We start from the raw sequence: 56314 nt of genomic DNA, 5'->3' as shown, positions 1-56314 counted from the left end.
TTCAAAGGCGCCGCAACCGGCTTATCTAATGAAGCACAACGCGACACGTCGGAACTGTCGCGCTCCGCTTTTGTCCCTCGTTCCGAACACCTCGGCCCAGGCGCTTGCCTGGGCCTTTTTCTTGCGCCCCCGGGACCCGGGCGCTTGCCTGGGCCTTTCTTGCGCCCCCGGCTTGCGCCCGCGGCCCCCGCTTCGGGCCGGGGCTTGCCGGTGCGCGCCTTCGGGGCCCGCCCGCGCGCGGCAGCGCCGCCCGGCCGGGCTCGATGCCCGGCAGGGCGGCTCCCTCCCGCAGGCTTCGACACGGCTTCGACGCTTGCGGCGCGCGGCGGCTTTCTCTAATCCGGAAGGGACGAACAGGAGGGCCCGATGGCGCATTTTCTCGACACGTCCGATCCCGGTTTCGACGCGCAATTCGACGCGCTTCTGGGGCTCAAGCGCGAGGATGCGCCCGATGTCGATGCCGCCGTCGCCGCCATCATCGCCGATGTGCGTGCGCGCGGCGATGCCGCGGTGATCGAGCTGACGGCGAAATTCGACCGCCTTGAGCTGACCCCCGAGACGCTGGCCTTCACCGCCGCCGAAATCGACGCCCAGATCGCCCAGGTCTCGGCCGCGGACATGCAGGCGCTCGAACTGGCCGCCGAACGCATCCGCGCCTATCACGCCCGCCAGATGCCCGAGGACGCGCATTGGACCGATGCCGCGGGCGCGCGTCTCGGCTGGCGCTTCACCCCGGTCTCGGCGGCCGGGCTCTATGTGCCGGGGGGGCTGGCCTCCTATCCGTCCTCGGTGCTGATGAACGCCATCCCCGCCAGCGTCGCCGGCGTCGAACGGCTGGTCATCGTATGCCCGACCCCGGACGGCGCGGTGAACCCGCTGGTGCTGGCGGCGGCGCGCATCGCCGGGGTGGACACGGTCTACCGCATCGGCGGCGCCCAGGCGATCGCGGCGCTGGCCTACGGCACGGCGACCATCGCCCCGGTGGACAAGATCACCGGCCCCGGCAATGCCTATGTCGCCGCCGCCAAGCGCCGCGTCTTCGGCCGCGTCGGCATCGACATGATCGCGGGGCCGTCGGAAATCCTGGTCATCTCGGACGGCAGCGCCGATCCCGATTGGCTGGCGCTCGACCTGCTCAGCCAGGCCGAACACGACCAATCCGCGCAATCCATCCTGATCACGCCCGATGCCGCCCATGCCCGCGCCGTGACGGCGGCGGTCGAGGCGCGCCTCGAGACGCTGGAGCGCGCCGAGATCGCGGGCGCCAGCTGGCGCGACAACGGCGCGGTGATCGTGACGCGCGATCTGTCCGAGGCCGCGCGCCTGTCCAACCGCGTGGCGCCCGAACACCTGGAGCTGTGCGTGGCCGAGCCTTCGGCGCTGGCCGAGGAAATCACCCATGCCGGCGCCATCTTCCTGGGCGCCTTCACCCCCGAGGCCATCGGCGATTACGTCGGCGGGCCCAACCACGTCCTGCCCACGGCGCGCTCGGCGCGGTTCTCCTCGGGGCTGTCGGTGATGGACTTCCTCAAGCGCACGACGCTGGCCGAGATGACCCCGCGCGCGCTGGCCGCCATCGGCCCCGCCGCCGAACGCCTGGCCATTTCCGAAAGCCTGCAGGCGCATGGGCTGAGCGTGCGCGCCCGCCTCGACGCCATCAACCTCGAGAGCGACGCATGACCGCGCCCAACCGCATCTGCCGTATCGAGATCGACGACGCGGGGCAGGGGGCGCCCACGCCGGAGCTGGAGCAGGAGCGCCGTGTGGCGGTCTTTGACCTGCTCGAGGACAACAGCTTCGCCATTCCCGCCCGCGCCGACCGTCCCGCCCCCGAAGGGCCCTTCTGTCTGGCGCTGGCCATCCGCGAGGGGCGGCTGGTCTTCGACACCACGCTGGAAAGCGGCGAGAAAGTCGCCGAATTCCACCTGTCGCTGGGCCCGTTCCGCCAGGTGGTCAAGGATTACTTCCAGATCTGCGAAAGCTATTTCGAGGCGGTCAAGAAGCTGCCCCCCGCCCAGATCGAGGCCATCGACATGGCCCGGCGCGGCATCCACAACGAGGGCGCGCGCGTCCTTCTGGAACGTCTCGAGGGCAAGGCCGAGCTGGATATCGACACCGCGCGGCGCCTCTTCACCCTGATCTGCGTGCTCATGCAGGGGTCGTGATGGGTGCGCTTCCCCATTCGGTTCTGTTCTGCTGCGACCACAACACCGTGCGTTCGCCGATGGCCGAGGGGATGATGAAGAAGCTCTATCCGGGCGCGGTCTATGTCCAATCCGTCGGCGTGCGCTCGGATGGCGAGGTGGACGGCTTTGCCGTGGCCGTCTGCGCCGAGATCGGGGTCGAGCTGGAACAGCACGAGGCACGCTCCTTCGACGACATGCTCGACTGGGGCGACGATCTGTCGGGCTATGACCTGGTGATCGCGCTGTCGCCCGCCAGCCAGCGCCGGGCGCTGGAACTGACCCGCTATTTCCATCTCGAGGTCGAATATTGGCCGATCATGGACCCCACCGGCCTGGCCGAGGGCCGCGAGGCCCGGCTGGCCGCCTATCGCCAGACCCGCGACCAGATCATGGGCCGCATGACCGCGCGGTTCGGCCCGCCGCATGTTTCGCTTGAACCAAGAGAGAACCCATGAACCGTCCCGAAGCCCTGAGCCTGATCGAACGCTATTTCGAGGCCTTCAACGCCCATGACACCGACGCGATGAGCGCGCTTCTGACCGAGGATGTCGAACATCACGTCAACGAAGGCGAGATCCGCCGCGGCCGCGGCGCCTTTGCCGAATTCAGCGCCCATATGTCGGCCTGCTACGACGAGCGGCTGACCGACATGGTGGTGATGGCCAATGACGCGGGCACGCGCGTGGCGGCCGAATATGTCGTCAACGGCACCTATCTGCGCACCGATCAGGGCCTGCCCGAGGCGCAGGGCCAGAAATACGTGCTGCCGGCGGGGTCGTTCTTCACCCTGCGCGACGGGCGCATCGCGCGGGTGACGACCTATTACAACCTGGCGCATTGGATCGCGCAGGTCTCGGGCAAGGTCTCGGGCAAGGCCCGCGCATGAGTGCGGTTTCGGTTCGCGTCCTGACCGGGCCCGAAATCGACGCCGCCCTGAACGATCTGGCCGCACTGCGCATCGCCGTCTTCCGGGACTTTCCCTATCTCTATGACGGCGATCTGGACTATGAGCGGCGCTATCTGGCGCCCTATGCGGGCAATCCGCGCGCGGTGGTCGCGGGCGCCTTCGACGGCGCGCGGCTGGTGGGGGCGGCCACCGGCACGCCGATGGAGGACCACGCCGATGATTTCGCCGCCGCCTTCGACGGCACGGGGCTGGCGCTGTCCGACATCTTCTATTGCGCCGAATCGGTCCTGCTGCCGGAGTATCGCGGCCGCGGTCTGGGTCACGCCTTCTTCGATGCGCGCGAATCGCATGCCCGCGCGCTGGGCCGGCGCCACGCCGCCTTCTGCGCCGTGATGCGCCCTGCCGATCATCCCGCCCGGCCCGCCGAGTATCGCCCGCTCGACCCGTTCTGGCGCGCGCGCGGCTATGCGCCCCTGCCCGGTGTGATTGCGCATTTTCACTGGAAGGATCTGGGCCAGCAGGCACAGACCGCCAAGCCGCTGCAATTCTGGGCGCGCGCGCTCTGAGCCCGTCGCGGGTTGCGGCATTGCGTGACGCCCCTTGACATTGCTCTTGAAAATTGCCGCAACCGGGCGCATTAACACCGCGCCCGCGCAAGGTCGGGTAACAACCTGTGGAGTGACCATGGCCAAGGAAGAAATGCTCGAATTTCCCGGCGTCGTGAAGGAACTCCTGCCGAATGCGACGTTTCGGGTCGAGCTGGAAAACGGCCATGAGATCATCGCGCATATGGCGGGAAAGATGCGCAAGAACCGCATCCGCGTTCTGGCCGGCGACCGCGTTCAGGTCGAGATGAACACCTATGACCTGACCAAGGGGCGGATCAACTACCGCTTCAAGTGACGCCCGCGCCGAGCGTTTCGGCCCCCCCGGCCGAAGGAGGCCCGCGCATGGACGACAGTTCCGGTGATCGCCCGCGGCTGGTGCTGGCTTCGGCCAGCCCGCGCCGGCGTGAATTGCTGGCGCAGCTGGGCATCACGCCCGATGCGATCACGCCCCCCGAGATCGACGAGACCCCCCGCCGGGCCGAGCGCCCGCGCGATTACGTGGCGCGCATCGCCCGCCAGAAGGCCGAGGCCATGCCGGCCCCCGCCCCGCGCGAGGTCGTGCTCTGTGCCGATACCACCGTGGCGCTGGGCCGGCGCATCCTGGGCAAGCCCGCCGATGTCGCCGAGGCCGCCGAATTCCTCTGGGCGCTTTCGGGGCGGCGCCACCGCGTGCATACGGCCGTGGCGGTGCGCAATTCGGCGCGGATCTGGCTGCGCGTGGTGGACAGCATCGTCCGCTTCAAGCCGCTCTCGAATGCCGAGGTGAACGCCTATCTTGCCTCGGGGGAATGGCAGGGCAAGGCGGGCGGCTATGCGATCCAGGGCCGGGGCGGGGCCTTCGTGCCGTGGATCTCGGGGTCGTTCCCGGCGATCGTCGGCTTGCCGCTGGCCGAGACCGCCGCCCTTCTGCGCACGGCGGGCTATGAATGGGAGGGGCAGGCATGAAGGGCCGTGTCGTGGTTCTGGGCGAACTTCACGGGCGCGAGGCCGCCGCCCTGCTGGTCGATGGCCGGCTCGAGGATCTGCTGATCGACGAGCAAAGCGACCTGGCCCCCGGCGCCATCTGCCGCGCGCTGCCCGAACGCCCCATGAAGGGGCAGGGCGGGCTGTTCGTGCGCCTGCCGGGGGGCGCGCGCGGTTTCCTGCGCGAAGCGCGCGGCATCAGCCCCGGCCGGCCGCTGCTGGTGCAGGTTGCCGCCAATGCCGAAGGGGCCAAGGCGCCGCCGGTCTCGACCCGGCTGGTCTTCAAGAGCCGCTATGCCATCGTCACCCCCGATGCCGCCGGTCTGAACCTGTCGCGCGCGATCCGCAGTCCGGGCCTGCGCGCGGGCCTCGAGGCCCTGGCCGCAGAGGGGATGGCGGGCTCGGAGATGGGGCTGATCCTGCGCTCGGCCTGCCTGATCGCCGCCGATGAAGACGGCGTGCTTGACCCCGAGATGGGGGCCGAGATCGCCGAGGATATCGCCGCCATGCGCGCGCTGGCCGAGGCGGTGATGGCCGATCTCGAAGGCGGGCCCGAATTGCTGGTGGCAGCGCCGACCCCGCACGAGGCCGCCTGGCGCGACTGGGCCGAGCCGGCCCCCGATGCGGTCGAGGAGGGCACGATGGAGGCCCACGGCGTTCCCGAGGCGGTCGACGCGCTCCTGTCGCCGCGCGTGCCCCTCGAGGGCGGCGGGCACATGATGATCGAACCCACCCGCGCGCTGGTGGCGGTGGATGTCAACACTGGCGGCGACACCAGCCCTGCGGCGGGGCTCAAGGCCAATATCGCCGCGGTGCGGGAGCTGCCGCGGGAATTGCGCCTGCGCGGGCTGGGCGGGCAGATCGTCGTCGATTTCGCGCCCATGCCCAAGCGTGACCGGGCCGCGGTTGAACAGCAGATGCGCGCGGTCTTTCGCCGGGACGGGTCGGAAACCGTGCTGGCGGGCTGGACGCCGCTTGGCAATTACGAGATCCAGCGCAAGCGCGACCGCCGCCCGCTGCGCGATATCCTGGCACCGGAGGCTGGACGATGAGCTGTCCCATCTGCGGCAAGGACACCGACCCACGCTATCGCCCCTTCTGCTCGCGCCGCTGCGCCGACATCGACCTGGGGCGCTGGCTCAAGGGCGGATACGTCCTGCCGGGCGATGCGGCCGAGGATGGCGCCGATCCGCTGGCCGAAGACCTGCCGTCGGGTCAGGACATGTCGGGTCAGGACAGGGGGCCGTCCGGGGGGCCGTCCGGGCGTCTCAATTGACCCCGGCGCCAGGGGCTTCACAGGGTGCGCCGACGCGCAGATGCGCCGCGGCCTGTGCCAAACTGCAACACTGTCTTAATGGTTTACATGGGCTTGCGGTGACCGCTTGAATACGTCTGCGGTTCTGGCATGACAGGACGTGGGGCCGTCTGAGGGTGACGGCTATCTTTGCACAGACGGAGTTCTCAAGATGAAAAAAGTCCTGACCCTGTCGCTCGCGCTGGGCCTGACCGCCGGCGCCGCGGTTGCTGGTGGCTATGCCCCGGTCGTGGTTGAGCAAGAGCCTGTTGTGGTCGAAGGCGGCTCGTCGTCGTCGGCCGGCCTGGTCGTGCCGCTGCTGCTGCTGGTGGCCGTGGTTGCCGCGTCGAACGACTGATCGTCGCGCATATCCATGCGAGGGACCGGGAGCTTGCTTCCGGTCCTTTTCATTTTAAATCAATGTATTATTTCCGTGCCCGGTCTGTCTGTGCCCGCTCTGTCGGCGCTACCTGTAGGGCGTGCCCGCCGCGCGCGGACGCGGTCCGTGGACCTGCCCGCCGCGGGGCCTTTCGGCCGCCGGCATGTTCGGGATCCGGGGCGCCTGAAGCCCGCCGCGGGGTGGGGGGAGACGGCGGCTCGAATTTGTCCAACGAAAATGTGATCCCGCCGCCGCGGACGTGATTTCCGGGGCGCGCCTCCCGCGGATGGGATGATTCGCGCGCCCGCGGGGGGCCCCAGCGGCGGAATGCTCAGGGGGGGGGAGGACTCAGCGCCGCAGGAACTGGAAGCTGAAATAGCCCAGCTGCGGGCCCAGCCATTGCCGCGACACCGAGATGAAGCCGTCGCGTTCCACCAGATAGCTGTTCTGGATGACAAAGCTGCCGGCCTGGCAGACCTCGACCATCTGGCGCCCCACGAACCGCCGCCCCACGGCGGTGTAATCCTGCGCCTTGCCCGGTGCGGTGGCACAGACCGCCTGCACGGGGCGTTCGCGCAGGTCGTTGTCCAGAATGCGCCAGGTGCGTTGATAGCTGCCCTGACGGCGCGCCTTGATCGCGGCTGCGGCGGCGGCGGTTTCCGCCGACATCAGGTCGCCGCCGGTGCCGCGCGTGGCCGTCACCAGCCCGTCGGTCAGCTCGAAGGATTGCTTCTCGGCGGTCAGCAGCACGCGGCGGGCGTCGCGCGCGTCGGTCTGCCGGGTGACCAGCGCGGTATTGGCGGCCTCGTTGTGGACGACCATCACCGCGGCATCGGTCTGCGCCAGCGTCTGCACCGCCACCGCCTCGAGGGTGGGCGGCGCGGCCTTGCCCTTGCCCAGAAGCCCCGCCGGCATCAGCGCCTTGCCGATCGAGGTCAGCGCCGAGGGGTCGGGGTCGCGGGCGGTATCGCCGGAGCAGCCGGCAAGGGACAGGCAGGCCAGGGCCACAAGCGCCGCTGCACGAGACTTCATGCTCATCTCCAGAACTTGCCCCAGCTTTGATAGACCGATCCGGCATTGGCATCGCGCACGGTCTCGAACAGGCGGTCGTCGATGGCCACGCGCGCGCCGCCGTCGCGGTTGAGCGGGCGCAGCACCGGGGTGATCTGGGTCTGGCTGGGTTTGCCCAGAAGCGCCGAAAGCGGCACCGTCATGCGGATCCCCTTGTCGAACGAGCCCTCGCCGAAATCGGCCGAGGACATGTCGGTGAAGGTGGCAAAGGCCCCCACGCTCCAGCCATTGGCGAATTCGCGGTCCAGCGTGACCGTCGCGCCCCAGTCGCCGGCCAGATAGCGGCCGACGTCAAGCTGGCCGCGATAGCCCTTGCCGAAATCGTAATAGGCCGAGGCATGGCCGGTCACGATCTCGTAGTCGCGGAACGAGAAGCCCTGATCGAAGTCGCGCTGGCGGACCCAGTTGACTTCGGCCCCCAGCGCCAGGCGGCTGTCGGTGGGCATCCACAGGAATTCCCCCGACACCCCGCCATACATCCGTTCGAGCAGGCCCACCGTCACCCGGCTGTAGGTCTCGGGGCCGGGCTTGGCATACCAGCCCAGGGTCAGGTTGCGCAGGGTGGTGTCATTGCCGCTCATGTAGCGGGCCAGATCGGTGCGCACATGCGGCACCGCGGTCGGCGCGGCGGGCGGGGTCTCGTCCAGGTTGCCGGCGACCTTCTGGCGGATGGCGCCCGACAGGAACAGCCCCGGCCGCAATTCGAACCGCGCCTTCAGCTCGACGCCGACATCGGCCCGCACGGGGTCGGCCGGGTCGAACAGGCTGGCCTCGAGATAGGGCTTGGCCGACCAGGACAGCCGCGGGAACAGCCCGTCGGCCGGTTCCAGCCCCGCTTCGCCGGCGGGCAGGGCGTCGGACAGCTCGACCCGCTGCGCCATCTCGAAGGCGGCCGAGTTTTCCTGCCGCTCGACATCGCTGCGCGTCATTCGCGCCGTGGTGACGGGCATGCCGTTGCGCGACAGCGTGATCTCGAAATGCTCGACCGAGGGCGGCAGCGACCGGGTCAGGATCCGCGCGGTGCGGCCCAGGGCCTCGGCCACATGGTCGAAGCGTTCGTTGCGGATGCGCAGGCGCACGCTTTGCGCGTCGAGCGCGATCGCCTCGAGGATGATCCCTTCCTTGACCAGCGATCGGGCGATGCGCGTCTCGACGCCGGCGCGCGTGCCCGCATCCGAGGTCCAGGCCCCCGACCAGCCGTCGGGATCGGCCGCGGGCGCGGGACGGCCGCGCACCGGCAGCGGCGCGGCCTCGATGCCCGAGGGGAACGAGGAATTCCTGGGGTTGAACGCCATGTTGAGCTGGACGCCGACTTCCGAGCCCAGCACGTAATAGCCCGACAGCGCAAAGCCCCGCGACAGACGGTAATCAAAGCCCAGGTTGACCGGGCTGTCATGTTGCAGCGTCGTGGTGGCGGTTTCGGCGACATAGGCGTCCGAGGAATATTCGGCCTTCAGCGTCAGCCGGTCATTCGGGGCCCAGGACAGGCCGAAGAAGGGCGCGACATCGCCGCGGAACCATTGCTGGGCATTGGCGCGCCCGCCGGTCGAGCTGTAGTCATAGGGCGGGCGGGTGCCGATCCCCTTGGTGCCGTTGTGGCTGGCCAGCCGCCCCCAGCCCAGACCCCCGGTGACCTTGATCCCCGGCGTCAGCGTCTTGGTGGCGACGATATATTCCGACGAATAGACGCCCGTCCCGATGAAGTCGCGCAGCCCGATGGCCACGGCGGGGCGCCAGCCCTTTTCGTCCAGCACCCGGTAATGCAGGTCGAACGAGCGGTCATAAAGTTCCGAGCCGCCGTCCACCCCTTCGATGCGCGAATAGCGGAAGGCGCCGGTCAGCCGCGGGCTGATCTGGAACGAGAAGCTGTTGCGCAGCGAATTGGGCGCCGAGAAGATGCTGGCGCCGATGGTGGCGTCGGGCTGGCTTTCGGCGGTGGGCATGTCGATCAGGCCCGGCATGCCGAAGCTGTTGACATTGGCAAAGGGGATCGCGTCCTCGGCCAGAAGCGGCGCACCAGAGGTCGCCGCCAGCGCGGCCGCCCCGAGCCCCAGCGCCCCGCGGCGCAGCGCGGTGCCGGCCCGGCCCGGACGGCGGGGCGATTTCGTCACGTCGTTGCGGTCTGCGCGCAGGGTCTTTTTCACGCGGCCTCTCCTGATCCTTTGGCGCTTTATGGCATGACCTTTGTCCCCGTGCGAGCGTCAATGCCGTCGCGCCACGCGAAAACTGGCCGCGGGGTCACCGAATGGCAACGGATCGCGGGGGCGGGGGGCGCGCCGCTGCGGCGGGCTGCATCCGCCGGCGAAACGGGCGGAAATGGAAAGGGGCCCGACCATTTGCCGGGCCCCCGAGGTGTCGTGCGCGCGTGGTGCGCGCGCGCCTTACATGCAGGCCTCGAACAGCGCGCGGGTGTTGTCGTAGGTCATCTCGATCGGGTTGCCGCCGCAGGACGGATCCTCGAGCGCCATCTCGGTCAGCGCATCCAGACGTGCGGCCTCGACCCCCATCGCGCTCAGCGTTTCGGGGATATGCAGCTCCGTGCGCAGGTCCATGACCGCGGCCCGGAAGCCCTCGAACCCGCCGCGGATGCCCAGATAATCGGCCGCGCGGCCGATCCGCGCCTCGATCGCGGGGCGGTTGAAGTCCAGCACCATCGGCATGACGCAGGCATTGGTGGTGCCGTGGTGCGTGCCATAGACTGCGCCCACCGGATGCGACAGCGAATGGATCGCGCCCAGCCCCTTCTGGAAGGCCACCGCGCCCATGGCGGCGGCGCTCATCATGTGGCCGCGCGCCTCGAGATCATCGGGCGTGGCATAGACCCGCGGCAGGTTCTCGAAGACAAGCCGCATCCCCTCGAGCGCAATGCCCTGGCTCATCGGGTGGTAGAAGGGCGAGCAATAGGCCTCGAGGCAATGGGCCAGCGCGTCCATGCCCGTGCCCGCGGTGATGAAGCGCGGCATGCCCACGGTCAGTTCCGGGTCGCAGATGGTCACGACCGGCAGCAGCCTGGGGTGGAAGATGATCTTCTTGCGATGCGTCGCGGAATTGGTCAGCACGCCCGCGCGCCCCACCTCGGAGCCGGTGCCCGCGGTGGTCGGCACGGCGATGATCGGGGCGATGGTGTCGGGATTGGCGCGCGTCCACCAATCGCCCACATCCTCGAGATCCCAGACCGGGCAGGGCTGGTCGATCATCAGCGCGATCATCTTGCCCAGATCGAGCGCCGAGCCCCCGCCAAAGGCCACCACGCCGTCATGGCCGCCGGCGCGATAGACGGCCAGCCCGGCCTCCATGTTCTTTTCGTTGGGGTTGGGGTCCACCTCCGAGAAGACCGCGCGCCCCAGGCCCGCGGCCTCGAGGATATCGAGCGCGCCTTGCGTGATCGGCAGCGGCGCCAGCGCCTTGTCGGTCACCAGCAGCGGCTTCGTCATCCCCGCCGCCTTGCAATGCTCGGCCAGTTCCGCGATGCGGCCCGCACCGAATTTCACCGCGGTGGGATAGGACCAATTGGCCTTGAGGCTCATTTCGTCACCTTCTTGAGATGGTAGGATTTCGGACGGGTCAGCGCGTGATAGCCCAGCACCGACAGCCCCGCGCCGCGGCCGGTGTCCTTGCAGCCGGTCCAGCACAGCGCCGGGTCGAGATAATCGCAGCGGTTCATGAAGATCGTGCCGGTCTCGATCTGGGCGCCGACCTCGGCCGCGCGCGCGGCATCGGTCGTCCACAGCGAGGCCGTCAGCCCATAGGGGCTGTCGTTCATGGCCGCGACCGCCTCGGCATCGCCCGAAACCGGCATGATGCCGACGACGGGGCCGAAGCTTTCCTCGCGCATCACCCGCATCTCGTGGTTGACATCGACAAGGATCTGCGGCGCGAGATAGGCGCCCCCGTCATCGGCGGGGAAATGCGCCGGGTCGATCAGTGCCCGCGCGCCTTCGGCCACGGCCTCGGCGACCTGCTCGCGCACGATCTTGGCAAAGCGGACATTGGCCATCGGCCCCAGCGTGGTCTCGGGGTCGAAGGGGTTGCCCAGACGCAGCGCGTTGACCCAGGCCACGGCCTTCTCGACAAAGGCGTCAAAGAGGCTCTCGTGGACATAGATGCGCTCGATCCCGCAGCAGCATTGGCCGGCGTTGAACATCGCCCCGTCCATCAGCCCGTCGACCGCGGCGTCGAGATCGGCATCCTCCATCACATAGCCCGGATCCTTGCCGCCAAGCTCAAGGCCCACCGGCGTGAAGGTGCCCGCCGCGGCGCGTTCGATGGCGCGCCCACCGCCGACCGAGCCGGTGAAATTGACGAAGTTGAAGGCGCGTTCGGCGATCAGCGTCTCGGTCACGTCATGGTCGAGAACGACGTTCTGGAACACGTCCTCGGGCACGCCCGCGGCATGCAGCGACTCGGCCAGCCGTTCGCCGACCAGAAGCGTCTGGCTGGCATGCTTGAGCATCACCGTATTGCCCGCGATCAGTGCCGGCACGATGGTGTTGACCGCCGTCAGATAGGGATAGTTCCACGGCGCGATCACGAAGACCACGCCCAGCGGCTCGCGCGCGATGCGCCGCTCGAAGGTGTCCGAGGCCTCGGCCACCATCGGCGCCAGCGCCTCGGCGGCGATCTTGGCCATGTAGCCTGCGCGTTCGTTGACGCCGCCGAATTCGCCGCCGAAGCGGGTGGGGCGGCCCATCTGCCAGGCCAGTTCCTCGACGATGCGTTCGCGCATGGTCTCGAGCCGGGCAATGCCGGCGCTGACCAGCTCGATGCGTTCGGCCAGCGGGCGTGCGGCCCAGCCCTTCTGTGCGGCGCGCGCGCGCGCGGCGGCGGCGCGGGCCTCGGTCTCGGTCAGGCAGTCGCGGGTCGCATAGACGCGCCCGTCCACCGGCGAGATCAATTCGATCGTCTTGCTCATGGGTCCATCCTTTGCGCCCGGCGGGCGCGGTTGCGAGCGGGGGGGCGGGCCGGCCCCGGTCCCTGGGGCGCCCGCCGCCGCTGTCTCAGGCGCGTTCGAAGCCGCGCCGGCGTTCATGGTCGGTGACCACGCGGTCCATTTCCTCGATCTCCCAATCGGCGGCGCGCAGGTAATGGTCCACCACCTCCGGGCCGAAGGCCGCGCGCAGCATGCCGGAGCCGTCAAGCGCCGCGCGGGCCGCGCGCAGCGTCGCGGGCACCTCGCGCACGGCGCCCGCCTGATAGATGTCGCCGCGGGCCTCGGGTTCCAGTTCCATCTTGTTCTCGATCCCCGCAAGCCCCGCCGCCAGCAGCGCCGCGCAGGCCAGATAGGGGTTCAGATCCGCCCCCCCGATGCGGCATTCGACGCGCACGGCCTTCGTGTCGGCGCCGCAGACGCGGAAGCCCGCGGTGCGGTTGTCGAGGCTCCAGACCGCCTTGGTGGGCGCGAACATGCCCACGCAGAAGCGCTTGTAGCTGTTGACATAGGGCGCCAGGAAGAAGGTCAGTTCCGCGGCATGGGCCAGCTGCCCGGCCATGTAGGCGCGCATCAGATCCGACATGCCATGCGGGGCCGCGGGGTCGTGGAAGGCATTGCGCCCGTCGGTCCACAGCGACTGGTGCACATGGCTCGACGAGCCCGCCTTGCGGTGGTCATACTTGGCCATGAAGGTCACCGACTTGCCATGGGCCTGCGCGATCTCCTTGGCGGCGGCCTTGGTCAGCACATGCATGTCGGCGGTGTCGAGCGCATCCGAATAGCGGACGTTGATTTCCTCCTGCCCGGCCTCGGCCTCGCCCTTGGAATTCTCGACCGGGATGCCCGCGCCCGCCAGCATGTTGCGCAGATCGCGCATCACCGGTTCGTCGCGCGCGGTGCCGAAGATCGAATAGTCGATGTTGTAGCGCGCGACCGGCGTCGGGTCGGGGTAGTGCGTATCGAACATCTGGGTGAAGCTCTCCTCGAACAGGAAGAACTCGAGCTCGGTCGCCATGAAGGGCTCGTAGCCCAGCGCGCGGGCGCGGTCGATCTGGCGCTTGAGGATCGTGCGCGGGGCGTGCGGCACCGGCGCGTGGGTGTGGTGATCAAGCAGATCGCACAGCACCAGCGCCGCGCCCGGCGCCCAGGGAATGCGCCGCAGCGTGCCAAGGTCGGGCTTCATCGTGTAATCGCCATAGCCCGCCTCCCAGGAGGTGGCCTTGTAGTCGGGCACCGTCCACATCTCCATGTCGGTGGCCAGCAGGTAGTTGCAGCAATGCGTCTCGTCATGGGCGCTGTCCACGAAATGGCGCGCCAGGAACCGCTTGCCCTGAAGCCGGCCCTGCATGTCGGGGAAGCAGGCGATCACGGTGTCGATCTCGCCCGAGGCGACGGCGGCCTTGAGCTGTTCGAAGCTGAGGTTTGCGGGCATCTTCGGTCTCTCTCTCCTCCGGGGGCGCGATGCGGTCGGCTGGGGGGCGCCCGACCCGACCAGGGCGGGGCGGGCCGTAGAGGCCCGCCCCCGGTTCGTGCGACAGGGGGCCGGTCTCCGGCCCCGGCCCCTGGCTCAGCCGTAGCGATAGGGGCGGCCGGCGGCGCGCATGTTGGCGTTGTATTTCTTGATGATCTCGACGACCTTCGCCTTGGTCTCGCTTTCCGCGGCGATCTCGTCCCAGAACTTCTGGGCCTCGGCCTCGACCGTGTCCCATTCGGCATCCGGGATCGAGGTCAGTTGCAGCTTGGTGTCCTCGACCCGCAGCCGCGCCTCGCCCGCCCAGTACCAGTGCTGGCGATAGTAATGCGAGCTGTCGAAACAGACCTGCAGCAGCTGTTGCAGGTTGGCCGGCACCGCGTTCCAGCGCTCCATGTTGGCGAAGAAATGCCCGATCCAGGCGCCCGAGATGTTGTTGGTCAGGAAGTAGTCGGTCACATCCGCCCAGCCGACGGTGTAATCTTCGGTGATGCCCGACCAGGCGATCCCGTCCAGCTCGCCCGTCTGGAGCGCGACCTCGACATCCTCCCACGGCAGCGTCACCGGCACCACGCCGAAGCGCGCCAGGAACCGGCCCGCGGTGGGGAAGGTGAAGATGCGCAGGCCCTTGAGATCCTCGAGCGAGGTGACCGGCTTCTTGGTGGCGAAGTTGCACGGATCCCACGACCCGGCCGAGATGTGCTTGACCCCGACCTTGGCGTATTCCTCTTCCCAGATCTCCTTGAGGCCATAGTGGTTGAACAGCGCCGGCACATCGAGCGAATAGCGCAGCGCGAAGGGGAAGTAGCCGCCGAAGACGGTCACTTCGGTCGGCGAGGCCATCGAATCGTCATCCGATTGCACCGCGTCGATCGTGCCCTTCTGCATGGCGCGGAACAGCTCCGAGGTCGGCACCAGCTGGTCGGCGAAATAGAGCTCGATCTCCATCTGGCCGTCGGCGATGGTGTTGAAGGCCTCGATGGCGGGCTTGATCACATGTTCGGCCAGCGCCGGGCCGGCATAGGTCTGAAGCCGCCACTTGATCGGGCTTTGCGCATGGACCGCGGGCGCCGCCAGGGTGGTGGCACCGGCCGCCAGCGCGCCGGTGGTCAGGAACTTCCGTCTGGTCGTGGTCATCGTTCTCTCTCTCCTGTTTGGCAAGGGCCCCCTTGCGGGGCCGGGATCCCCATTCGGGGTTATTGTCTCAGCGTGCGTAGACCGTCTGTGGCAGCCACAGCGCGATCTGCGGGAAGATCATCACCAGAACCAGCGTCAGCAGCATCACGCCGACGAAGGGCAGGACGGATTTATAGATCACCGGCAGCGTGAAATCGGCCGGCGCCATGGCCCGCATCAGGAACAGGTTGTAGCCGAAGGGGGGCGTCAGATAGGCGATCTGGCAGGTGATCGTGTAGAGGATGCCGTACCAGATCAGGTCGAACCCCAGCACCTTGGCCAGGCCCACATAGATCGGCGCCACGATCACCAGCATGGCGGTGTCGTCGAGAAACATCCCCATGATGAGAAAGCTCAGCTGCATCAGGATCAGGATCTGGAACGGCGACAGCCCCAGGTCCGAGAAGAAGCCCTGGATCGCGCGCCCCGCGCCCAGCCCGTCGAAGACCGCCCCGAAGGACAGCGCCGCCATGATGATCAGCATGAACATCGTGGTGATGGCCAGCGTCTGGCGGGTGGCGACCTCGAAGACCTCGCGGGTGAAGCGTCCGCGCAGGACGGCCGCCGCCACCGAGGTCAGCGCCCCGATCACCGAGGCCTCGGTCAGGCTGGCCCAGCCCTTGATGAAGGGGATCATCATCGCCGCGAAGATCAGGAAGGGCAGGATGCCCGCACGCAGCAGCGCGTATTTCTCGCGCCGGGTGATCTGGGCGCGTTCGGCGGCCGACAGCGGCGGGGCCAGGGCCGGGTTCAGCCGGCAGCGCAGCGCGATATAGAGAATGAACAGCACCGCCATCAGCAGGCCCGGCAGGATGCCCGCCAGCCACAGCTGGCTGACCGGCTGGCGCGCGATCAGCGCGAAAAGGACCATCACCACCGAGGGCGGGATCAGGATGCCCAGGCTCGACCCCGCCTGGATCACCCCCGAGATCATCGGCTTGTCATAGCCGCGCCGGACCAGTTCGGGCAGCGCGATGGTGGCGCCGATGGCCATGCCCGCCACCGACAGCCCGTTCATCGCCGAGATCAGCACCATCAGCAGGATCGTCCCGATCGCCAGCCCCCCCGGCATCGGCCCGAACCAGACGTGGAACATGCGATAGAGATCGTCGGCCAGGCGGCTTTCGCTCATCACGTAGCCCATGAAGACGAACATCGGCAGCGTCAGCAGCGCGTTCCACTTCATCAGCTTCATGATCGCCTGGAAGCCCATGTCCGAGCCCCCCGTGCCCCACAGCATCAGCGCCGAGGCCGTGGCCACGAAGCCGATGGCGCCGAACACGCGCTGTCCGGTGATCATCATCAGCATCATGCTCGAGAACATCAGCAGCGCGATCGTCTCATAGGCCATCACAGCTCCTCCCCGCGCAGCACGGCAATGTCGCGGAACAGATGCACGAAGGCTTGCAGGATCATCAGCACGAAGCTCAGGCAGATGATCGTCTTGATCGGCCACAGATAGGGCCGCCAGGCGGTCGGGCTGCGCTCGCCCACCTCAAAGGAATAGACGGTGGAATCGATCGCGCCATAGAGCATCACGCCCAGATAGAAGATCAGCGCGAAGATGGTGATCGCGTCCCACCAGGCCTGCATGCGCGGGCGCAGCCGGGCATAGAGCAGGTCCATCCGCACGTTGGTGCCCAGTTGCAGCGAATAGGGCGCGCCCAGCAGGTAATAGGCCACCAGCGTGAATTGCGCCATTTCCAGCGTCCAGAGCGCGGGCAGATGCGCCACCTTGGTCACCGAGGACCACACCAGAATGCCCATGATCACGAACAGCAGATACATCGCCACGCGGCCGACGCGGTAATTGAGCGCCTCGACCCAGCGGACATAGGCCCTGATCCAGCCAGGCATCACGCCGCTCCTTCCGTTGTGGCGCCGCCGCCGCCCGCGGGGGCCGCCTCCGCCTCCTCCAGCCGCCGGCGCGCCGCCTGAAGGACCGGGGCCAGACAATCGGCCATCCCGGTCTGCGCGGGGCCGGTCTCCAGCAGGTCGTTGCGGACCTCCAGCATCACATGGTCAAGCCCCAGCGGCGTGGCATGCAGCGCCAGCGTATGGGTGACACCATCGGCCGCGCAATAGGGTTCGTTCATCCGCACGTCCAGATCGGTGGCGGCGCGGGCGGTCTCGGCGACGGCGCGGGCAAAGCGGTCCTGCGCGTCGTGGATCACGCCCAGCTCGACCGCGCGGCGGGTGCCGAACCAGACCGGGGTGAAGCTGTGCACGGTGACCAGGATCGTGGGCATGCCCCGCGCCAGCCGCCGCGCCAGAAGGCCGCGCAGCGCCGCGTGGAAGGGCAGATAGAAGGCCTCGGTCCGCGCCAGCCGGTCTTCGGGTGTCAGATCCGCATTGCCGGGGATGTCGAAGATCTCGCTGGTGGCGGGCATGGCGGCGGGCGCCTGCGGGGGGCGGTTGAGATCATAGACCAGCCGCGACACCCCGGCCCGGACCAGAGGTGCTGCAAGCCGCGTGGCCAGCGCCTGCGCCAGCGCCAGCGCGCCGGGATCCCAGGCGACATGGGCGCGCCGCGCGATGGGGTTCAGCCCCAGATCCTCGAACGCCGCCGGGATATGCGCCGCGGCATGTTCGCAGACCAGAACGAAGGGGCCGGGGGCCTCGGGGGTGTCGATCATCACCGCTGGCATCTCTGCGGGCATCGTGGGGGGCATCGCGGGGGGCATTCCTGCGGGCGTCTCTGCGGGCGGGGGATCGGCTGGGGTCGTCGTGGCGTTCATGATCCTGTCCGTTCTGCTCCGCTTCGGGTCTGGTTGGCTTTGGGCGCGTCCATCGGCCCCGAAGGGCGCGCGCGGCCCTTCCGTCTCGCATCGGCGCGCACACAGAGGGCCCGCGGCTTGGGGCGCGGCGGTGGCGTTCGTTCCGTCTTGTCCGCGCGGGCCCCGGTGCGGCGCCCGCGGTCTGGCCCCGCGCTTTGGCCCTGCGGTCGGGCTTGCGTTTCGCGCCCGCGCGCCCGAGGCTGACAGGACGCGAAGGATCCCGTCCCGGCGGCGCGCATGCGGCCGTTGGGGTCAGGCTTGACTGCCGGGGCGCTTCTGTCAACATCATTTCAGGGTGGGGCACCCTGTTACAATCTGTTCAGACCTCGGCCCTTTCGGAGATGCCTGTTTTGTCAGCACGCGCCCAGACCATCGAGGAACGTCTTCGTGCCGGTTTCGACGGGCTGACCCGGGCCGAGCGGCAATTGGCCAGCCATCTGATGCGGCATTATCCGGTGGCGGGGCTGGGCTCGGTCACGGCGCTGGCCAGGGGGGCGGGGGTGTCCACGCCGACGGTGGTGCGGCTGGCGCAGAAGCTGGGCTTTGCGGGCTATGGCGAGTTCCAGGCCGCCCTGCGCGACGAGGTCGAGGAACGTCTGGTCTCGCCGCTGGTCAAGCATGCGCGCTGGGCCGGGGGCGTGCCCGACACGCATATCCTCAACCGCTTTGCCGATGCGGTGCTGGGCAACCTTCAGGCGACGCTGTCGCAGATCGAGCATGCCGAATTCGACGCCGTGGCGGGGCTGATGGCCGATCCCGAGCGCCGGATCTGGGCCACGGGCGGGCGCATCACCCATGCGATCGCGGATTATTTCGTCACCCACATGAAGCTGATCCGCCCCGGCGTCAGCGTCATCTCGTCGATGTCGAATGCCTGGCCGCCGGCGCTTCTGGACCTGCGGGCGGGCGATGTGCTGCTGGCCTTCGACATCCGCCGCTACGAGAACAACGTGCTCGAGCTGGTCGAGATGGCCGCCGAGCAGGGCGCCGAGGTGGTGCTGGTCACCGACCCCTGGGTGTCGCCCGCCGCCGCCCATGCGCGCTATCGGTTCTCGGTCCAGATCGAGGTGCCCTCGGCCTGGGATTCGACCGTGGCGCTTCAGGTGCTGGTCGAGACGCTGATGGCCGCGGTCCAGAGCCTGATCTGGGAGGAAAGCGCGGCCCGGATGCAGCGGCTCGAAGGCCTTTACGACCGCGCGCGTTTCTTTCGGCGGCTGGGGAAATAGGCCCCGCGGCGCGGCTGCCGGTGGGGTCTTCGGGTGCCTCAATTCGGCCAGGCGTGGTCCCACACGAGTTCGTTGACCGGGGGAAACCGTCGCGGAAATGCGCGCGGATCGAAGGGGAGGCCCTCGGTCACGGCAGCGGCGGCCGGCTGATCGAGACGGCCTTGGTCACGTGCATGGAAATAGCAGATCTTCAGATAGCGCCGCAGGATCCCCAAGCTTGGAAAGGTCTCGTTGTCATGATGCCAGATCATCAGATCCCTGTTGCCCCGTGACAGGTTGCACGCGGGACAGGCCCGCACGACATTTCCCATCAGCACGACGCTGCCAAGACGGCTGCGCGGGATCAGGTGATCGCGGTGATAGCGCGGGGCATGACTGCCGCAATGTGCACAGACGCGGATGCCGTCTTCGGCAAGGGCCTGATCGCGCTCCAGATCGCGGATGTTCAGCAATCCGCGCTGATAGCGGGACATGCGGATATTGGTCTCCTTCGTGCGGCCATTCGGGAAGGGGTTGGGTTGCCCCGCCTTCATGCGCACCATGATCTCGCGCGTGACGCTGAGAAGGGTGTAGGACCAGAAGACATGATCCGCGACGCTTTGCAGCTTGCGCTGTCCTGTCGGCGTGCTCCAGGTCCATCGGGTCATCTTCGACATGGGGGCATCAGACCTGTCTGGAGCGCCATGCTCCGCATCAAGGGATGGGATCAGCTTTCCCTATCGCCGGAAAAGGCCGGCCACGGCGGCCGGCCTTCGGGTTCGGGGGGGGGCGTCAGTCGACGATGGCGGCCTCGGTCGCGGCGCGCAGCTCGGCTTCGGTCACGCCCTCGGCCAGCTCGACGATGCGCAAGCCGCCCTCGACCACGTCGAGAACGCCCAGATTGGTGATGATGCGGTCCACGACGCGCTTGCCGGTCAGCGGCAGCGTGCAGGCTTTCAGCACCTTGGACTCGCCGTGCTTGTTGGTGTGGTCCATGACCACCACCACGCGGCCGACCCCGGCGACCAGATCCATGGCGCCGCCCATGCCCTTGACCAGCTTGCCGGGGATCATCCAGTTGGCCAAGTCGCCCTCTTCCGAGACCTCCATCGCGCCCAGGATCGCCATGGCGATCTTGCCGCCGCGGATCATGGCAAAGCTGGTGGCACTGTCGAAATAGGCCGAATGGGGCAATTCGCTGATGGTCTGCTTGCCGGCGTTGATGAGGTCGGGGTCGACCTCGTCCTCGCGCGGGAAGGGGCCGATGCCCAGCATCCCGTTTTCCGATTGCAGCGTGACATGCACGCCCTCGGGGATGTGGTTGGCGACCAGCGTCGGGATGCCGATCCCCAGGTTCACATACATCCCGTCCTTGAGTTCCTTGGCGGCACGCGCGGCCAGTTGGTTGCGGTCCCAGGGCATGTCAGGCGCTCCTCACGGTGCGTTGTTCGATCCGCTTCTCGTGCGTGCCGGTGATGATCCGGTGCACGTAGATGCCGGGCAGGTGGATGTGATCGGGATCGAGGCTGCCGGGTTCGACGATTTCCTCGACCTCGGCCACGCAGACCTTCCCGCAGGTGGCCGCCGGCACGTTGAAGTTGCGCGCCGTCTTGCGGAAGATCAGGTTGCCCGTGGTGTCGGCCTTCCAGGCCTTGACGATCGACAGGTCGGCCACGATCCCGCGTTCGAGGATGTAGGTCTGGCCGTCGAAATCCTTGTGGTCCTTGCCCTCGGCGATGACGGTGCCGACGCCGGTCCTGGTGTAGAAGCCGGGGATGCCCGCGCCGCCTGCGCGCATGCGTTCGGCCAGCGTGCCCTGGGGATTGAATTCCAGTTCCAGCTCGCCCGAGAGATATTGGCGCATGAATTCCGCGTTCTCGCCGACATAGGACGAGATCATCTTCTTGATCTGCTTGCTCTGGAGCAGGATGCCCAGGCCGAAATCGTCCACCCCGCAATTGTTCGAGGCAATGGTGATGTCCTTCGTTCCCGCGTCATGGATCGCCGCGATCAGCAATTCCGGGATCCCGCAGAGACCAAATCCCCCCGCGGCGATGAACATTCCGTCATGCAGCAACCCGTCGAGCGCGGCCGCTGCATCTGGATAGACCTTGTTCATGAATGAAACCTCCCCTGGTTCGGGGAATACTGTGTGGGGACGAAAGGCCGCTGTCAATTGCCGCGCCGCGGCGTCGCCCGGCGAGAGGGGGGCGCAAGGCGGGGAACGCCGCAACGCCCCATCGAGGGGCCTTGCGGCGTGCCGGCCCTGCGGCCGGGGCGCGCGCGGGATCTGGGGACGGGCTCAGGCGGTGTCGCTGTCGCCCGTGTCGCCTTCAGGTGCCGTATCGGCGGCCGTCTTCGCCGCCGTCTTGCGCGTCGTGGTCTTGGTGGCGGTCTTGCTGGCGGTGGTCTTCTTCGCGGCCGGTTTCCGGGCCGGGGCCTTCTTCGCGGCGGGTTTCTTCGCCGCGCTGTCGTCCGTCGTCTCGGCCGTGCCTTCGGCGCCCTCCGCCGCAGCCGCCTTTTTCGGGGCCGCCTTCTTCTTGGCGGCGGTGGTCTTGGCGGTCGTGGTCTTCTTGGCCGCGGGTTTCTTGGCGGCGGTCTTCTTGCCGCCCTTCGAGGCCTTCTCGGCGATCAGCGCCAGCGCCTCCTCGAGGGTCACGGCCTCGGGTTCGACCCCGCGCGGCAGCGTCGCGTTGACCTTTTCCCATTTGACATAAGGGCCATAGCGCCCCGCCATGACCGCGATCTTGCCGCCGTCGGGATGCTCGCCCAACGCGCGCAGCGGCTCGGCCGTGGCCCGTCCGCGCCCGCGCGCGGCCTTCTGCGCCAGCACCTCGACCGCGCGGTTCATGCCGATGGTGAAGACCTCGTCCACCTCGGGCAGGTTCGCATAGGTCGAATTGTGCTTCACATAGGGGCCATAGCGGCCGATCCCGGCCTCGACCGGGGCGCCGTCCTCGGGGTGTTCGCCCACCCGCCGCGGCAGCGCCAGAAGCGCCAGCGCGCGTTCGAGGTCGATCGTCTCGGGCGCCCAGCCCTTGGGCAGGCTGGCGCGCGGGGGCTTGGGCTCATCGGCGGTGGCCTCGCCCTTTTGCACATAGGGGCCGAAGCGGCCGATGCGCAGGGTGATGTCCTCGCCCGCGTCCTGGCCCAGCATCTTGCCGTCGAGCGCGGCCGCCGCGCTGTCGGCCGGCGCCGAGAGCGAGCGGGTGAAGCGGCATTCGGGATAGTTCGAGCAGCCGATGAAGGCCCCGCCCGAGCGCGCCGTCTTGAGGTTCAGCCGGCCCTTGCCGCAGCCCGGACACAGGCGCGGATCGCTGCCGTCCTCGCGCGGGGGGTAAAGATGGGGGGCCAGAACCTCGTCGATCTTCTCGAGCACATCGGTGATGCGCAGCTCGGAGGTTTCCGACAGCGCCGCCGAGAAATCGCGCCAGAAACGGGCCAGAACCTCGCGGTAGTCGCGCGTGCCCGCCGAGATGTCGTCGAGTTCCTCCTCGAGATCGGCGGTAAAGTCATATTCGACATAGCGCGGGAAATAATTCGACAGAAAGGCCGTGACCAGCCGCCCGGTATCCTGCGGCACCAGCCGGTTGCGGTCCTTGGCGACATAGCCGCGGTCCTGGATCGTGGTCACGATCGAGGCATAGGTCGAGGGCCGGCCGATGCCCAGCTCTTCCATGCGCTTGACCAGCGTGGCTTCGGTGTAGCGCGGCGGCGGTTGGGTGAAATGCTGGTCGCCCAGAATGGCGCGGTCGGCATCGCAGACGGCGGCGGCGCGGCGCACGAGGCCCGTGGCGGTGGTGTCCTCGGGGCCTTCGGCGCGGGCCAGCCCTTCGGCGGCGGCGCCCTTCGCGGGGGTGACGGTCTCGCCCTGCATCATCTGCGGCAGGCGGGCGCTGTCCTCGCCCTCGTCGTCGTCGCGGCCCTGGTCATAGACCTTCAGGAAGCCGTCGAAGGTGACCACCTGGCCCGTGGCGCGCAATTCGACCTGGGCGTCGGGGCTCTGGATCGTGACCGCGGTGCGCTCCAGACGCGCGGCCTCCATCTGGCTGGCGATGGTGCGCTTCCAGATCAGCTCGTAGAGCTTTCTCTGGTCGTCGGCCAGCTTCAGCGTGTCGGGCGCCGCGCTCATGTCGGTGGGGCGGATGCACTCGTGCGCTTCCTGCGCGTTCTTGGCCTTGTTCTTGTAGATGCGCGGCTTGTCGGGGACGTATTTCGTGCCGAAGCGGCGGCCGATCTCGGCGCGGGCGGCGGCCACGGCCTCGGGGGCCATGTCGATCCCGTCGGTCCGCATGTAGGTGATATGGCCCGCCTCGTAGAGACGCTGGGCCGCCGACATGCAGGCCTTGGCCCCCATGCCCAGCTTGCGCGAGGCCTCCTGTTGCAGGGTCGAGGTCATGAAGGGCGCCCAGGGGTTGCGGGTGGCGGGCTTGGCCTCGACCGCGGTCACCGCAAGCGCGCGCGCGGCCACGGCATGGACCGCCATCTCGGCGGCCTCGCGCGTGGCCAGGTCGAACTTGTCCAGCCGGTCGCCGGCCAGCGCGGCCAGACGCGCGGTGAAGACCTGCCCGCGCGGGGTTTCCAGATGCGCGGTCACGGTCCAGTATTCGCGCGGGCGGAAGGCCTCGATCTCCATCTCGCGCTCGACGATCAGCCGCAGGCAGACCGATTGCACCCGCCCCGCCGACCGCGCGCCGGGCAGCTTGCGCCAGAGCACCGGGCTGAGGTTGAAGCCCACCAGATAATCGAGCGCGCGCCGCGCCAGATAGGCCTCGACCAGCGCGGTATCGACCTGACGGGGATGGGCCATGGCCTCGGTCACGGCGGATTTGGTGATCGCGTTGAAGGTCACGCGGCTGACCTTCTTGGACTTGAGCGACTTGGCCAGCGCCTCCTGGAGATGCCACGAGATCGCCTCGCCCTCGCGGTCGGGGTCGGTGGCCAGGATCAGTTCGTCGTCGCTCTTGAGGGCTTCGGCGATGGCGCGGACATGCTTGCGGCTGTCGGCGGCGATCTCCCAGGTCATGGCAAAATCATGTTCGGTATCGACCGAGCCATCCTTGGGCGGCAGGTCGCGCACATGCCCGAACGAGGCCAGAACCGTATGATCGCTACCCAGATACTTGTTGATGGTCTTGGCCTTGGCGGGCGATTCGACAACGACGACGGCCATGTAGATCTCTCGAAACCTCAGATTTTTGTCGCGGACCATGTGCGGGGCGCCGGGGCGATGTCAATGGACCCCGGGCCGCGACCGGACGCAAGCGGTTGGGGGGAACATGGAGCGGGCGGGCACGAAGGGCAAGGGCCGAGCGCGGGCCGCGTGCATCTGTTGCGCCAGAATGCATTCGCGGCATTCATCCTCTGCGCGCGACAAGGCCGCCCGGCTGGCGCTCGATCCGGCCGTCGAGTTCCAGCTCCAGAAGCGCCACGGACAGCGCCTCGGGCGCAAGGCCCAGATCGCGCGCCAGCTGATCCTCGGCCACCGGCGCGGCCCCCAGATGCGCCAGGATCCGGGGGCCGGGGGCCGTGTCCGCGCCGGCCGGGCAGGGCGGCGCGGCGTTGGGAGGGGCGGCATTGTCGGCACCGGGGCCATAATCCACACGCGCCCGGCGGCGCAAAGGGGCCGCGGCCGCCGGATCGTTCGTTTTGGGGGCGTTGTCGGGGGGCGTGTCGGTGGCGGGCGCGTCGTCGTGATGCGCGTCCTCGGGCGGGGGCGGGGCGACGGCCAGCGGGCCCAGCGCGGCCAGCACATCCTGCGCGCCGCGCACCAATGTCGCCCCGTCGCGCAAGAGCGCATTGCAGCCGCCCGCGCGCCCGTCCAGCGGATGGCCCGGCACGGCCATGACCTCGCGGCCCTGCTCGGCGGCCAGGCGTGCGGTGATCAGGCTGCCCGAGCGCGGGGCGGCCTCGACCACGACCACGCCCGCCGACAGCCCCGCCACGATCCGGTTGCGCCGGGGGAAATGCGCCGCGGTCGGGCGCAGGCCCCAGGGCTGTTCGGACAAGATCAGCCCGATCTCGCGCAGGCGCTGGAAAAGCGCATGGTTCTCGGGGGGATAGACGACATCGACGCCGCCCGCCATCACCGCGATCGTGCCGGTGGGTAGGCTGGCCTCATGTGCGGCGGTGTCGATGCCGCGCGCCAGCCCCGAGACGACGCGCAAGCCCGCCTCGCCCAGCTCGCGCCCCAGAAGGCGCGCCATGCGCAGCCCCAGCGACGAGGCCGCCCGCGCCCCCACCACCGCGACCGCGGGGCCGGCCAGAAGCGCGGGATTGCCCAGCGCCCAGAGAACGGGCGGCGCATCGGCCAGCATCGCCAGATTTTGCGGATAGAGCGGGTCGCCCGCCACGATCAGCCGCGCGCCGGCGGCATGCCCGGCGCGCAATTCGGCGCGCGCCTCGGATTCGGAGCAGGGGGAATAGCCCGAAAGCCCCGCGCCGCGCGCCCGTTCGGGCAGTTCAGCCAGCGCGGCCGCCGCCGAGCCATGCTCGGCCACCAGCCGGTGGAAGGTCGCAGCGCCGATGCGGGGGGAGCGAATGAGACGGAGAGAGCAGAGGTCATTCTCTTCCGTGGTGGGTGGGGTGAAGGGGGTGGGGAAAGAAAACAAACCTGTTTTCATCCGCCTCTCCATCTCACTCGCAAGCCCTTGATAACCCCGGTAAGGTTAACAGATGGTTTACAAGGGCCCTGTCGGCTCGACTTTAAGGTGAAATTTCGAAAAATTCGAGGGAATGGGGGTCACGCCCGCGTGAGCTGGCTCCTTCCGGCCCGGCAGCGGGCCCCAAGGGGCGCAAGATCCGTGTCGGGGCGGGGAAAGGGGCGCGCCCGGCGCGCGGGCGGATCGGGCGCGCGCCTTGTGGCCGCGGCCCCGAAGGGCGCGCGATTCGGCTCAAGCCCTCGGGTGTGGGGCTTGCGGGTGTGGGGCTCAGTTGCCCGCGCCGCCCACCGTCAGCCCGCCGATCAGCAAGGACGGCTGGCCCACGCCCACCGGCACCCATTGCCCGGCCTTGCCGCAGGTGCCCACGCCGGGGTCCAGCGCCATGTCATTGCCCACCGCGCGGATCGCGCGCATGGCCGCCGGGCCGTCGCCGATCAGCGTGGCGCCCTTGACCGGGCCCAGCACGCGGCCATTCTTCACGCGATAGGCCTCGGTGCAGGAAAACACGAACTTGCCGTTGGTGATGTCGACCTGCCCGCCGCCGAAGCCCACCGCATGGATGCCGTCGCGCAGATCGGCGACCAGGCTGGCCGGATCGGCGCTGCCGCCTTCCATGATGGTGTTGGTCATGCGCGGCATCGGCATGTGCGCATAGCTCTCGCGCCGGCCGTTGCCGGTGGGCGCCACCCCCATCAGCCGGGCGTTCTGGCGGTCCTGCATGTAGCCCATCAGGATGCCGTCCTCGATCAGCACGGTGCGCCCCGAGGGGGTGCCCTCGTCGTCGACGCTGATCGAGCCGCGCCGGTCGGGCAGGGTGCCGTCATCGACCACGGTCACGCCGGGGGCGGCCACGCGTTGGCCCACCAGCCCCGAGAAGGCCGAGGTCTTCTTGCGGTTGAAGTCGCCCTCGAGACCATGGCCCACGGCCTCGTGCAGCAGGATGCCGGGCCAACCGTTGCCCAGCACCACATCCATTTCGCCTGCGGGCGCGGGGGTGGCCGACAGGTTGACCTGGGCGATGCGGATCGCCTCGTCGACGGCGGCCTGCCAGACGCCCGGTTCCATCAGCCGCGCCAGATCGTGCCGCCCGCCGCCGCCGTGATGGCCCGATTCGCGGCGCCCGTTCTCCTCGAGGATGACCGACACCGACAGCCGCGTCATCGGCCGGATGTCGGTGACAAGGCCCCCCTCGGGGCGCAGGATCGCCACCTCCTGAAGGCTGGCGGCCAGGCTGGCCGAGACCTGCACCACCCGCGGATCGCGCGCCCGCGCCCAGGCGTCGATCTCGCGCAGCAGATCGACCTTGGGCGCGAAGGCGATCTCGGAGACCGGGTCGGCATCGGCATAGAGCCTGCGGTTGGTGGGGGCGGGCGCCTGCGCCAGGGTGCCCCCGCCCGCGCCGACGGCCATGCGCGCGGTTTCCGCCGCCCGCGCGATCGCGGCTTCGGAAATTTCCGAGGAATGGGCATAGCCCGTCACCTCGCCATGCACGGCGCGCAGCCCGAAGCCTTCCGAGGCGTCATAGCTGGCCCCCTTGAGGCGGCCGTCGTCGATCACCACCGATTCCGCGCGCCGGCGTTCGAGGAACAATTCCCCGTCATCGCCGCCCGCCACGGCGGCTTGCACCTGCGCCAGCGCGCTGTCGCGCGGGATCAGGGTCTCGAAGGGGTCGAAGCGGTCGGTCATGGGGCGGTCGGTCATGGGTCTGTCCCTCTCTGGGTCCGGCGACAATATCGGCTGACAGGGGGAAATGGCAAACATTGCGCCCGATTGCGCGCGTGCCCGATGCGTCGGGCGGGGTGACAGCGGCGCGCGAAGCGCGTATCAGGCGGGAAAGACGCGAGGACGAAGAATGCGCTACATCTCGACGCGGGGCCGCGCCCCCGAACTGGGTTTCAAGGACGCGATGCTGACCGGGCTGGCGCGTGACGGCGGCCTTTACGTTCCGGCCGAGATCCCCCGCCTGTCGCCCGACGAGATCGCGGCCCTTGCCGGGCAGAGCTACGAGGAGGTCGCCTATCGCGTGATGGCGCCCTTCACGGGCGATGCCTTCTCCGAGGCGGACCTGCGCGGCGCCATCGAACGGGCCTATGCGGGCTTTGGCCATGCCGCGCGCGCGCCGCTGGTGCAGCTGGCGCCGGGGCATTTCCTGCTGGAACTGTTCCACGGCCCGACGCTGGCGTTCAAGGATTTCGCCATGCAGGTGATCGGCCAGCTGTTCCAGCTGGCGCTGGCGCGCGAGGGGCGGCGCATCACCATCGTCGGCGCGACCTCGGGCGACACCGGCTCGGCCGCGATCGAGGCCTTCCGCGGGCTCGACAATGTGGATGTGTTCATCCTGTTCCCGCATGGCCGCGTCTCGGAGGTGCAGCGCCGCCAGATGACCACCCCGGTCGAAGCCAATGTCCATGCGCTGGCGCTTCAGGGCGATTTCGACGATTGCCAGGCGCGCCTCAAGGACATGTTCAACGACCACGACTTCCGCGACAGCGTGGGGCTGGCGGGCGTGAATTCGATCAACTGGGCGCGGGTGCTGGCGCAGGTGGTCTATTACTTCACCGCCGCGGTCAGCCTGGGCGCGCCGGGCCGGCCGGTCGATTTCACCGTGCCCACGGGCAATTTCGGCGACATCTTCGCGGGCTATATCGCACGGCGCATGGGGCTGCCGATCCGCCGTCTGGTGGTGGCCACCAACCAGAACGATATCCTGCACCGCTGCCTGAGCACGGGCGAATACCGCACCGACGGGGTCAAGCCCTCGATCAGCCCGTCGATGGACATCCAGGTGTCCTCGAACTTCGAACGCGCGCTCTTCGAGGTGCTGGGCCGGGACGGGGCCGCCGTCACGCAACTGATGGACGAGCTGCGCAGCGCGGGCGGCTTCAGCGTGCCGCAGGGCGCGCTCGAGGCCCTGCGCGAGATCTTCGGCTCGGGCCGCGCCTCCGAGGACGAGACCTCGGCCACCATCGCCGCCCAGCTGGCCGCGACGGGCGAATTGCTCTGCCCGCATTCGGCCGTGGGCGTGAAGGTCGCCCAGGAGCATCTGGCGCCGCCGGTGCCGATGATCACGCTGGCCACCGCCCATCCCGCCAAGTTCCCCGATGCGGTCGAGGCCGCGACGGGCCGGCGTCCGGGCCTGCCGCCGCGCATGGCCGACCTGTTCGACCGCTCCGAACGCATGCGCGTGGTCGAGAACGACCTGGCCGCGCTTCAGGCGCTCATCCACGAAGGGCGCCGGGCGTGAGCATCGAGATCACCACGCTGTCGAACGGGCTGCGCATCGTCTCCGAGGCGATGCCGGGTCTGGCCTCGGCCTCGGTCGGGGTCTGGGTGACCGCGGGCGGGCGCCACGAACGCCCCGAACAGAACGGCATCGCGCATTTCCTCGAACATATGGCCTTCAAGGGCACCGCCCGGCGCAGCGCGCTGCGCATCGCCGAGGAGATCGAGGACGTGGGCGGCTATATCAACGCCTATACCTCGCGCGAGATGACGGCCTATTACGCCCGCGTGCTGGGCGCCGATGTCGAGCTGGCGCTCGATGTCATTGCCGATATCGTGCTGAACCCGGCCTTCGATCCGCGCGAGATCGAGGTCGAACGCCATGTGATCTTGCAGGAAATCGGCCAGTCTCTCGATACGCCCGACGATATCATCTTCGACTGGCTCCAGGAGGCCGCCTATCCCGATCAGGCGATGGGCCGCACGATCCTGGGCCCGGCCGCGCGCGTGGCCGCCTTCACCCGCGAGGATCTGGCCGGTTTCGTGGCCGAACATTACGGCCCCGACCAGATGATCGTCTCGGCCGCGGGCGCGGTCGATCACGGCGCGCTGGTTGCGCAGGCCACCGCGCTTTTCGGGCATCTGGCGCCGATCGGGGCGCGCCCGGTGCAGCCGGCGCGCTGGGCCGGGCTCGAGAAGCGCGAGATCAAGGATCTCGAGCAGGTGCATTTCGCCCTGGCCTTCGAGGCGCCGGCCTACCGCGACGCCGATCTCTATACCGCGCAGGTCTATGCCACGGCGCTGGGCGGGGGCATGTCCTCGCGACTGTTCCAGAAGATCCGCGAGGAACGCGGCCTGTGCTATTCGATCTATTCGCATGCCGGGGCCTATGACGACACCGGGATGATGACCATCTATGCCGGCACCTCGGCCGCCGAGATCGCCGAGCTGGCCACGCTGACGGTGGACGAATTGCGCCGCGCCGCTGCGGACATGACCGAAGCCGAGGTCGCGCGGGCGCGGGCGCAGATGAAGGCGGGCATGCTGATGGGTCTTGAAAGCCCCTCGAGCCGGGCCGAGCGCATGGCGCGCAATCTGGCCATCTGGGGCCGGGTGCCGGGGCTCGAGGAGCTGAGCGCGCGGATCGAGAACGTGTCTCTGGACATGGTGCGCGATTATGGCACGCGGCTTGTGTCCTCGGGGCAATCGGCGCTGGCGCTCTATGGCCCGGCGGCCGGGGCGCCCGCGCTCGAGGACTTGCGCGAAAGGCTCGCGGCCTGATGCTCGGGCGCAAGCGGCTGCGCATCGAGACCGAGCGCATGACCCTGCGCCTGCCGCAGCATTCCGACCACCGCGCCTTTGCCGAATTGCGCGCCGAAAGCCGCGACTTCCTGATCCCCTGGGAGCCGCAATGGGACGAGGAACATCTGGGGCGGCGCGCCTTTGCCAACCGCGTCTATTGGGCGACGCGGGCGGCCTCGGCCGGAACCGCGCTGCATCTGTTCATGGTCCGGCGCGAGGACGAGGCGCTTCTGGGCGCGGTCACGCTCGACAACATCCGGCGCGGACCGGCCAGGGCGGGGTCGCTGGGCTATTGGGTGGGCGCGCGCCATGCCCGGCAGGGCTACATGTCCGAGGCCGTGCGCGCCGTGGTCCACCACGCCTTCACCCAGCTGGACCTGAGCCGGATCGAGGCCGCCTGCCTGCCCGAGAACGCCGCCTCGCGCGGGGTGCTCGAGACCTGCGGCTTCAAATACGAAGGCGTGGCCCAAAGCTATCTCGAAATCAACGGCCGCTGGCGCAACCATGTGCTTTACGCCAATCTGCGCAGCGATCGGCGCGGGCGGCTTGATGCCGTGGGGGGACGATGACCGGGACACCGACAGGCGGGGCGGAACGGGCCGCGGCGTTGGCGCCGGCCGATGATGCGCTGGCGGCGCGGCTGGCGGCGGCGGGGCTGGACCCTATGCCCGCGCCGGCGGCTTACCTCAGCGAACCCCGCGGCCGTCTGACCGGGGTGGGGGGGCTTCTTTTGCGCCCGCGCACCACCGAGGAGGTGGCGCAGATCGTGCGCGCCTGCGCCGCGGCGCGGGTGGGGATCGTGCCGCAGGGCGGGGGCACGGGGCTCGTTGGCGGCCAGGTGCTGACCGAAGGCCCGGCGCCGGTGATCGTGTCGCTCGAACGCATGACCGCGCTGCGCGGGCTCGATCCGGTGGGCAATGTGGCGCTGGTCGAGGCGGGGATGACGCTGGCCGATCTGCGCGCCGCGGCCGAAGGGGCGGGGCGGCTCTTTCCGCTGTCGCTGGCCTCGCAGGGGTCGGCGCGGATCGGGGGGAGCCTGTCGACCAACGCGGGCGGGGTCAACGTGCTGCGCTGGGGGAATGCGCGCGAATTGTGCCTGGGCGTCGAGGCGGTCCTGCCCGACGGCACCATCCTGCGCGGGCTGAAGGGGCTGCGCAAGGACAACACCGGCTATGACCTGCGCGGCCTGCTGATCGGGGCCGAGGGCAGCTTGGGCATTCTCACCGCGGCGGCGATGCGCCTGGTGGCGCCGCCGGCCGCCCAGGGCGTGGCCTTCGTGGCGGTGCCCTCGCCCGAAGCGGCGCTGGGCCTTCTGGCGCTGGCCGAGGACCGGCTGTCGGGCTGTGTCTCGGCCTTCGAGCTGATCGGGCGGCAGGGGCTGGACTTTCTGGCCGAGGTCGGCCCCGAGGTCACGCCGCCCTTCCGCCCGGCGCCCGACTGGATGGTGCTGATCGAGATCGGCCTGCCCGCGGGTCATGACCCCGAGGCCGAGCTGGCCGCGCTCTATGCCGAGGCCGAGGCGCGCGGCCTGATCGACAAGGCCGGCGCGGTGGTGGCGCAGGGCGCGCGCCAGCGGGCGGCGTTCTGGGCGTTGCGCGAATCCATCCCCGAGGCCAACCGGCGCATCGGCTCGATTTCCTCGCATGACGTGTCGGTGCCCATCGCCGCCATTCCCCGCTTCATCGAGGTGGCGGGCGCGCGGCTGGCGCGGCTGGGCGACATCCGCATCAACTGCTTTGGCCATCTGGGCGACGGCAACCTGCATTACAACGCCTTTCCCGCCAGGGGCCGGAGCCGCGCGGATTACGAGGACCGGCGCGCCGCGATCAAGGAGTGCGTGCATGACACGGTGGACGAATTCGGCGGCTCGATCTCGGCCGAGCACGGCATCGGGCGGATCAAGCGGGCGGATCTGCAACGCTATGCCGACCCCGGCAAGCTGGCGGCGATGCGCGCGATCAAGGCCGCGCTCGACCCGCTGGGGATCATGAACCCCGGCGCGGTGATCTGAGCCGCGCCCAAGGGCGCGCCCGCGTCCCGTGAAGGGGCCGCCCGCGCGCGAACTCGGGCCTCAAGGACCGGGCCCGGCGCCGGGATGGGCCGGTGGGGGCGGCTCAGAGCCGGGCGAAAAGCTTCGACAGACGCGCGGCTTCCTCGGCCAGGCCCCAGGGCGGGTTCAGCACCACCATCCCCGAACCGGCCATCCCGTGGCCGGGCCGGGCCGGGGGAAAGCGGACCTCGTGGATCAGGGCCTCGGGGTGATCGGCGGCCAGCGCGTCGCGCATTGCCTCATGCGCGCCCGCGCCCGCCCCCGAGATCAGGATCGGATACCACAGCATGAGAACGCCCACGTTCCACTTGCGCGCCACCTGGCCGATGACCCGCGGCAGGCGCGTGTAATCGGCGCGGATCTCGAAGCTGGGGTCGATCAGCATCAGCCCGCGGCGCGGCTCGGGCGGTGTCAGCGCCAGCGCCATCTCCAGCCCGTCGGCCTGACGCTTGTCGATCCATTTCTGGGGCAGGTTAGCGCAAAGCGCGGCAAATTCCGCGGGGTGCAGCTCGGCCAGATGCATCCGGTCGCCGGGGCGCAGCAGTTCCGCGGCAATGGCGGGCGATCCGGGATAGGCCGCCCCGCCATGGGCCGCGCGCACCGCAGCCAGCGCGCGCGCATAGGGGTGCTCGGGGGGAAACCCGCCCGCCACCCGCCCGATCCCGGCCTCGGCCTCGCCGGTGCGGCGGGCCTCGGGGCTGGTCAGGTCATAGAGCCCGCGCCCGGCGTGGGTCTCGATATAGCTCAGCGGCTTGGGCTTGCGCGTCATGTAGTCGAGCGCCGCGGCCAGAAGCGCATGCTTGTGCACATCCGCCAGATTGCCCGCGTGATAGAGGTGCTGATAGCTCAGCATCAGCCCTGATGCCCATAGCCCGAGATCTTGGCCATGACCTCGTCCATCTGCGCGGGCGACAATTCGCGCGGCGTGCCCAGCGCCAGGCAGCCGTGATATTGCCGGGCCAGCGCCTCGACCTCGTGGGCCAGCCACATCGCCTTGTCGAGCGTGGTGCCGATGGCGATCAGCCCGTGGTGTTCCAGCAGGCAGGCCGTCCGCCCCTCGAGCGCGGCCAGCGCGTTGCGCGACAGCTCCTCGGTGCCATAGAGCGCATAGGGCGCCACGCGGATGTCGCTGCCGCCGGCCACGGCCACCATGTAATGGATGGGCGGAATGGGGCGGTTCATGATCGCCAGCACCGTGCAGAAGGGCGCATGGGCATGCACGACCGCGCCGGCCTCGGGGCGCGCGGCCAGGATGTCGCGGTGAAAGCGCCATTCGCTCGAAGGGTTGTGGCGGCCCTCGACGCGCCCGTCCATCCCCAGGAACACGATGTCCTCGGGGGTCAGCCGCTCATAGGGGATGGCGGTCGGCGTCAGCAAGAGGCCGTCGCCGTGGCGGATGGAGATATTGCCCGAGGTGCCGGAATTCAGTCCGGTGCGGTTCATCGACAGGCAGGCGTCGATGATGGCGCGGCGTTTGTCCTGTTCGGTCATCTCGGTCATGGGGGCCCCTTTCGGTTCGCTGCCCGCGACCTAGCGCGCCGCGCCCCCGCTGTCGAGGCCGCGCACCGTCGCGCCGTGCCGCGCCCCGCGGCACCGTCGCGCCATGCCGCCCCTGAACGCAGGACGCGCGCCCCCGGGCAGGGAGGCGCGCGCCCAGGGGCCCGCGACGGGGGCGGGATCAGTCTTCCAGCGTTTCCAGCTCGTTGATGAAGCCCTCGATCATCGACAGCCCCTTCATCCAGAATGCCGGGTCCGAGGCATCGAGCCCGAAGGGCGCCAGCAGTTCGCGGTGATGGCGCGCGCCGCCCGCCGAGAGCATGTCGAAATACTTGGCCTGGAAGTCCGGCAGCCCCTCGGCATAGGCGGCATAGAGCGCATTCACCAGCCCGTCGCCGAAGGCATAGGCATAGACGTAGAAGGGCGAATGGATGAAATGCGGGATATAGGTCCAGAAGGTTTCATAGCCGGGCATGAATTCGAAGGCGTCGCCCAGGCTCTCGTGCTGGATCTGCATCCAGATCGCGTTGATCTCCTCGGGGGTCAGCTCGCCCTTGGCGCGGGCGGCATGCACGCGGCATTCGAAATCATAGAAGGCGATCTGGCGCACGACCGTGTTGATCATGTCCTCGACCTTGCCGGCCAGCAGCGTGCGCCGTTCGGCCTTGGTCTGCGCGCCGTCCAGCAGCCGCCGGAAGGTCAGCATCTCGCCGAAGACGCTGGCGGTCTCGGCCAGGGTCAGCGGCGTCGAGGCCAGAAGCTCGCCCTGGGGCGCGGCCAGCACCTGATGGACGCCGTGGCCCAGCTCATGCGCCAGCGTCATCACGTCCCGCGGCTTGCCCAGATAGTTCAGCAGAACATAGGGGTGCACGTCTGTGACCGTGGGGTGGGCAAAGGCGCCGGGGGCCTTGCCGGGCTTCACCGCGGCGTCGATCCAGCCCTTGTCGAAGAAGGGCTGCGCGATCTCGGCCATGCGCGGCGAGAAGGCGCCATAGGCGCCCAGCACGGTCTCGCGGGCCTCGTCCCAGCCGATGGTGCGCGGGGTCTCGGTCGGCAGCGGCGCGTTGCGGTCCCAGACCTGGAGCTTTTCAAGCCCCATCCAGCGCGCCTTGATCCGGTAATAGCGGTGTGACAGCCGCGGATAGGCCGCCACCACCGCATCGCGCAGCGCGGCGACCACCTCGGGTTCGACATGGTTGGACAGGTGGCGCGCATGCTGCGGCGTGGGCATCTTGCGCCAGCGGTCCTCGATGGCCTTTTCCTTGGCCAGCGTGTTGGTGATGCGGGCAAACAGCTTGATGTTGCGCCCGAACACCTGCGCCAGCGCGCGCGCGCCGGTCTCGCGGCGGCTGCGGTCGTGATCGGACAGCATGTCGAGCGTGGCCTCGAGGGTCTTGCTCTCGCCCTCGACGTCGAATTCGAGGCTGGCCATCGTCTCGTCGAAGAGCCGGTTCCAGGCCGCGGCGCCGACCACGGATTGGTCATGCAAGAAGCGTTCCAGCTCGTCGGACAGCTGGTGCGGGCGCATCGCACGCATGCGGTCGAAGACGGGTTTCCAGCGCGCGACACGCGCATCGGCAAAGAGCGCCGCGTAGGCGTCATCCGGGATGCGGTTGAATTCCAGGCTGAAGAAGACCAGCGGCGTGGTGGCCGCGGTGATGCGGTCCTGGGCATCCGACAGCGCCTTGGTGCGCGCGCCGTCCAGCGTGTTCTGGTAATAGCGCAGCCCCAGATACGAGAAGATGCGCCCCGAGATGTTCTCGATCGCCTCGTGGCGGGTGATGCAGTCGGCCATGCCCGCCGCGTCCAGATCGGCCAGCTTGCCTTCGTAATCGCGCGCGAATTCGGCGCAGGCGGTCTCGAGCCAGGCCATGTCGCGTTCCAGCTCGGGCGCGTCCGGCGCGGAATAGAGGTCGCTCAGATCCCATTCGGGCAGGGGGCCGAGCCCCTCGCCGGCGGCACTGGCATTCGCGTCGGAAAGCGGGCGGGGCGGAAGATGCGGCATGCGGCGAAACCTCTTTTCATGTCTGGACCAGAGTTAGGCGGCAGCGCGGGGGGCTGCAAGGGTGCGTGGCGTGCCTCTCGGCGGCGTGACCGCCCCCGGTGCCTGCGCGCGCTCGCCCCCTTCGGGCGGGGTGGCGGCTCAGTCGCCCGCCAGCGCGGCCATCAGCGCGCGGGCGGTCTCGATCCGGTCGGCCTGGGCGGCGGTCTTGTCGCGGCGCCAGCGCAGCATCCGCGGAAAGCGCAGCGCGATGCCGGATTTGTGGCGCGGGCTGGGCGCGATGCCCTCGAAGCCGATCTCGAAGACCAGTTCGGGCTGGACCTGCCGCACCGGGCCGAAGCGGTCGCGGGTATGGGCCCGGACCCAGGCGCTGATCTCGGCGAATTCGGCGTCGCTCAGCCCCGAATAGGCGCGCGCGACCGGCACCAGCGCATCCCCTTGCCAGAGCGCGAAGGTGAAGTCGGTGTAAAGCCCTGCGCGCCGCCCGTGCCCGGCCTGCGCATAGACCAGAACGGCATCCAGCACCATCGGATCAAGCTTCCATTTCCACCAGGCGCCGCGCTTGCGGCCCACGCCATAGGCGCTGTCGCGGTGCTTGAGCATCAGCCCTTCGGCGCCCTGCGCGCGGGCCTCGGCGCGGGCCCGGGCCAGCCCCTCCCAGCCGGTGGCGGCCACCGTTGGCGACAGCGGATGGGGCAGCGCCGGCGCCAGCGCCTCGAGCCGGGCGCGCCGTTCGGTCAGGGGGCGGTCGCGCAGGTCGCGCCCGTCGCATTCCAGCAGGTCATAGGCCAGGAACCGCACCGGCACATCGGACAGCAGCTTGCGCCCCGGCGCCTTGCGGCCCAGCCGCCGTTGCAGCGCGGCAAAGGGCAGGGGGCGTTCGGCACCGGGGCGCCAGGGCACGATCTCGCCATCCAGAACAATGCCCTCGGGCAGGGGCGCCAGCAGGTCGGGGAATTGCGCCGCCAGCGGATCCTCGCCGCGCGACCACAGATGCAGCGCGCCCCCGCGCGCCACGATCTGCGCGCGGATCCCGTCCCATTTCCATTCGGCCAGGAAATCGCCCGGCGCGCCCAGATCGGCCGGCGCGCCGTCCAGCGGATGGGCCAGGCAGAAGGGATAGGGCCGGGCGTCGCGGGCCGCGGCGTCCTCGGGGGCGCAGAGCGCGTCCCAGTCCGCCGGCCCGCCCGCCATCAGCCGATGCGCGATGACCTCGGGTGGCAGGCCCGTCACCTGCGCCAGCGCGCGCCGCAGAAGGCCCTCGGCCACGCCGATGCGCAGCCCCCCCGTCAGAAGCTTGTTGAACAGGAACCGCTCGGGCACCGACAGCCCCGCCCAGGCGTTCTCGATCGCGGCGCGGCGGGCGCTTTCGTCGGGCAGGGCTGCCAGATCGGCGACCAGTGCGGCCCAATGCGTCAGCGGGCGGGGCGTTTCGGGGGGCGTTTCGGGGGCCGTCTCGGGAGGTGGCAGGATCAGCGCGATGGTCTCGGCCAGATCGCCCGTCGCGGCATAGCTTTCGGCGAAAAGCCAATCGGGCAGGCCCGCGGTTTCCGCCGCCCATTGGCCCAGCCGGGCTGCCGTGACCGCGCGCCGCGGCCGCCGCCCCGAGATCAGCGCAATGGCCTGCATCCGGTCGGCGGGCGGGGCGTCGCGGAAATAGCGCGCCAGGGCGTCGGTGCGCGCGCGGGTCGAGGTGGTGGCCTCGAGCGCGGCCAGAAGGGCGGCAAAGCGCTTCATCGCGCGTCCTCCGGGGCCGATGTGTCCGCGGGCGGTTCGGCTGTGTCGGGGGCTGGCGTGTCGGGTGTGGGCGTGTCGGATGGGGGCGTGTCGGGCGCGGCGCCGGTCTCGGGGTCGGTGCCAAAGCGCGTCTCGAGCGGGGCGGCATCGACCCCCTTCTCCTGCCAGAAGCGCGCGCAGGCATGGGTGGTGCCGTGGGTGAACAGCACCCGTTCCGCGCCGGTCGCGGCCACCGTCTCGCACAGCCCCGGCCAGTCGACGTGATCCGACAGCACGAAGCCGCGCCCCACGCCGCGGCGGCGGCGATGCCCGCGCAGGGCCATCCAGCCCGAGGCAAAGCCGATCTCGGCGGGCCCGAAGCGCCGCGCCCAGGCGCTGTCGAGGGCGGCAGGCGGCGCCAGGACCAGCGGGGTCTCGGGGGCGGGGGCGCCGCGGCGCGGGCCGGCCAGCGCGGGGGGCGGTGTCGTCTCGGGCAGCGCCAGGCCCGCGTCCCGCAGGACGGCATTCGTGGCCTCGACCGCGCCATGAACGACGATCGGCGCCACCCCGCGCGCGGCCAGCCCCGCCAGGAGCCGCTGCGCCTTGCCCAGCGCATAGGCCCCGATCAGCGAGGCCTTGCCCGCCGCGGCATTGCCCCGCCACCAGGCGGCGATCTCGTCCAGCACGATCTCGGGGTCGGGCCAGCGAAAGACCGGCAGGCCAAAGGTGCATTCGCTGACGAAGCCGTGGCAGCGCAGCGGCGCGAAGGGGGCGGACAGCCCGTCGTCGGTGGTCTTGTAATCGCCCGAGACCACCCAGACCTCGCCGCGCCGCGCCAGCCGGATCTGCGCCGATCCGGGCACATGGCCGGCCGGATGGAACGAGATCTCGACATCATTGATCGTGACGGGGCTGCCGTAGTCGAGGCTTTCGCCGCGGATCGTGCCCAGCCGGTGGCGCATCACCGCCAGGCTGAGCTTTGTGGCCAGATAGCGCCCATGCCCGGGCCGGGCGTGATCGGCATGGGCATGGGTGACAAGCGCCCGCGCCACGGGCCGCCAGGGGTCGATGAAGAGATCGGCGGCAGGGCAATAGAGCCCCTCGGGCCGCAGGGTCAAAAGCGCGTCCATCGCCCGAAGGTAGGGCCTGCGCCTGCCCGCGGCCAGAGCCCCCGCGACGGTGGCGCCACGACGGGGCCTTGACGCGCGGACGGGGTGTCAGGCGCGGCGCAGGGCGCGCCCGGCGCGGGCATTGGCGGCCAGAAGCGCGAAATTGACCAGCCCCGCGAAGATCTCCAGCGCCTGGACCGTGTGGAAGCGGCTGTCGATCTGGCCCGCGGCGGCGCTCAGGGCCAGAAAGATGGCGCAGGGCACCAGCACCAGCAGCCCGTTCGCCGCCGCCAGCGCCAGCCGCCGCTGCTTGGCGCGCAGGATGCCGCCGGGGGCGGCGGGGGCCAGCTTGCGCCCCGAGATGCCGGTCAGGATCAGCGCCCCGATCATCACCGGCAGCGCCCACAGGATGGCCGTCTTGGCCGCGGGGATTGCCTCCGGGGCGGCCAGTTCGGCCCAGATCGAGACGCCCTGGAACACCAGCACCAGTGTCAGCGCCAGCGCCGCGGCCCCGGCATGAAGCCGGGCCAGGCGTGCGCGCTGCGGCATCGGAAGGGTGGACATGCGATTCTCTCCCTCAAGTAAATAGGACGCTATCCATATCGCATTTGCATTGCATCCTGTCCACCTGTAGGAGCCGCGCATGACCCGATGTTCCGCGCCCCCTGATCCTGCCCCCCCTGATCCTGGCTCCTCCGACACGCCCGCGCCCGACACGGGCACGCCCGACATGGCGGCGTTCCGGGCGGGCTCGGCGGGCTATCTGTCGAACCACCTGGCGCGGCTTTTTGCGGCGGAGCTGACCGCGGCGCTGGCGCCGCTGGGACTGGCACCGGCGCAATTCATGACGCTGCTGGAGCTGTGGGCCGAGGAGGGGCTGACCCAGGCCGATCTGGTGGCGCGGCTCGATGTGGAACAGGCGACGATGGCGCAGACGCTGGCGCGGATGGAACGCGACGGCCTGGTCACGCGCGCCCCCCATCCGACCGATCGGCGCGCGCGGCTGGTCGTGCTGAGCGACCGGGCCCGCGATCTGCGCGCCCCGGCGCTGGCGGCGGCGCAAGGGGTCAATGCGCGGGCCGAGCGCGCCATCGGCTCCGAGCGGATGGCCGCGTTGGTCGAGGTGATGGGCGATCTGGTGGCCGCGCTGCGCCGCCGCTAGGCCGCGTTCTTGCGCATCTGCCTGAAATTTGGGCATTCCGGCGCGGTGGGGCCGCTTTCCTGCCCGTCCTGCGGCGCTTTTCCGGGCACAGAGGGGGGCGAAACGCGGCGCTGCGCTTCCATGTCACCGGGCCTCTGCCTAATGCTCGGTCATCGGGATACGGAACGGGCATCGCATGGACGGCACCTTCTTCAACGAGATGTATCACGACGGGGCGGTGCGCACGCCCTATGCCCGGCTCGAGGACTGGATGCGCGCCATGCCCGCCGAGCTGCGCCAGATGAAACAGGCCGAGGCCGAGGCGCTGTTCCGCCGCATCGGCATCACCTTCGCGGTCTATGGCGAGGGCGGCGACCCCGACCGGCTGATCCCCTTCGACATGTTCCCGCGCGTCTTCTCGCAGGCCGAATGGCGCAAGCTCGAACATGGCATCAAGCAGCGTGCCCGCGCGCTCAACGCCTTTCTGATGGATGTCTACGGCCGCGGCGAGATCCTGCGCGCGGGCCGGGTGCCGGCGCATCTGGTCCTTGGCAACGAGGCCTATGAACGCGCGGTTGCGGGCATCTTTCCGGCGCGCGGTGTCTATAGCCATATCGTGGGCGTCGATCTGGTGCGCACGGGGCCCGACGAATTCTTCGTGCTCGAGGACAATTGCCGCACGCCTTCCGGGGTCAGCTACATGCTGGAAAACCGCGAGATCATGATGCGGATGTTCCCGACGCTGTTTCGGGAAAACCGCATCGAGCCGGTGGACGGCTATCCCGACCTTCTGCGCCGCACGCTGGCTTCGGTCGCGCCGCAGAAATGCGACCGCGAGCCCACGATCGCCATCCTGACGCCGGGGCATTTCAACTCGGCCTATTACGAGCATTCCTTCCTGGCCGACCTGATGGGGGTCGAGCTGGTCGAGGGGCCGGATCTCTTCGTCGAGGGCGGCTTCGTGTGGATGCGCACGACCGAAGGGCCGAAGAAGGTCGATGTGATCTATCGCCGGGTCGATGACGCCTTCCTGGACCCCTTGTGCTTCCGCCCCGATTCGATGCTGGGCGTGCCGGGGCTGATGGATGTCTATCGCTCGGGGGGGGTCACCATCGCCTCGGCGCCCGGTGCGGGCGTGGCCGACGACAAGGCGATCTACACCTATGTCCCGGACATGATCCGCTTCTATCTGGGCGAGGAGCCGCTTCTCCAGAACGTGCCCACCTGGCAATGCGCCAGGCCCGAGGATCTGAAATACGTGCTGGCGCATCTGCCCGAACTGGTGGTCAAGGAGGTGCATGGGTCGGGCGGTTACGGCATGCTGGTCGGCCCGCGCGCCAGCGCCGAGCAGATCGAGCATTTCCGCGCCCGCCTGCTGCGCCACCCGGACAACTACATCGCCCAGCCGACGCTGTCGCTGTCGACCACGCCGACCTTCGTCGAGGAGGGCATCGCGCCCCGTCACGTGGATCTGCGCCCCTATGCGCTGGTGGGCGAGCGCGTCGAACTGGTCCCCGGCGGGCTGACGCGCGTGGCCCTGACCGAGGGCAGCCTGGTCGTGAATTCGTCGCAGGGGGGCGGCGTCAAGGATACCTGGGTTCTGGCGGAGTGAGATCATGCTGAGCCGCACCGCGGAAAATCTTTTCTGGATCGCGCGTTACATGGAGCGCGCGGAATTCATGGCGCGCCTGCTCGAGGTGGGGGCGCGGATCGCGCTTCTGCCCTCGGCCGGGCATGGCTATCGCAGCGAATGGGAAAGCCTGCTTCAGGCGTCGGGCATGGCGGCAGGCTTTGCCGCCAAATACGGCGACCCGGTGCAGCGCAACATCGAAAGCTATCTGTTCTTCGAACGCGACAACCCCTCCTCGGTGGCCTCGTGCATCGAGCGCGCGCGCGAAAACGCCCGCATCGTGCGCACCGCGCTGACCACGCAGGTCTGGGACGCGCTCAACACCGCCTTTCAGGAAATGCGCCAGCTTGAGCGCCGGCCGCGCTCGCAGCTCGAGCTGTTCGAGATGACGGAATGGACCATGCGCCAGGCCGCGCTGCTGCGGGGCGCGATCGACGCCACGCTCCTGCGCAACGACGGCTATGATTTCCTGGGGCTGGGCTATGCGCTCGAACGCGCCGACAACACCGCGCGGATGATGGACGTGAAATATTACGTCCTGCTGCCGCAGGTCGAATTCGTGGGCTCGGGGCTCGACAATTACCAATGGCAGACGCTCCTGCGCGCGATGTCGGCGCACCGGGCGTTTCACTGGGCCTATGGCGGCGAGATCACGGCCGCCAAGATCGCCCATTTCCTGATCCTGAACCCGCAATGCCCGCGCTCGCTGGTCAATTCGGCCACGCTGCTGGTCAGCCATCTGGACCGGCTGGCGCGCGGCTACAACCGCACGACCATGGCGCAGCGCAATGCCCGCGCGCTTCTGGGCGAGCTGATGGAGATGCGCGTCGAGGATATCTTCGAGGAGGGCCTCCACGAATTCCTGCAACGCATGGAACGCGAGGTGGGCAAGCTGTCGGGCATGGTGCATGACGCCTATCTGAGCGGAGAGGCCCGATGATCCTGAGCGTCTTCCACGAGACCCGCTATTCCTATGACGCGCCGATGCGCGGCGCGGTCCAGAGCCTGCGTCTGTTTCCCTCGCGCTTCGACGGCCAGCAGGTCATCGAATGGGAGGTGTCGGTCGACAATGGCGTGCGTGGCGGGCGGTTCCGCGACGGGGCGGGCGACCAGGTCGAGGGCTGGTCGGTGCGCGGCCCCCTGAGCGAGGTCGTGGTGCGCGTCTCGGGGCGGGTGGCGACCGAGGATCTGGCCGGGGTTCTGCGCGGGCACCGCGAACAGATCCTGCCGGCGGCCTATCTGCGCCCGACCCTGCCCACCCATCCCGACCCCGGCCTGCGCGAGCTGGCCAACGGCGAGGCGGCGGGGGGCGCGGATGCGCTCGACCGGGCGCATCGGCTGGCCGAGGCGGTGGCCGAGGCCATCGCCTATCGCCCCGGCGTCACCCATGCCCATACCACCGCCGCCGAGGCGCTGGCGCTGGGCGAGGGGGTCTGCCAGGACCATGCCCATGCGCTGATCGCCTGTGCGCGTCTTCTCGACATGCCGGCGCGGTATGTCTCGGGGTATCTGCTGGCCACCGAGGACGGCACCCCGCACGAGGCCGCCCATGCCTGGGCCGAGATCCATGTGCAGGGTCTGGGCTGGGTCGGGTTCGACGCCGCCAACGGCTGCTGCCCCGATGCGCGCTACCTGCGTCTGGGGTCGGGGGCGGATGCCCGCGACGCGGCGCCCATCCGCGGGGTGGCGCTGGGTCCGGGCTCAGAGCGGCTTGATGTCACGGTGGCGGTCGAACAGGCCCAGCAGTGATTGACCGAGACTTCGCGTTAACCCTATGTCGATGCGTTGATGTCAGGGTGGGGCGATGTTCGCCGCCGGATCGGAGACGCCGATGACCTATTGCGTGGGTCTATTGCTGAACGACGGGATGGTCCTCCTGTCGGACACCCGCACCAACGCGGGGCTGGACAACATCGCCACCTATCGCAAGACCTTCGTCTTCGAGGCCCCTGGCGAACGGGTCGTGACCATCCTGACCGCGGGCAGCCTGTCGGTCACCCAGACCATGGTCGCGCGTCTGCGCGAGGCGATCGAGGATCCCGAGGCCACGCCCGATACCTCGATCATGCTGGCGCCGACCATGCTCCAGGTCGCCGAGATGGTGGGGGCTGAACTGGCCAGCGTGCGCCATGACATCGACGGCAAGATGAACGCGGCCAAGGTGTCGACCTCGGCCTCGCTGATCCTGGCCGGGCAGCGGGCCGGCGGCGCGATGCGGCTGTTCCTGATCTACCCCGAGGGCAATTTCATCGAGGCGACCGAGGACACGCCCTTCCTCCAGATCGGCGAACACAAATACGGCAAGCCCATCCTTGACCGGGTGGTGCGGCCCGAGACCTCGCTCGAGGATGCGCAAAAGGCGGTGCTGCTGTCGATGGATTCGACCTTGCGTTCGAACCTGTCGGTGGGGATGCCGCTCGACATGACGGTGATCGTGCGCGACGAATGCAGGGTGGGCAGCCGCCGCCGGATCGAGGCCGGCGACACCGATTTCGTGCGGATGAGCGAGGCCTGGTCGCTGGCCCTGCGCGAGGCCTTCACCCGCATCGAGATCTGAGGCGGGCGGGCTTTCCGCCCTTTGGGTCGCTTCCCTTCCGTCGTCTGCGTTCCGGTTCCGTCGGCGCGCCCCACCATTCTGGGCCACCCCACTCTGGGCCCTCCGCGCGGCAAGGCGGTCTCGATCGCCCGGCGCGGTGGCCACCCGTCGTTCCGCGGCGCGGTTCTCTGTCGTCGGGGGGCGCTTTGTCGTGAAACGGCTGCGCCCATGCCTCAGTCCCTGGGTCAACACGCCCGCGCCGATGGGGCGCCACACCGGCCGGTCAGGCGCGCCTGTCGCGCAGAGGCCACAGCTCCAGCACGCCTGCGCCGATCACCAGCGCCCCGCCCAGGATCTCGGCCGGGCGCAGCGTCTCGCCCGCCAGGACCGCCGCCGAGACCGCGCCGATCACGACCTCGGTCATCAGCAACAGGCCGACCCGCGCCGGTTCCAGCCGCACCGTCGCCCACATCAGCGCCATCAGCGACAGCCCCCACCACAGGCCCCCGGCCAGCAGCGCCACCGCCAGCACCGGGATGACGGGCACCGCCGTCCCGCCCGTCTCCGTCGCCCCCGCGGGCAGGGCCAGCGCCAGCCCCGCCGCCGCGGCCAGCGCGCCCAGCGCAAAGACAAAGGCCGCGGCGCCGGGCGCAAGGCCGGGGCCGCTGTCCCGCATCGCCTGGGCGCGCATGCCGGTGGTCGAAACCGACCACAGCATGCCTGCCGCCAGTGCCATCCATTCGCCGATCCCGCGGGGCAGGGGCAGCCCGCCGCCCGCGCCCAGCATCACCCCCAGACCGGCCAGGCCCAGCGCGATGGCGCCCATGCGCAGCGGCGGGATCGGCCAGCCCATCAGCCAGCGCCCGATCAGCGTGCTCCAGACCGGCGTCAGGAAATAGAGCAGGATCACCAGCGCCACGCGGCCATGGACAAAGCCCACCGAATAGAGCGCGAAGGCCGCGCCCCCCAGCGCCACGCAGAGAAGCTCGAGCATCGACGCCCGCGCGATCCGGGCGCGCGCGCGCAGCGCCAGGGGCGCCAGCACCAGCGCCGCCATCAGCGTGATCGCCACCGTGCCCCAGGCGCCGGGCAGGCCCAGATCGGCCAGCTTGCGCACCGGCAGCCAATACAGCCCCCAGAAGGCCCCGGTCCCCAGCACGATCGCCGAGGCGCGCATGCGCTGCCGTGCGTCCTGCATGATCCCGTCCCCTGCCGTTGTCGCCGCGCCGCCCCGGTCGTGCCCGTGGCCGGGGGATCAAAGGGCCGCGGTTCCGGGCTGTCAAGCCAGCGCCCGTCGAGGCGCGAGGCCGCTGCCGGTGTGGGCGAGGGAGGAAAAGCCCCGGGGCCGACCGCCCTCTCGTGTCCGCCCCGCGGGGGCGGGGGGCTGGCCCTTGCCCCCTTGGCGCGCCGCCTGGAGGCGAGGGGCGCAGACGGATTATGGTGGCGTGCGCGCGAGCGGGTATGGGCGGTGGGCGCGAGGCGGGTGTCCCTGCGCGCCCCCGCCCTGCGCGCCCCCCCAGTCCGGGGTCCCCACTGTCCCGCGCCGCCGCCGAGAGGTTCGCCGGGCGGGACGGGCGCGCCCGCGTGGCAGCCCCCCCTCCGCGCGGACGCAAATGCCGCGGGGCAGGGCGGTCAGCTGATGGGGCGCGGTCAGTTCAGATGGGCGTCAAAGAGCCCCGTGACCGCCTCGAAGAAGCGCGCGCGGGTCTCGGGGCGGTCCATCATGATCTCGTGCTCGACGCCCTCGGTCTCGATCAGCCGTCCCTTGGGCCAGCGCGCCATCAGATCGCGGATCGGGCCGGGCTCGACGATGCGCTCGTGCGTGCCAAGGCTCGCCAGCGCCGGCAGGTCGGGGGCGGCTTTTTCCATCAGCTGGGCGCATTCGCGCAGCCCCGCATCCACCCAGGCCAGGGTGGGGCCGGCGATGTTGATCCCCGGTTCCTCGGCCAGATGGCGGATCAGGAAGGCCCACATCGCCGGGTCGCGGGTCAGCATGTTGTCGTGGAAGGGGGCGCGCAGCACATAGGTCACCGGGCCCGTCATCGGCGCATAGGCGCCCCCCAGCCCCATGCGCAGCAGGTTCGCGGCCAGCACCGGGGCCACCTTTCCCAGGCCAAGGGGCAGCTTGATCCCCCACATCGGCGCCGAGAAGGCCGCCGCGCGCACCGGCAGCACCCCGCGGTGCAGCGCGCGCAGCCCGATCGTGCCGCCCATCGAATGGGCCAGCAGGAAGAAGGGCGGCTTGAGATGCATCGCCTCGGCCGCCGCCATCAGCGCGGCCACGTCGCGCTGGTAATCGGCGAAATCCTCGATATGCCCGCGCAGGGGGTCATCCAGCAGCCGATCCGACAGCCCCTGTCCGCGCCAGTCCAGCGTGACGGTGCCATAGCCTTCATGCGCCAGCGCCGCCGCGGCGGGGCCGTATTTCTCGCAATATTCGGTGCGGCCGGTGAACAGGATCACCGTGCCCTTGGCCGCCGCCTTGTGCCAGTGGACGGCGCGCAGGCGCACCCCGTCGGCCGCCCACAGCCACCATCCCTCGGCCCCCGGCGGGCCCATCGACATGGCGGCGTGGAACGGCGCGCCGCGCTCAGGCGCCCGCGACCGCATCAGCCCAGCCGCGCGCCAAGCTGCATGGCCAGGCCCATCGCGCCGTCGATCTTGAGCTTGCCGGTCATGAAGGCGGCGGTCGGGTTGACCTCGCCGTCGAGCATGCCGCGGAACACCTCGGCCGAGGCGGTCAGGGTCACTTCGGCCTCGGTTCCCGGTTCGGCCGCGCGCACGCCCTGCGCATCGGCGATGATCTCGCCCTCGCCGGGGATGACGAATTTCGCCACGCCGGGAAAGCCCCCCGCCAGTTTCTCCGACAGCTTGCTGACCGCGACCTCGATGACCTTGCTCATGCCCAACTCCGATTTGTGATGGCTGCTCTCTCGCAATTTGCAGCCCTTGGGTTACACTTGGGTTATGGGCAGCGCATCGACAAGGCACAATTGTTTCGTCACGGCACGGGCGGGGGTGTTTTTCCTGGCGCTGGCCGCGGGATGGGGCGCGCCGACCTGGGCGCAGGCGCAGGCGACGGCGGGGGGGGCGTCGGGGCTGGACCCGCTGTTTGACGAGCTGGCCGACCCCGACGGGCAGACCTGGGCGCGGGCCGAATCGGATATCCGCCGGGCCTGGTCGCATTCGGGATCGGCGGCGATGGACCTGCTGTTGCAGCGCGCCGAGGCGGCGCTGGATGCCGCCGAACCCGAGGTGGCGGTGGGCCATCTGACCGCCGTTCTGGACCATGCCCCCGATTTCGCCGCCGCCTGGGCCGCGCGGGCCAATGCGCAGGCGGCGCTGGGCCGGTTCGGGCCGGCCGCGGCGGATGCGGCGCAGGCGCTGTCGCGCGCGCCGCGCGACTGGAGCATGCTGACGCTTCTGGGCAGCATGCTCGAGGACATGAACCGCCCCGAAACCGCGCTGGCGGCGTTTCGGGCCTCGGACCGCTTGCATCCGCATCAGCAGGATGTGAAAGACGCCATCAGGCGGCTTGAAAGCCGCGACAGCGCAGAGGCGCTCTAGCCGCGGGGCCCTGGGGGCCGGCGGCCAGCGCAGGAGAGAAGTGATGGCGGGCGGGCGCATCGCGGCGGTTCTGGGGCCCACGAACACGGGCAAGACCCATCATGCGATCGAGCGCATGCTGGCGCATCGGACCGGCGTCATCGGCCTGCCGCTCAGGCTTCTGGCGCGCGAGGTCTATGACCGCATCGTGGCGCAGCGCGGCCCTTCGGTCGTGGCGCTGGTCACCGGCGAGGAACGCATCGTCCCCGAGCGCGCGGCCTATTGGGTCTGCACAACCGAGGCCATGCCCACCGACATCGGCGCCGATTTCCTGGCCGTGGACGAGATCCAGCTTTGCGGCGACCCTGAACGCGGCCATGTCTTCACCGACCGCCTCTTGCACGCCCGCGGCACCCTCGAGACGCTGTTCCTGGGCTCGTCGGCGGCGCGGGGCGCCATCGCTGAACTGGTGCCGGGGGTGCAGTTCTCCTCGCGCGAGCGGCTGTCGACGCTGAGCTGGGCGGGCTCGAAAAAGACATCCCGGATGCCGCCGCGCGCCGCCATCGTGGGCTTTTCGGTCGACAGCGTCTATGCCATGGCCGAATTGCTGCGCCGCCAGAAGGGCGGTTGCGCGGTGGTCATGGGCGCGCTCAGCCCGCGCACGCGCAACGCACAGGTGGCGCTCTATCAGAACGGCGACGTGGATTACCTGGTGGCGACCGATGCCATCGGCATGGGGCTGAACCTCGACATCGACCATGTGGCCTTCTCGGCGCTGGCCAAGTTCGACGGCCGGCGGATGCGCGCGCTCTTTCCGCATGAGATCGGGCAGATCGCGGGGCGGGCCGGGCGCTTCACCCAGGACGGCACCTTCGGCGTGACCGGCGAGGCCTCGGCCCCCCCGCCCGAGGTGATCGAGGCCGTCGAGGGCCATCGCTTCGCCCCGATCGAGCGGTTGCAATGGCGCAACGCGCGGCTGGAATTCGGCACGCCCGAACGGCTGATCGCGTCGCTCGAGGCCGCGCCCGATCATCCGCGCCTGCAACGCGGCCGCGAGGCCGACGACCTGCGCGCGCTCAAGGCGCTGGTGGCCATGCCCGAGATCCGCGACCGGCTGCGCCACCCGTCGGACCTGCGCCGGCTCTGGGATGTCTCCCGCATTCCCGATTTCCGCTCGATCTCGGAGACCGAGCATTCCACGCTGCTGGCGCGAATCTTCGGCTTCCTTCAGGATCACGGGCATGTGCCCGAGGATTGGCTGGCCGGCCAGATCGCGCGCATCGACCGCACCCATGGCGACATAGATGCGCTGTCGCGCCGTCTGGCCTTCATCCGGACCTGGACCTATGTGGCCCAGCGCCACGGGTGGCTGAACGACGAATCCCATTGGCGCGAGAAGACTCGCGCGGTAGAAGACCGACTGTCGGACGCGCTTCACGGCGCGCTGACCCAGCGATTTGTGGACCGGCGCACTTCTGTGCTCTTGCGCCGGCTCAAGCAGAAGGAGAGCCTTGTGGCCGAAGTGAATGACAAGGGCGAGGTCAGCGTCGAGGGCGAATTCGCCGGACGCCTCGCGGGGTTCCGGTTCATTCAGGACGGCACGTCCTCGCCCGATGAGGCGAAGACGCTGGCCCGTGCCGCCTATGAGGCGCTGCGTCCCGAATTCTCGCTGCGCGCGGACCGTTTCTACAACGCCCCCGATACCGAGCTTGACGTGACCGAGCAGGGCGGGCTGATGTGGGGCGAACATGCCGTCGGCAAGCTGGTGTGCGGCGCCGAGGCGCTGAAGCCCCAGGTCGAGGCCTTCGTGGACGAGGAAGCCGGCGATGACGTGGCCGAGAAGGTGCGCCGCCGTCTGCAACATTTCATCGACCGCAAGATCTCGACGCTGTTCGAGCCGCTCCTGGCGATGTCGCGCGACGAGGCGCTGACCGGTCTGGCGCGGGGCTTTGCCTTCCGCATCGTCGAGAACCTGGGCATCCTGCCGCGCGACGAGGTTGCGAACGAGGTCCGCGAGCTGGATCAGGACATGCGCGCCGCGCTGCGCCGTCATGGCGTGCGCTTCGGGCAATACACGATCTTCCTGCCGGCGCTGCTGAAGCCCGCGCCGACCCGGCTGCGGCTGGTGCTGTGGGGGCTGCATCAGGGGCTCGACACCTTCCCCGAGGCGCCGCCTCCGGGGCTGGTCACCATTCCGAACCTGCCCGAGGTGGAGCGGATCTGCTACACCTATTCGGGCTATCGTCCGGCCGGGGCGCGTGCGATCCGCATCGACATGCTGGAACGGCTGGCCGACATGCTGCGCCCCCAGGACAGCCGCGGCGGCTTCGAGGCCACGCCCGACATGCTGTCGATCACCGGTATGACGCTTGAGCAATTCGCCGATCTGATGGGGGGGCTGGGCTACAAGGGCGAACGTGGCGAACGTCCGCGGACCACCCGCCCGGCCACGCCCGAGACGGCACCTGCCGAGGCCGCGCCGGAAACGGGCACGGAAACGGGAGCCGAAGCCGCCGCCGAGACCGCCGCCCCCGAGACGGCCACCGCCGAGACCGCCCCCGCCGAGACCCCGACCGAAACGCCCGCGGCAGAAGCCGCCGACAGCGCGCCGGCGGAAACGGCCGCCGCTGCGGACGCGGCCCCCGCCGCGGCAGAGGCGCCCGAAGGCGGTGCCGCAACGCCGGCCGCCGCCGAGGAGATCGAGGTCTTCTATACCTTCACCTGGGCGCCCAAGCCGCGCGGGGATCGCGCCCGCCATGGCCGCCGCGGCGGCAGCGGTGCCGAAGGGCAGGCGCGCGGCGGCAAGGGCCGCGGCGCCGAGGCGGGTGCCGAAGGCAAGGGCGATCGTCCGCGCCGTTCGGGCGGGCCGCGCCAGTCCGAGGGCGGCGACCGCCCCGAGCGCAGCGGCGGTCCGGCGCCCAAGAAAAGCCGCAAGGGCGGCAAGTCCGACAAGTCGCGCGACGAGAAACGCGCGCGCAGCTTCGAGGCGCATCCCCCCCGCGACAAGAAGGTCGACCCCGACAACCCCTTCGCCGTTCTTGCCCAGCTTCGTGACAAGATCTGAGCCGGACGCACGACCGCCGCGGCCGGGCGGGGCGGCATGAGCCGCCGCCGGCCGCCGCCTTCGTCTGCTGACACAGACGGAGCCGACGCGGACGGAGCCACAGATCGGCTGCGTCTGGACAAATGGCTGTGGATGGCGCGCATGGCGCGGACGCGCGCGCTGGCGGCCGAACTGATCGGCGCCGGGCGGGTGCGGGTCAACGGCCAGCCCTGCCGGCGGCCCGGCCGCGCCGTCGGGCCGGGCGATGTGCTGATCTTTCCGCAAGGTCGCCGGCTGCGCGTCCTGCGCGTTCTCGGGGTGCCGCAACGCCGCGGCCCCGCCCCCGAAGCGCGCGGCTTCTACGAGGATCTGGATCCGCCCCCCGCACCCACCGATCCCGCACCTTCCGATCCCGTGCCGGATGAGGGGCGCGCCGCGTCTGCCGGGGCGCCTCGGGCCGCGCTTTCGGCCACGCCCTGGCCGGACCGGGACGTTTCATGATCTGCCGCGTTTTTGTGCATGCGACCCGCCGCCGCGCATGCGTCTTTCACGCGGGGATGACTTGAACAGGCCGGTCCGGGGCTATAGGAAACCGTCAGACCTTGAAGAGAGCCGCGTGTGAGAAATGACCTACGTCGTCACCGACAATTGCATCGCCTGCAAATACACCGATTGCGTTGAAGTCTGCCCGGTGGATTGCTTCTACGAGGGCGAGAACACGCTCGTGATCCATCCCGATGAGTGCATCGACTGCGGCGTGTGCGAACCCGAATGCCCCGCCGATGCCATCCGTCCGGACACCGAACCGGACATGGAGGAATGGATCGAGTTCAACCGCACCTGGGCCGAGCAATGGCCGGTCATCACGCGCAAGCGCGATCCGCTGCCCGAAGCCGCCGAACGCGACGGCGAGCCCAACAAGCGCGAAAAATACTTCAGCCCGAAACCGGGCGAGGGCGACGAGGCATAACCGACGGGATCTGCGCCCCCGGTGCGCCCCCGCCGTTCGCGTTCCGGTCAGGACGCGGGCAAAGGGGCCGCCCGCGGGCTGATCTTGCGTGCGGAATCGATTCGCGGCGCGTGCCTTTCCGGGGTGCGCGCCGCCTGCGTTTGGGGGGCTGCGCGGCGGGCGGACGGGGCGCGCGCGCAGATGCCGCAGGGACTTGGCGGCCTTTTCCCCTCACAAAAACTTGAGGATCCGGTCGGTCCCCCCGGTTTGGCGGGGGGCAGCTTTTGCGTGATGCGCGATTTCGTGTTATAAGGATGACACAAACGAACCGGGGGGTTTCATCGCCGCATGTCAGTTCACCTGCGGCGTTTTTCATGTCGAACACGGCGCTACTCTGGCGGGTTCTGCCCGTCCGCGGTGGGCGTGTCGCTGTGATCTCCCGGTGTTGCGTATGGACCTGCGAGGAAGCAACTGCATGACCAAGACCAAGAAAGCCGATTTCCGCCCCAACGATTTCGTGGTCTATCCTGCCCACGGCGTCGGCAAGATCGTCTCGATCGAGGAACAGGAAATCGCCGGTCTGCGGCTCGAACTGTTCGTCATCTCCTTTGAAAAGGACAAGATGACGCTGCGCGTGCCCACCCACAAGGCGACCGAGATCGGGATGCGTTCGCTGTCGACCCCCGATGTCGTCAGCCGCGCCCTGGAAACGCTGCGCGGCAAGGCCCGCGTCAAACGCGCGATGTGGTCGCGCCGTGCCCAGGAATATGAACAGAAGATCAACTCGGGTGACCTGATGGCCATCGCCGAGGTCGTGCGCGACCTGCACCGCGCCGATGACCAGCGCGAGCAGAGCTATTCCGAGCGTCAGCTCTACGAAGCCGCGCTCGAGCGTCTGACCCGCGAGGTCGCGGCCGTGTCGGGCACCGACGAGGCGCGCGCCCAGCAGCAGGTCGACGAGGTTCTTCTGTCGCGCGCGGCCTGAGCCGCCTGATCCTGACATCCTGGCCCCGCCGTGCCCGTCACGGCGGGGCTTTTTCATGCGCGCACCTGCGCCACGGGCGCCGGGGCGGGGGAATTTGTCCTTTTTCTCAATACGCTTAACAGCTTGTTGACGCAAAATGTATATGAATGCGCAGAATGTGTGCTTGTGTTTGGCCCCAAGCGTCTGAGGCGTTGCTGACCGATGTACCGATATTCGGATTTCACCGTCGAGGATGGCGGTCCTGGTGTTCTGGGCTCGCGCTTCATGCTCGACCCGGCCTGGAGCGCCGTGAACGATCGTCTGAACATCGCGCTCAGCGATGACGATCCGGTCTTTGACGGTTCGTATGCATGGCAGCAAGACGGCAACCAGATGGCCACCGTCACCACCGCGTCGGGGGGCTTCGTGGCCTCGGGGGCTGTGCGGCTGACTGCGATGCGGACGGTCGTGAACCCGGCCGGCGGTGTCATCAACCTCTATGAAGTTCACGTCAACGGCACGCTGATCGGCCATGTCTCGGATGTCGAACTGACGCCGGGCGTCACCTACGAGATCATCAATTACGTCGATGTGACGGACGCGGTCGAGCCGCAATATTCCGGCCTTGTCACCCCGATCTATGACCCGACCCTGGCCAATAGCATCATCGGCGGGGGCTTCGCGGATTCGATCCTGGGCAACGCGGGGGCGGACAGCATCTGGGCCGGCGCGGGGAATGACACCATCGACGGCGGCGCGGGCGCCGATGTCATCGTCGGCGGCGCGGGCAACGACACGATCTATTTCGGAACCGGCGGCGCCACCCAGGCCGAAGGCGATACCGTCTACGGCGGCACGGGCGATGATCTCATCGATGATGTCTTTGCCGGTCATTACCTTTATGACGCCGTGCTTTATGGCGACGCCGGCAATGACTCGATCTGGGGCGGATACGGCAACGACTCGATCTATGGCGGGGACGACAACGACTTCCTGAACGGCGAGCTGGGCGACGACCTTCTGGACGGCGGCACCGGCAACGACCTGCTGCGGGCCGATGGCGGCAACGATTCGCTGCTGGGCGGCGACGGCACCGACACGCTGGAAGGGGGCGACGGGGCCGACACGCTGGAGGGCGGGACCGGCAGCGACCTCATCACCATCGGCGCGGGTGACGACCTGATCGTCTTCAGCGACGGGCATGGCGCCGATACGGTGTCGGATTTCGACACGACGATGAGCGCGGGTTTCACCGCCGATCAGCTCGATGTCACCGGCATGACCGACACCGGCGGCCAGCCCGTGAACGCCTGGGACGTGACGGTGACCAACGACGGGTTGGGCAATTCGCTGCTGACCTTTCCAGGCGGCGAGACGCTTCTGCTGACGGGGGTGGTGCTCGATCCCGCCAAGCCCGCGCCCATGCTCTATGCGATGGGTATCCCCTGTTTCGTGACCGGAACGCGGATCGCCACGCCCGAAGGGCCGCGCCGGGTCGAGACCCTGCGCGCCGGCGACCGGGTGCTGGCGGCCGATGCGCAGGGGCGCGTTGCGGCGCGGCCCATCGTCTTTGCCGCCGCGCGCTGGCTGGGGCCGGCGCAGCTGGCCCGGCGCCCCGAGATGGCCCCGGTCGAGATCGACGAGGGCGCGCTGGGGCTGCACGGGCGTCTGTGCCTGTCGCGTCAGCATTCGGTTCTGGTGGGGCAACCGGGGCGGCCGGGCCGGACGGGGCGGCTGGCGCGCGCGGGCCATTTGGCGGATCTGGGTCTGCCGGGCGTGCGGCTGCGGCCGGCGGGCGTTGGCGTGGGCTATCACCACATCCTGCTGGATCGGCATGCGCTGGTCTCGGCCGAAGGGCTGGGGGCCGAGACGCTGTGGCCCGGACCCATGGCTTTCGGGGCGCTTTCGGGGGCCGATCGGCTGGCGCTTCTGTCCGCACGTCCCGACCTTGCGCCCGCGCTTCTGGGCCAGGTTCCGGTCGAGTCTCTCTACGGTCCGATGGTCCGCCCGCTGCTGAAAAGGCGGGAAATCTCCGCTCAGCGTTTCGTCAACTGGCGCGATTGGGGGCAGGAATGGTCGTTTCTGGCCGCTTTGACGGGCGAATTCGTGCTGCAATGATTCCCGCGACTGCTGGCCCTTGATGCCCCGAAACGACGGGTTGAAATGGCCAAACGGTTTCGATTTAGTCGCGTAAACGGGAAAAGAAACAAACGAAAGTCAGGGAGCCCGAAGTGAGCAAACCCGCCACCGGCGACGGATTTGTCGTGTTCGAGCACGTCCAGAAGAGCTATGACGGCGAAACTCTGGTCGTGAAGGATCTCAACCTCTCGATCGCCAAGGGTGAGTTTCTGACGATGCTCGGCCCGTCCGGATCGGGCAAGACCACCTGTCTGATGATGCTGGCAGGCTTCGAGACCGCCACCCATGGCGAGATCCGTCTCGACGGCCGTCCGATCAACCAGGTGCCGCCGCACAAGCGCGGCATCGGCATGGTGTTCCAGAACTATGCGCTCTTTCCGCACATGACGGTGGCCGAGAACCTCAGCTTTCCGCTCGAGGTGCGCGGCATGGGCAAATCCGAGCGCGAGGAGAAGATCAAGCGCGCGCTCGACATGGTGCAGATGGGCGCCTTTGCCAACCGCCGTCCGGCGCAGATGTCGGGCGGTCAGCAACAGCGGATCGCGCTGGCGCGCGCGCTGGTCTTCGACCCCAAGCTGGTGCTGATGGACGAACCGCTGGGCGCGCTGGACAAGCAGCTGCGCGAGCATATGCAGTTCGAGATCAAGCATTTGCATGAAAGGCTGGGGCTGACCGTGGTCTATGTCACCCACGACCAGGGCGAGGCGCTGACGATGTCCGACCGCGTGGCCGTGTTCAACGACGGCAAGATCCAGCAGCTGGATGCGCCCGACGTGCTTTACGAACGGCCCAAGAACAGCTTTGTCGCCCAGTTCATCGGCGAGAACAACAAGCTGCCCGGCACGGTCGAGGAATATGACGACGAGAAATGCGTCGTGCGCCTGACCACCGGCGAGGTGATCGACGCCACCCCCGTCAACATCCGCCGCCGCGGTCAGCAGACGCTGGTGTCCATCCGCCCCGAGCGGGTGGAGTTCAAGCCCGAGATGATGCCCGAGGGGGCGCATACGATCTCGGCCGAGGTGCTCGAGGTCATCTACATGGGCGACATCCTGCGCACGCGGATGCGGGTCGCCGGGACCGAAGATTTCGTCATGAAATCGCGCAACACGCTCGATCAGACGCGGCTCCAGCCGGGTCAGACGGTTCAGATCGGCTGGCACCCGGCCGATGCGCGGGCGCTCGACCTGCTCTGAGCAAGGCTCTTGCCGGCGCGGCCCGTCCGCGCCAGCATCTGCATCATACCAGAAGCCGGAAAACCGGCCATCCAACAACACAACGGGAGAACTCGCATGAAGAAGACGCTTATCCTGACCAGTGCGCTGGTGGCCGTCGGGGCTGCGGCCTCGGCGCAGGAGGTCAACGTCGTGTCCTGGGGCGGTGCCTATACCGTCAGCCAGGTCGAAGCTTATCACAAGCCCTTCACCCAACTGACCGGCATCAAGGTCAATTCGATCGACGCCGACAACCCGGCGACGCCGCTCAAGGCGCAGGTCGAGGCCGGCAATGTCTCGATCGACCTGGCCGACGTCGAGCTGTCGGACGCGATCCGGTTGTGCGACGAGGGCCTGCTGGAAGAGATCGACCCCGCGATCCTGCCGCCGGCGCCCGATGGCACCCCCGCGACCGAGGATTTCGTCGATGGCGCGATTCAGGATTGCGCGGTGGCCAGCATCGTCTGGGGCACGGTGATCGCCTATGACAAGACGAAGTTCCCCGGCACTCCGCCCTCGACCCTGGCCGATTTCTTCGATCTCGAGAAATATCCGGGCAAGCGCGGTCTGCTGAAGGCGGCGAAACGCTCGATGGAGATGGCGCTTCTGGCCGATGGCGTGCCGA

The 56314-nt window shown here is 69.3% G+C and carries 51 protein-coding genes and 1 pseudogene (1 of these 52 cut by a window edge); 28 read left to right on the top strand and 24 right to left on the bottom strand.

Annotated features, from left to right (window positions below):
* Window positions 1–366: 366 nt before the first annotated feature.
* The 10 genes from hisD to BW949_RS13395 all read left to right on the top strand — a co-directional run bounded on the left by hisD (window position 367) and on the right by BW949_RS13395 (window position 6316).
* A complete protein-coding gene (gene hisD / locus BW949_RS13440; protein ID WP_076366922.1) occupies window positions 367–1680 on the top strand; it encodes a histidinol dehydrogenase in 1314 nt (437 codons plus the stop codon).
* Window positions 1677–2165, top strand: a complete 489-nt coding sequence (locus tag BW949_RS13435; RefSeq protein WP_076366920.1) for a UPF0262 family protein — start codon at window positions 1677–1679, stop codon at window positions 2163–2165. The genes hisD and BW949_RS13435 overlap by 4 nt, the downstream gene beginning before the upstream one ends.
* Window positions 2165–2641 (top strand): arsenate-mycothiol transferase ArsC, encoded by a 477-nt coding sequence (locus BW949_RS13430; RefSeq protein ID WP_076366918.1) that lies wholly within the window; start codon window positions 2165–2167, stop codon window positions 2639–2641. The genes BW949_RS13435 and BW949_RS13430 overlap by 1 nt, the downstream gene beginning before the upstream one ends.
* Window positions 2638–3072, top strand: a complete 435-nt coding sequence (locus BW949_RS13425; protein ID WP_076366916.1) for a ketosteroid isomerase-related protein — start codon at window positions 2638–2640, stop codon at window positions 3070–3072. The genes BW949_RS13430 and BW949_RS13425 overlap by 4 nt, the downstream gene beginning before the upstream one ends.
* Complete coding sequence (locus BW949_RS13420) at window positions 3069–3659, top strand: GNAT family N-acetyltransferase (RefSeq protein ID WP_076366914.1); 591 nt, start codon at window positions 3069–3071, stop codon at window positions 3657–3659. The genes BW949_RS13425 and BW949_RS13420 overlap by 4 nt, the downstream gene beginning before the upstream one ends.
* Before the next feature lie 118 nt (window positions 3660–3777).
* A complete protein-coding gene (infA, locus tag BW949_RS13415; RefSeq protein WP_022707441.1) occupies window positions 3778–3996 on the top strand; it encodes a translation initiation factor IF-1 in 219 nt (72 codons plus the stop codon).
* Between the two features lie 47 nt (window positions 3997–4043).
* Window positions 4044–4646, top strand: a complete 603-nt coding sequence (locus BW949_RS13410) for a Maf family protein (RefSeq protein ID WP_076366912.1) — start codon at window positions 4044–4046, stop codon at window positions 4644–4646.
* Window positions 4643–5716, top strand: a complete 1074-nt coding sequence (locus tag BW949_RS13405; RefSeq protein WP_076366910.1) for a ribonuclease E/G — start codon at window positions 4643–4645, stop codon at window positions 5714–5716. Before BW949_RS13410 ends, BW949_RS13405 begins: the two co-directional genes overlap by 4 nt.
* Window positions 5713–5940, top strand: coding sequence for a DNA gyrase inhibitor YacG (locus BW949_RS13400; RefSeq protein WP_076366908.1), 228 nt, complete (start codon window positions 5713–5715; stop codon window positions 5938–5940). The genes BW949_RS13405 and BW949_RS13400 overlap by 4 nt, the downstream gene beginning before the upstream one ends.
* 190 nt (window positions 5941–6130) lie before the next feature.
* On the top strand, window positions 6131–6316 hold the full coding sequence (locus tag BW949_RS13395; protein ID WP_076366906.1) for a hypothetical protein: 186 nt from the start codon (window positions 6131–6133) through the stop codon (window positions 6314–6316).
* A 369-nt stretch (window positions 6317–6685) separates the two neighbouring features.
* On the opposite strand, the gene BW949_RS13390 is transcribed toward BW949_RS13395, so the two are convergent.
* The 9 genes from BW949_RS13390 to BW949_RS13350 all read right to left on the bottom strand — a co-directional run bounded on the left by BW949_RS13390 (window position 6686) and on the right by BW949_RS13350 (window position 17621).
* Window positions 6686–7369 (bottom strand): YjbF family lipoprotein, encoded by a 684-nt coding sequence (locus tag BW949_RS13390; RefSeq protein WP_159440068.1) that lies wholly within the window; start codon window positions 7367–7369, stop codon window positions 6686–6688.
* A 2-nt stretch (window positions 7370–7371) separates the two neighbouring features.
* Complete coding sequence (locus BW949_RS13385) at window positions 7372–9552, bottom strand: YjbH domain-containing protein (protein WP_235816310.1); 2181 nt, start codon at window positions 9550–9552, stop codon at window positions 7372–7374.
* 237 nt (window positions 9553–9789) lie between these two features.
* On the bottom strand, window positions 9790–10935 hold the full coding sequence (locus BW949_RS13380; protein WP_076366902.1) for an iron-containing alcohol dehydrogenase: 1146 nt from the start codon (window positions 10933–10935) through the stop codon (window positions 9790–9792).
* Complete coding sequence (locus BW949_RS13375; RefSeq protein ID WP_076366900.1) at window positions 10932–12320, bottom strand: aldehyde dehydrogenase family protein; 1389 nt, start codon at window positions 12318–12320, stop codon at window positions 10932–10934. Before BW949_RS13375 ends, BW949_RS13380 begins: the two co-directional genes overlap by 4 nt.
* An 85-nt stretch (window positions 12321–12405) precedes the next feature.
* Window positions 12406–13770: a glutamine synthetase family protein gene (locus tag BW949_RS13370; RefSeq protein WP_076366898.1), complete on the bottom strand. Its 1365-nt coding sequence runs from the start codon at window positions 13768–13770 to the stop codon at window positions 12406–12408.
* Between the two features lie 135 nt (window positions 13771–13905).
* On the bottom strand, window positions 13906–14946 hold the full coding sequence (locus BW949_RS13365; RefSeq protein WP_076366896.1) for a TRAP transporter substrate-binding protein: 1041 nt from the start codon (window positions 14944–14946) through the stop codon (window positions 13906–13908).
* A 67-nt stretch (window positions 14947–15013) separates the two neighbouring features.
* The gene (locus tag BW949_RS13360; RefSeq protein ID WP_076366894.1) at window positions 15014–16336 is read right to left on the bottom strand and encodes a TRAP transporter large permease; all 1323 of its coding nucleotides are present in this window, start codon (window positions 16334–16336) and stop codon (window positions 15014–15016) included.
* Window positions 16336–16842 carry a TRAP transporter small permease subunit gene (locus BW949_RS13355; RefSeq protein ID WP_076366892.1) on the bottom strand — a complete coding sequence of 169 codons (507 nt, stop codon included), beginning with the start codon at window positions 16840–16842 and terminating at the stop codon, window positions 16336–16338. Before BW949_RS13355 ends, BW949_RS13360 begins: the two co-directional genes overlap by 1 nt.
* Window positions 16842–17621, bottom strand: coding sequence for an N-formylglutamate amidohydrolase (locus tag BW949_RS13350; protein WP_235816309.1), 780 nt, complete (start codon window positions 17619–17621; stop codon window positions 16842–16844). Before BW949_RS13350 ends, BW949_RS13355 begins: the two co-directional genes overlap by 1 nt.
* A 491-nt stretch (window positions 17622–18112) precedes the next feature.
* On the opposite strand from BW949_RS13350, the gene BW949_RS13345 reads away from it, so the two are divergent.
* Window positions 18113–18988 (top strand): MurR/RpiR family transcriptional regulator, encoded by an 876-nt coding sequence (locus tag BW949_RS13345; RefSeq protein ID WP_076366888.1) that lies wholly within the window; start codon window positions 18113–18115, stop codon window positions 18986–18988.
* Window positions 18989–19026: 38 nt separating this feature from the next.
* On the opposite strand, the gene BW949_RS13340 is transcribed toward BW949_RS13345, so the two are convergent.
* The 6 genes and pseudogenes from BW949_RS13340 to tldD form a co-directional block, all read right to left on the bottom strand.
* Window positions 19027–19635, bottom strand: a complete 609-nt coding sequence (locus BW949_RS13340; RefSeq protein ID WP_076366980.1) for an HNH endonuclease — start codon at window positions 19633–19635, stop codon at window positions 19027–19029.
* Between the two features lie 124 nt (window positions 19636–19759).
* Window positions 19760–20389, bottom strand: coding sequence for a 3-oxoacid CoA-transferase subunit B (locus BW949_RS13335; protein WP_076366886.1), 630 nt, complete (start codon window positions 20387–20389; stop codon window positions 19760–19762).
* 1 nt (window position 20390) lies between these two features.
* Complete coding sequence (locus tag BW949_RS13330) at window positions 20391–21086, bottom strand: CoA transferase subunit A (RefSeq protein WP_076366884.1); 696 nt, start codon at window positions 21084–21086, stop codon at window positions 20391–20393.
* 420 nt (window positions 21087–21506) lie between these two features.
* Window positions 21507–24140, bottom strand: a pseudogene (gene topA, locus BW949_RS13325) (type I DNA topoisomerase); the annotation flags it as partial.
* 184 nt (window positions 24141–24324) lie between these two features.
* Entirely contained in the window at window positions 24325–25590 is a 1266-nt protein-coding gene (dprA, locus tag BW949_RS13320; protein WP_076366882.1) for a DNA-processing protein DprA, read from the bottom strand.
* A 306-nt stretch (window positions 25591–25896) separates the two neighbouring features.
* Window positions 25897–27315: a metalloprotease TldD gene (tldD, locus tag BW949_RS13315; protein WP_076366978.1), complete on the bottom strand. Its 1419-nt coding sequence runs from the start codon at window positions 27313–27315 to the stop codon at window positions 25897–25899.
* Between the two features lie 166 nt (window positions 27316–27481).
* Here tldD and thrC point away from each other — a divergent pair, with 166 nt between their 5' ends.
* From thrC to BW949_RS13295, 4 genes are read left to right on the top strand one after another with little or no spacing between them, the layout of a single operon-like run.
* A complete protein-coding gene (thrC, locus tag BW949_RS13310) occupies window positions 27482–28873 on the top strand; it encodes a threonine synthase (RefSeq protein WP_076366880.1) in 1392 nt (463 codons plus the stop codon).
* A gap of 50 nt (window positions 28874–28923) precedes the next feature.
* Window positions 28924–30132 (top strand): M16 family metallopeptidase, encoded by a 1209-nt coding sequence (locus tag BW949_RS13305; RefSeq protein WP_407947267.1) that lies wholly within the window; start codon window positions 28924–28926, stop codon window positions 30130–30132.
* Entirely contained in the window at window positions 30132–30722 is a 591-nt protein-coding gene (locus BW949_RS13300; protein ID WP_076366876.1) for a GNAT family N-acetyltransferase, read from the top strand. The genes BW949_RS13305 and BW949_RS13300 overlap by 1 nt, the downstream gene beginning before the upstream one ends.
* Window positions 30719–32164 carry an FAD-binding oxidoreductase gene (locus BW949_RS13295; protein ID WP_076366873.1) on the top strand — a complete coding sequence of 482 codons (1446 nt, stop codon included), beginning with the start codon at window positions 30719–30721 and terminating at the stop codon, window positions 32162–32164. The genes BW949_RS13300 and BW949_RS13295 overlap by 4 nt, the downstream gene beginning before the upstream one ends.
* A gap of 103 nt (window positions 32165–32267) precedes the next feature.
* Here BW949_RS13295 and BW949_RS13290 read toward each other — a convergent pair whose 3' ends face one another.
* The 6 genes from BW949_RS13290 to BW949_RS13265 all read right to left on the bottom strand — a co-directional run bounded on the left by BW949_RS13290 (window position 32268) and on the right by BW949_RS13265 (window position 39091).
* Window positions 32268–33056 carry a 23S rRNA (adenine(2030)-N(6))-methyltransferase RlmJ gene (locus BW949_RS13290; RefSeq protein ID WP_076366871.1) on the bottom strand — a complete coding sequence of 263 codons (789 nt, stop codon included), beginning with the start codon at window positions 33054–33056 and terminating at the stop codon, window positions 32268–32270.
* On the bottom strand, window positions 33056–33694 hold the full coding sequence (locus BW949_RS13285) for a class II aldolase/adducin family protein (protein WP_076366976.1): 639 nt from the start codon (window positions 33692–33694) through the stop codon (window positions 33056–33058). The genes BW949_RS13290 and BW949_RS13285 overlap by 1 nt, the downstream gene beginning before the upstream one ends.
* Before the next feature lie 187 nt (window positions 33695–33881).
* Window positions 33882–35705: a M3 family oligoendopeptidase gene (locus BW949_RS13280; protein WP_076366869.1), complete on the bottom strand. Its 1824-nt coding sequence runs from the start codon at window positions 35703–35705 to the stop codon at window positions 33882–33884.
* Between the two features lie 138 nt (window positions 35706–35843).
* A complete protein-coding gene (locus BW949_RS13275) occupies window positions 35844–37439 on the bottom strand; it encodes an ATP-dependent DNA ligase (RefSeq protein ID WP_076366867.1) in 1596 nt (531 codons plus the stop codon).
* On the bottom strand, window positions 37436–38548 hold the full coding sequence (locus tag BW949_RS13270; RefSeq protein WP_076366865.1) for a ligase-associated DNA damage response exonuclease: 1113 nt from the start codon (window positions 38546–38548) through the stop codon (window positions 37436–37438). Before BW949_RS13270 ends, BW949_RS13275 begins: the two co-directional genes overlap by 4 nt.
* An 87-nt stretch (window positions 38549–38635) precedes the next feature.
* Window positions 38636–39091: a hypothetical protein gene (locus BW949_RS13265; protein ID WP_097177053.1), complete on the bottom strand. Its 456-nt coding sequence runs from the start codon at window positions 39089–39091 to the stop codon at window positions 38636–38638.
* A 79-nt stretch (window positions 39092–39170) separates the two neighbouring features.
* Here BW949_RS13265 and BW949_RS13260 point away from each other — a divergent pair, with 79 nt between their 5' ends.
* The 5 genes from BW949_RS13260 to BW949_RS13240 all read left to right on the top strand — a co-directional run bounded on the left by BW949_RS13260 (window position 39171) and on the right by BW949_RS13240 (window position 43855).
* Complete coding sequence (locus BW949_RS13260) at window positions 39171–39689, top strand: MarR family winged helix-turn-helix transcriptional regulator (protein WP_235816308.1); 519 nt, start codon at window positions 39171–39173, stop codon at window positions 39687–39689.
* Window positions 39690–39864: 175 nt separating this feature from the next.
* Entirely contained in the window at window positions 39865–41280 is a 1416-nt protein-coding gene (locus BW949_RS13255) for a circularly permuted type 2 ATP-grasp protein (RefSeq protein WP_076366861.1), read from the top strand.
* Window positions 41281–41284: 4 nt separating this feature from the next.
* Entirely contained in the window at window positions 41285–42238 is a 954-nt protein-coding gene (locus BW949_RS13250; protein WP_076366859.1) for an alpha-E domain-containing protein, read from the top strand.
* Window positions 42235–43047 (top strand): transglutaminase family protein, encoded by an 813-nt coding sequence (locus BW949_RS13245; protein ID WP_076366857.1) that lies wholly within the window; start codon window positions 42235–42237, stop codon window positions 43045–43047. Before BW949_RS13250 ends, BW949_RS13245 begins: the two co-directional genes overlap by 4 nt.
* An 82-nt stretch (window positions 43048–43129) precedes the next feature.
* Window positions 43130–43855, top strand: coding sequence for a proteasome-type protease (locus tag BW949_RS13240; protein ID WP_076366972.1), 726 nt, complete (start codon window positions 43130–43132; stop codon window positions 43853–43855).
* Between the two features lie 262 nt (window positions 43856–44117).
* Here the strand turns inward: BW949_RS13240 and BW949_RS17605 are convergent, their stop codons facing one another.
* From BW949_RS17605 to BW949_RS13225, 3 genes are all read right to left on the bottom strand, one after another.
* A complete protein-coding gene (locus BW949_RS17605) occupies window positions 44118–45032 on the bottom strand; it encodes a DMT family transporter (protein ID WP_076366855.1) in 915 nt (304 codons plus the stop codon).
* Between the two features lie 452 nt (window positions 45033–45484).
* Complete coding sequence (locus BW949_RS13230) at window positions 45485–46399, bottom strand: alpha/beta fold hydrolase (protein WP_235816307.1); 915 nt, start codon at window positions 46397–46399, stop codon at window positions 45485–45487.
* 44 nt (window positions 46400–46443) lie between these two features.
* Window positions 46444–46737, bottom strand: coding sequence for an SCP2 sterol-binding domain-containing protein (locus BW949_RS13225; RefSeq protein ID WP_076366851.1), 294 nt, complete (start codon window positions 46735–46737; stop codon window positions 46444–46446).
* Between the two features lie 64 nt (window positions 46738–46801).
* On the opposite strand from BW949_RS13225, the gene BW949_RS17600 reads away from it, so the two are divergent.
* From BW949_RS17600 to BW949_RS13170, 8 genes are all read left to right on the top strand, one after another.
* A complete protein-coding gene (locus tag BW949_RS17600) occupies window positions 46802–47401 on the top strand; it encodes a hypothetical protein (protein WP_143524452.1) in 600 nt (199 codons plus the stop codon).
* Window positions 47402–47444: 43 nt separating this feature from the next.
* Window positions 47445–50444, top strand: coding sequence for a helicase-related protein (locus BW949_RS13215; protein ID WP_076366847.1), 3000 nt, complete (start codon window positions 47445–47447; stop codon window positions 50442–50444).
* A gap of 36 nt (window positions 50445–50480) precedes the next feature.
* Window positions 50481–50924 carry an RNA-binding S4 domain-containing protein gene (locus BW949_RS13210; protein ID WP_083947767.1) on the top strand — a complete coding sequence of 148 codons (444 nt, stop codon included), beginning with the start codon at window positions 50481–50483 and terminating at the stop codon, window positions 50922–50924.
* 124 nt (window positions 50925–51048) lie between these two features.
* The gene (gene fdxA, locus BW949_RS13205) at window positions 51049–51393 is read left to right on the top strand and encodes a ferredoxin FdxA (protein WP_076366843.1); all 345 of its coding nucleotides are present in this window, start codon (window positions 51049–51051) and stop codon (window positions 51391–51393) included.
* 454 nt (window positions 51394–51847) lie between these two features.
* Complete coding sequence (locus tag BW949_RS13200) at window positions 51848–52357, top strand: CarD family transcriptional regulator (protein WP_076366841.1); 510 nt, start codon at window positions 51848–51850, stop codon at window positions 52355–52357.
* Between the two features lie 201 nt (window positions 52358–52558).
* A complete protein-coding gene (locus BW949_RS16565; RefSeq protein ID WP_083947766.1) occupies window positions 52559–54454 on the top strand; it encodes a Hint domain-containing protein in 1896 nt (631 codons plus the stop codon).
* Window positions 54455–54567: 113 nt separating this feature from the next.
* The gene (locus BW949_RS13175) at window positions 54568–55671 is read left to right on the top strand and encodes an ABC transporter ATP-binding protein (RefSeq protein WP_076366839.1); all 1104 of its coding nucleotides are present in this window, start codon (window positions 54568–54570) and stop codon (window positions 55669–55671) included.
* A gap of 96 nt (window positions 55672–55767) precedes the next feature.
* A protein-coding gene (locus BW949_RS13170; protein ID WP_076366837.1) for an ABC transporter substrate-binding protein crosses the window boundary here: on the top strand, window positions 55768–56314 show its 5' portion. It continues 527 nt past the right edge of the window; the window shows 547 of its 1074 coding nt (coding positions 1–547); it begins with the start codon at window positions 55768–55770; the stop codon falls past the right edge of the window.

Origin of the sequence: Phaeovulum vinaykumarii (assembly GCF_900156695.1) — a bacterium.
GTDB classification, from domain to species: Bacteria; Pseudomonadota; Alphaproteobacteria; order Rhodobacterales; family Rhodobacteraceae; genus Bieblia_A; species Bieblia_A vinaykumarii.
This window is presented reverse-complemented; position numbering and strand designations above follow the sequence as displayed.

What these genes read in the sequence shown, in the direction of transcription:
- BW949_RS13330 (WP_076366884.1), bottom strand. Translation starts at nt 21,086, where the DNA reads ATGAACAAGGTCTATCCAGATGCAGCGGCCGCGCTCGACGGGTTGCTG.
- BW949_RS13300 (WP_076366876.1), top strand. Translation starts at nt 30,132, where the DNA reads ATGCTCGGGCGCAAGCGGCTGCGCATCGAGACCGAGCGCATGACCCTG.
- BW949_RS13285 (WP_076366976.1), bottom strand. Translation starts at nt 33,694, where the DNA reads ATGACCGAACAGGACAAACGCCGCGCCATCATCGACGCCTGCCTGTCG.
- BW949_RS13390 (WP_159440068.1), bottom strand. Translation starts at nt 7,369, where the DNA reads ATGAAGTCTCGTGCAGCGGCGCTTGTGGCCCTGGCCTGCCTGTCCCTT.
- BW949_RS17600 (WP_143524452.1), top strand. Translation starts at nt 46,802, where the DNA reads ATGGGCAGCGCATCGACAAGGCACAATTGTTTCGTCACGGCACGGGCG.
- BW949_RS13375 (WP_076366900.1), bottom strand. Translation starts at nt 12,320, where the DNA reads ATGAGCAAGACGATCGAATTGATCTCGCCGGTGGACGGGCGCGTCTAT.
- BW949_RS13430 (WP_076366918.1), top strand. Translation starts at nt 2,165, where the DNA reads ATGGGTGCGCTTCCCCATTCGGTTCTGTTCTGCTGCGACCACAACACC.
- BW949_RS13255 (WP_076366861.1), top strand. Translation starts at nt 39,865, where the DNA reads ATGGACGGCACCTTCTTCAACGAGATGTATCACGACGGGGCGGTGCGC.
- BW949_RS13230 (WP_235816307.1), bottom strand. Translation starts at nt 46,399, where the DNA reads ATGTCGATGGGCCCGCCGGGGGCCGAGGGATGGTGGCTGTGGGCGGCC.
- BW949_RS13305 (WP_407947267.1), top strand. Translation starts at nt 28,924, where the DNA reads ATGCCGGGTCTGGCCTCGGCCTCGGTCGGGGTCTGGGTGACCGCGGGC.
- BW949_RS13270 (WP_076366865.1), bottom strand. Translation starts at nt 38,548, where the DNA reads ATGGACGCGCTTTTGACCCTGCGGCCCGAGGGGCTCTATTGCCCTGCC.
- BW949_RS16565 (WP_083947766.1), top strand. Translation starts at nt 52,559, where the DNA reads ATGTACCGATATTCGGATTTCACCGTCGAGGATGGCGGTCCTGGTGTT.
- BW949_RS13215 (WP_076366847.1), top strand. Translation starts at nt 47,445, where the DNA reads ATGGCGGGCGGGCGCATCGCGGCGGTTCTGGGGCCCACGAACACGGGC.
- BW949_RS13420 (WP_076366914.1), top strand. Translation starts at nt 3,069, where the DNA reads ATGAGTGCGGTTTCGGTTCGCGTCCTGACCGGGCCCGAAATCGACGCC.
- BW949_RS13400 (WP_076366908.1), top strand. Translation starts at nt 5,713, where the DNA reads ATGAGCTGTCCCATCTGCGGCAAGGACACCGACCCACGCTATCGCCCC.
- hisD (WP_076366922.1), top strand. Translation starts at nt 367, where the DNA reads ATGGCGCATTTTCTCGACACGTCCGATCCCGGTTTCGACGCGCAATTC.
- BW949_RS13425 (WP_076366916.1), top strand. Translation starts at nt 2,638, where the DNA reads ATGAACCGTCCCGAAGCCCTGAGCCTGATCGAACGCTATTTCGAGGCC.
- BW949_RS13340 (WP_076366980.1), bottom strand. Translation starts at nt 19,635, where the DNA reads ATGACCCGATGGACCTGGAGCACGCCGACAGGACAGCGCAAGCTGCAA.
- BW949_RS13295 (WP_076366873.1), top strand. Translation starts at nt 30,719, where the DNA reads ATGACCGGGACACCGACAGGCGGGGCGGAACGGGCCGCGGCGTTGGCG.
- infA (WP_022707441.1), top strand. Translation starts at nt 3,778, where the DNA reads ATGGCCAAGGAAGAAATGCTCGAATTTCCCGGCGTCGTGAAGGAACTC.
- BW949_RS13210 (WP_083947767.1), top strand. Translation starts at nt 50,481, where the DNA reads ATGAGCCGCCGCCGGCCGCCGCCTTCGTCTGCTGACACAGACGGAGCC.
- BW949_RS13410 (WP_076366912.1), top strand. Translation starts at nt 4,044, where the DNA reads ATGGACGACAGTTCCGGTGATCGCCCGCGGCTGGTGCTGGCTTCGGCC.
- thrC (WP_076366880.1), top strand. Translation starts at nt 27,482, where the DNA reads ATGCGCTACATCTCGACGCGGGGCCGCGCCCCCGAACTGGGTTTCAAG.
- BW949_RS13265 (WP_097177053.1), bottom strand. Translation starts at nt 39,091, where the DNA reads ATGTCCACCCTTCCGATGCCGCAGCGCGCACGCCTGGCCCGGCTTCAT.
- BW949_RS13245 (WP_076366857.1), top strand. Translation starts at nt 42,235, where the DNA reads ATGATCCTGAGCGTCTTCCACGAGACCCGCTATTCCTATGACGCGCCG.
- BW949_RS17605 (WP_076366855.1), bottom strand. Translation starts at nt 45,032, where the DNA reads ATGCAGGACGCACGGCAGCGCATGCGCGCCTCGGCGATCGTGCTGGGG.
- BW949_RS13435 (WP_076366920.1), top strand. Translation starts at nt 1,677, where the DNA reads ATGACCGCGCCCAACCGCATCTGCCGTATCGAGATCGACGACGCGGGG.
- BW949_RS13225 (WP_076366851.1), bottom strand. Translation starts at nt 46,737, where the DNA reads ATGAGCAAGGTCATCGAGGTCGCGGTCAGCAAGCTGTCGGAGAAACTG.
- BW949_RS13355 (WP_076366892.1), bottom strand. Translation starts at nt 16,842, where the DNA reads ATGCCTGGCTGGATCAGGGCCTATGTCCGCTGGGTCGAGGCGCTCAAT.
- BW949_RS13290 (WP_076366871.1), bottom strand. Translation starts at nt 33,056, where the DNA reads ATGCTGAGCTATCAGCACCTCTATCACGCGGGCAATCTGGCGGATGTG.
- BW949_RS13360 (WP_076366894.1), bottom strand. Translation starts at nt 16,336, where the DNA reads ATGGCCTATGAGACGATCGCGCTGCTGATGTTCTCGAGCATGATGCTG.
- BW949_RS13365 (WP_076366896.1), bottom strand. Translation starts at nt 14,946, where the DNA reads ATGACCACGACCAGACGGAAGTTCCTGACCACCGGCGCGCTGGCGGCC.
- BW949_RS13280 (WP_076366869.1), bottom strand. Translation starts at nt 35,705, where the DNA reads ATGCCGCATCTTCCGCCCCGCCCGCTTTCCGACGCGAATGCCAGTGCC.
- dprA (WP_076366882.1), bottom strand. Translation starts at nt 25,590, where the DNA reads ATGAAAACAGGTTTGTTTTCTTTCCCCACCCCCTTCACCCCACCCACC.
- BW949_RS13240 (WP_076366972.1), top strand. Translation starts at nt 43,130, where the DNA reads ATGACCTATTGCGTGGGTCTATTGCTGAACGACGGGATGGTCCTCCTG.
- BW949_RS13200 (WP_076366841.1), top strand. Translation starts at nt 51,848, where the DNA reads ATGACCAAGACCAAGAAAGCCGATTTCCGCCCCAACGATTTCGTGGTC.
- BW949_RS13350 (WP_235816309.1), bottom strand. Translation starts at nt 17,621, where the DNA reads ATGATCGACACCCCCGAGGCCCCCGGCCCCTTCGTTCTGGTCTGCGAA.
- tldD (WP_076366978.1), bottom strand. Translation starts at nt 27,315, where the DNA reads ATGACCGACCGCTTCGACCCCTTCGAGACCCTGATCCCGCGCGACAGC.
- BW949_RS13370 (WP_076366898.1), bottom strand. Translation starts at nt 13,770, where the DNA reads ATGCCCGCAAACCTCAGCTTCGAACAGCTCAAGGCCGCCGTCGCCTCG.
- BW949_RS13260 (WP_235816308.1), top strand. Translation starts at nt 39,171, where the DNA reads ATGACCCGATGTTCCGCGCCCCCTGATCCTGCCCCCCCTGATCCTGGC.
- BW949_RS13405 (WP_076366910.1), top strand. Translation starts at nt 4,643, where the DNA reads ATGAAGGGCCGTGTCGTGGTTCTGGGCGAACTTCACGGGCGCGAGGCC.
- BW949_RS13335 (WP_076366886.1), bottom strand. Translation starts at nt 20,389, where the DNA reads ATGCCCTGGGACCGCAACCAACTGGCCGCGCGTGCCGCCAAGGAACTC.
- BW949_RS13250 (WP_076366859.1), top strand. Translation starts at nt 41,285, where the DNA reads ATGCTGAGCCGCACCGCGGAAAATCTTTTCTGGATCGCGCGTTACATG.
- BW949_RS13275 (WP_076366867.1), bottom strand. Translation starts at nt 37,439, where the DNA reads ATGAAGCGCTTTGCCGCCCTTCTGGCCGCGCTCGAGGCCACCACCTCG.
- BW949_RS13395 (WP_076366906.1), top strand. Translation starts at nt 6,131, where the DNA reads ATGAAAAAAGTCCTGACCCTGTCGCTCGCGCTGGGCCTGACCGCCGGC.
- fdxA (WP_076366843.1), top strand. Translation starts at nt 51,049, where the DNA reads ATGACCTACGTCGTCACCGACAATTGCATCGCCTGCAAATACACCGAT.
- BW949_RS13380 (WP_076366902.1), bottom strand. Translation starts at nt 10,935, where the DNA reads ATGAGCCTCAAGGCCAATTGGTCCTATCCCACCGCGGTGAAATTCGGT.